The sequence below is a fragment of the Pseudomonas sp. GW822-FHT03F08 genome, from assembly GCF_058801265.1.
In genome coordinates this window covers 426,366-484,036 of record NZ_JBXANC010000006.1, presented here as the reverse complement: position 1 = coordinate 484,036, position 57,671 = coordinate 426,366, and the positions used below count along the sequence as shown (strand labels likewise).

40 protein-coding genes (2 of these 40 cut by a window edge) are annotated in these 57,671 nt (G+C 60.4%); 19 read left to right on the top strand and 21 right to left on the bottom strand.

The genetic code is table 11. The features are described 5' to 3' along the window. Both xseA and AC1RME_RS17985 read right to left on the bottom strand, forming a co-directional pair. Nucleotides 1–1,173, bottom strand: partial view of an exodeoxyribonuclease VII large subunit gene (gene xseA / locus AC1RME_RS17990; RefSeq protein WP_096818581.1) — the 5' portion only. The gene continues 207 nt to the left of window position 1, outside the view; 1,173 of the gene's 1,380 nt are visible here — the first part of the coding sequence; the start codon lies at nucleotides 1,171–1,173; its stop codon lies off the left edge, out of view. 10 nt (nucleotides 1,174–1,183) lie between these two features. After that, nucleotides 1,184–2,071, bottom strand: coding sequence for a LysR family transcriptional regulator (locus tag AC1RME_RS17985; RefSeq protein WP_096818579.1), 888 nt, complete (start codon nucleotides 2,069–2,071; stop codon nucleotides 1,184–1,186). A gap of 100 nt (nucleotides 2,072–2,171) precedes the next feature. On the opposite strand from AC1RME_RS17985, the gene AC1RME_RS17980 reads away from it, so the two are divergent. From AC1RME_RS17980 to guaA, 4 genes are all read left to right on the top strand, one after another. Next, on the top strand, nucleotides 2,172–2,939 hold the full coding sequence (locus AC1RME_RS17980; protein ID WP_096818578.1) for a sulfite exporter TauE/SafE family protein: 768 nt from the start codon (nucleotides 2,172–2,174) through the stop codon (nucleotides 2,937–2,939). A 73-nt stretch (nucleotides 2,940–3,012) separates the two neighbouring features. Then, nucleotides 3,013–3,561: a sugar ABC transporter ATPase gene (locus AC1RME_RS17975; protein ID WP_096818577.1), complete on the top strand. Its 549-nt coding sequence runs from the start codon at nucleotides 3,013–3,015 to the stop codon at nucleotides 3,559–3,561. Between the two features lie 115 nt (nucleotides 3,562–3,676). Beyond that, nucleotides 3,677–5,146, top strand: a complete 1,470-nt coding sequence (gene guaB, locus AC1RME_RS17970; protein ID WP_085709413.1) for an IMP dehydrogenase — start codon at nucleotides 3,677–3,679, stop codon at nucleotides 5,144–5,146. Nucleotides 5,147–5,245: 99 nt separating this feature from the next. Then, the gene (gene guaA, locus AC1RME_RS17965; protein WP_096818575.1) at nucleotides 5,246–6,823 is read left to right on the top strand and encodes a glutamine-hydrolyzing GMP synthase; all 1,578 of its coding nucleotides are present in this window, start codon (nucleotides 5,246–5,248) and stop codon (nucleotides 6,821–6,823) included. A 97-nt stretch (nucleotides 6,824–6,920) separates the two neighbouring features. On the opposite strand, the gene AC1RME_RS17960 is transcribed toward guaA, so the two are convergent. After that, nucleotides 6,921–11,225, bottom strand: a complete 4,305-nt coding sequence (locus AC1RME_RS17960; RefSeq protein ID WP_096818574.1) for a membrane-targeted effector domain-containing toxin — start codon at nucleotides 11,223–11,225, stop codon at nucleotides 6,921–6,923. Between the two features lie 291 nt (nucleotides 11,226–11,516). Between AC1RME_RS17960 and AC1RME_RS17955 the strand changes: the two genes are divergently transcribed. Both AC1RME_RS17955 and tadA read left to right on the top strand, forming a co-directional pair. Beyond that, complete coding sequence (locus AC1RME_RS17955; RefSeq protein WP_493091592.1) at nucleotides 11,517–12,893, top strand: multicopper oxidase family protein; 1,377 nt, start codon at nucleotides 11,517–11,519, stop codon at nucleotides 12,891–12,893. Further along, entirely contained in the window at nucleotides 12,893–13,390 is a 498-nt protein-coding gene (gene tadA, locus AC1RME_RS17950) for a tRNA adenosine(34) deaminase TadA (protein ID WP_096818572.1), read from the top strand. Before AC1RME_RS17955 ends, tadA begins: the two co-directional genes overlap by 1 nt. Before the next feature lie 58 nt (nucleotides 13,391–13,448). On the opposite strand, the gene cmoB is transcribed toward tadA, so the two are convergent. The 8 genes from cmoB to AC1RME_RS17910 all read right to left on the bottom strand — a co-directional run bounded on the left by cmoB (nucleotide 13,449) and on the right by AC1RME_RS17910 (nucleotide 24,114). Then, a complete protein-coding gene (gene cmoB / locus AC1RME_RS17945) occupies nucleotides 13,449–14,405 on the bottom strand; it encodes a tRNA 5-methoxyuridine(34)/uridine 5-oxyacetic acid(34) synthase CmoB (RefSeq protein WP_096818570.1) in 957 nt (318 codons plus the stop codon). Continuing rightward, nucleotides 14,402–15,109 (bottom strand): carboxy-S-adenosyl-L-methionine synthase CmoA, encoded by a 708-nt coding sequence (cmoA, locus tag AC1RME_RS17940; RefSeq protein ID WP_219737186.1) that lies wholly within the window; start codon nucleotides 15,107–15,109, stop codon nucleotides 14,402–14,404. Before cmoA ends, cmoB begins: the two co-directional genes overlap by 4 nt. Before the next feature lie 121 nt (nucleotides 15,110–15,230). Further along, nucleotides 15,231–15,875 carry a lysoplasmalogenase gene (locus tag AC1RME_RS17935; protein WP_493091591.1) on the bottom strand — a complete coding sequence of 215 codons (645 nt, stop codon included), beginning with the start codon at nucleotides 15,873–15,875 and terminating at the stop codon, nucleotides 15,231–15,233. Nucleotides 15,876–15,877: 2 nt separating this feature from the next. Next, nucleotides 15,878–16,270, bottom strand: coding sequence for a protease inhibitor I42 family protein (locus AC1RME_RS17930; RefSeq protein ID WP_493091590.1), 393 nt, complete (start codon nucleotides 16,268–16,270; stop codon nucleotides 15,878–15,880). Nucleotides 16,271–16,399: 129 nt separating this feature from the next. Next, on the bottom strand, nucleotides 16,400–18,823 hold the full coding sequence (gene lon, locus AC1RME_RS17925) for an endopeptidase La (RefSeq protein ID WP_244142412.1): 2,424 nt from the start codon (nucleotides 18,821–18,823) through the stop codon (nucleotides 16,400–16,402). Between the two features lie 619 nt (nucleotides 18,824–19,442). Then, the gene (locus AC1RME_RS17920) at nucleotides 19,443–19,817 is read right to left on the bottom strand and encodes a DUF6124 family protein (RefSeq protein WP_102620808.1); all 375 of its coding nucleotides are present in this window, start codon (nucleotides 19,815–19,817) and stop codon (nucleotides 19,443–19,445) included. 403 nt (nucleotides 19,818–20,220) lie between these two features. Next, entirely contained in the window at nucleotides 20,221–22,632 is a 2,412-nt protein-coding gene (locus tag AC1RME_RS17915; RefSeq protein ID WP_493091589.1) for a glucose/quinate/shikimate family membrane-bound PQQ-dependent dehydrogenase, read from the bottom strand. A 120-nt stretch (nucleotides 22,633–22,752) separates the two neighbouring features. Beyond that, entirely contained in the window at nucleotides 22,753–24,114 is a 1,362-nt protein-coding gene (locus AC1RME_RS17910) for a carbohydrate porin (RefSeq protein ID WP_493091588.1), read from the bottom strand. A 301-nt stretch (nucleotides 24,115–24,415) separates the two neighbouring features. On the opposite strand from AC1RME_RS17910, the gene AC1RME_RS17905 reads away from it, so the two are divergent. After that, on the top strand, nucleotides 24,416–24,646 hold the full coding sequence (locus AC1RME_RS17905; RefSeq protein ID WP_007956650.1) for a VF530 family protein: 231 nt from the start codon (nucleotides 24,416–24,418) through the stop codon (nucleotides 24,644–24,646). 1 nt (nucleotide 24,647) lies between these two features. Next, a complete protein-coding gene (locus AC1RME_RS17900; protein ID WP_493091587.1) occupies nucleotides 24,648–25,286 on the top strand; it encodes a Pr6Pr family membrane protein in 639 nt (212 codons plus the stop codon). 17 nt (nucleotides 25,287–25,303) lie between these two features. Here AC1RME_RS17900 and AC1RME_RS17895 read toward each other — a convergent pair whose 3' ends face one another. Both AC1RME_RS17895 and AC1RME_RS17890 read right to left on the bottom strand, forming a co-directional pair. Beyond that, complete coding sequence (locus AC1RME_RS17895) at nucleotides 25,304–26,089, bottom strand: siderophore-interacting protein (protein WP_493091586.1); 786 nt, start codon at nucleotides 26,087–26,089, stop codon at nucleotides 25,304–25,306. Beyond that, complete coding sequence (locus AC1RME_RS17890) at nucleotides 26,086–26,661, bottom strand: PadR family transcriptional regulator (protein ID WP_011335784.1); 576 nt, start codon at nucleotides 26,659–26,661, stop codon at nucleotides 26,086–26,088. The genes AC1RME_RS17895 and AC1RME_RS17890 overlap by 4 nt, the downstream gene beginning before the upstream one ends. 503 nt (nucleotides 26,662–27,164) lie before the next feature. On the opposite strand from AC1RME_RS17890, the gene AC1RME_RS17885 reads away from it, so the two are divergent. From AC1RME_RS17885 to AC1RME_RS17855, 7 genes are all read left to right on the top strand, one after another. Continuing rightward, nucleotides 27,165–27,656: a CS1 type fimbrial major subunit gene (locus tag AC1RME_RS17885; protein WP_493072493.1), complete on the top strand. Its 492-nt coding sequence runs from the start codon at nucleotides 27,165–27,167 to the stop codon at nucleotides 27,654–27,656. Nucleotides 27,657–27,758: 102 nt separating this feature from the next. After that, nucleotides 27,759–30,281: a TcfC E-set like domain-containing protein gene (locus tag AC1RME_RS17880; protein ID WP_493091585.1), complete on the top strand. Its 2,523-nt coding sequence runs from the start codon at nucleotides 27,759–27,761 to the stop codon at nucleotides 30,279–30,281. A 4-nt stretch (nucleotides 30,282–30,285) separates the two neighbouring features. After that, nucleotides 30,286–31,518 carry a hypothetical protein gene (locus AC1RME_RS17875; protein WP_096818546.1) on the top strand — a complete coding sequence of 411 codons (1,233 nt, stop codon included), beginning with the start codon at nucleotides 30,286–30,288 and terminating at the stop codon, nucleotides 31,516–31,518. A gap of 40 nt (nucleotides 31,519–31,558) precedes the next feature. Continuing rightward, nucleotides 31,559–32,302, top strand: a complete 744-nt coding sequence (locus tag AC1RME_RS17870; protein WP_096818544.1) for a pilus assembly protein — start codon at nucleotides 31,559–31,561, stop codon at nucleotides 32,300–32,302. Between the two features lie 5 nt (nucleotides 32,303–32,307). Continuing rightward, nucleotides 32,308–32,799, top strand: coding sequence for a CS1 type fimbrial major subunit (locus tag AC1RME_RS17865; RefSeq protein WP_493072495.1), 492 nt, complete (start codon nucleotides 32,308–32,310; stop codon nucleotides 32,797–32,799). An 89-nt stretch (nucleotides 32,800–32,888) separates the two neighbouring features. Then, nucleotides 32,889–33,392, top strand: coding sequence for a CS1 type fimbrial major subunit (locus AC1RME_RS17860; protein ID WP_096818541.1), 504 nt, complete (start codon nucleotides 32,889–32,891; stop codon nucleotides 33,390–33,392). Nucleotides 33,393–33,436: 44 nt separating this feature from the next. Beyond that, nucleotides 33,437–34,690: a hypothetical protein gene (locus AC1RME_RS17855; protein WP_096818539.1), complete on the top strand. Its 1,254-nt coding sequence runs from the start codon at nucleotides 33,437–33,439 to the stop codon at nucleotides 34,688–34,690. A 52-nt stretch (nucleotides 34,691–34,742) separates the two neighbouring features. Here the strand turns inward: AC1RME_RS17855 and AC1RME_RS17850 are convergent, their stop codons facing one another. Together AC1RME_RS17850 and AC1RME_RS17845 are read right to left on the bottom strand one after the other, a co-directional pair. After that, entirely contained in the window at nucleotides 34,743–39,764 is a 5,022-nt protein-coding gene (locus tag AC1RME_RS17850; RefSeq protein WP_493091584.1) for an NEL-type E3 ubiquitin ligase domain-containing protein, read from the bottom strand. A 150-nt stretch (nucleotides 39,765–39,914) separates the two neighbouring features. Beyond that, complete coding sequence (locus tag AC1RME_RS17845) at nucleotides 39,915–43,058, bottom strand: transglycosylase domain-containing protein (protein WP_096818536.1); 3,144 nt, start codon at nucleotides 43,056–43,058, stop codon at nucleotides 39,915–39,917. A 497-nt stretch (nucleotides 43,059–43,555) separates the two neighbouring features. On the opposite strand from AC1RME_RS17845, the gene AC1RME_RS17840 reads away from it, so the two are divergent. Further along, nucleotides 43,556–44,977: an amino acid permease gene (locus tag AC1RME_RS17840; protein ID WP_096818534.1), complete on the top strand. Its 1,422-nt coding sequence runs from the start codon at nucleotides 43,556–43,558 to the stop codon at nucleotides 44,975–44,977. 170 nt (nucleotides 44,978–45,147) lie between these two features. Then, entirely contained in the window at nucleotides 45,148–46,653 is a 1,506-nt protein-coding gene (locus AC1RME_RS17835; RefSeq protein ID WP_096818532.1) for a glucosyltransferase domain-containing protein, read from the top strand. A 32-nt stretch (nucleotides 46,654–46,685) separates the two neighbouring features. On the opposite strand, the gene AC1RME_RS17830 is transcribed toward AC1RME_RS17835, so the two are convergent. Continuing rightward, a complete protein-coding gene (locus AC1RME_RS17830) occupies nucleotides 46,686–48,305 on the bottom strand; it encodes an FMN-binding glutamate synthase family protein (protein ID WP_096818530.1) in 1,620 nt (539 codons plus the stop codon). 36 nt (nucleotides 48,306–48,341) lie between these two features. Beyond that, nucleotides 48,342–49,142, bottom strand: a complete 801-nt coding sequence (locus AC1RME_RS17825) for a helix-turn-helix transcriptional regulator (protein ID WP_096818529.1) — start codon at nucleotides 49,140–49,142, stop codon at nucleotides 48,342–48,344. Between the two features lie 125 nt (nucleotides 49,143–49,267). On the opposite strand from AC1RME_RS17825, the gene AC1RME_RS17820 reads away from it, so the two are divergent. Together AC1RME_RS17820 and AC1RME_RS17815 are read left to right on the top strand one after the other, a co-directional pair. After that, nucleotides 49,268–50,089 (top strand): carbon-nitrogen hydrolase family protein, encoded by an 822-nt coding sequence (locus AC1RME_RS17820; protein WP_096818528.1) that lies wholly within the window; start codon nucleotides 49,268–49,270, stop codon nucleotides 50,087–50,089. Nucleotides 50,090–50,310: 221 nt separating this feature from the next. Continuing rightward, entirely contained in the window at nucleotides 50,311–51,636 is a 1,326-nt protein-coding gene (locus tag AC1RME_RS17815; protein ID WP_096818526.1) for an APC family permease, read from the top strand. A 12-nt stretch (nucleotides 51,637–51,648) separates the two neighbouring features. Here AC1RME_RS17815 and AC1RME_RS17810 read toward each other — a convergent pair whose 3' ends face one another. The 4 genes in view from AC1RME_RS17810 to AC1RME_RS17795 are tightly spaced (each overlapping or abutting the next) and all read right to left on the bottom strand, a layout consistent with a single transcriptional unit that may run on beyond the window. After that, the gene (locus tag AC1RME_RS17810) at nucleotides 51,649–53,052 is read right to left on the bottom strand and encodes an ATP-binding protein (protein ID WP_096818524.1); all 1,404 of its coding nucleotides are present in this window, start codon (nucleotides 53,050–53,052) and stop codon (nucleotides 51,649–51,651) included. Beyond that, on the bottom strand, nucleotides 53,049–54,863 hold the full coding sequence (locus AC1RME_RS17805) for a DAHL domain-containing protein (protein WP_096818523.1): 1,815 nt from the start codon (nucleotides 54,861–54,863) through the stop codon (nucleotides 53,049–53,051). Before AC1RME_RS17805 ends, AC1RME_RS17810 begins: the two co-directional genes overlap by 4 nt. Further along, complete coding sequence (locus tag AC1RME_RS17800; protein WP_096818521.1) at nucleotides 54,860–55,828, bottom strand: cytochrome-c peroxidase; 969 nt, start codon at nucleotides 55,826–55,828, stop codon at nucleotides 54,860–54,862. Before AC1RME_RS17800 ends, AC1RME_RS17805 begins: the two co-directional genes overlap by 4 nt. Next, nucleotides 55,825–57,671: the 3' portion of a putative bifunctional diguanylate cyclase/phosphodiesterase gene (locus AC1RME_RS17795; protein WP_096818519.1), read on the bottom strand. 28 nt of this gene lie beyond the right edge of the window; the window shows 1,847 of its 1,875 coding nt (coding positions 29–1,875); its start codon lies beyond the right edge, outside the window — the gene reads right to left on this strand; its stop codon occupies nucleotides 55,825–55,827. Before AC1RME_RS17795 ends, AC1RME_RS17800 begins: the two co-directional genes overlap by 4 nt.

The window sequence follows — 57,671 nt, the reverse complement described above, 5'->3', positions numbered from 1 at the left end:
GCTTTGCAACTGTAAACGGCGCCGTTTCAGGCCTTCGTTCATTGCGCGTGGCAGGCGCTCGGCGAGGCTGTCGAGACGCTGGCGCAACAGGGCCAGTTGCCGTCCCGGGTGTTGCCCGGCGAGGCGGGTTTCCAGGCGGATCAGGCGTTCGCGGCGGGTGTTGAGCTGGCGCTCGAACGCCCGGCGCATACGCATGTCCAGGTCATCCAGGCGTTGTGCCTGCTGGCGCAGTCGCTCGCCGGGATGGCGCAGACGACGAGCCATGCCCTCAAGACGCAGACGATCACGCATCAGGCGGTCACGCATGCGCATCACCAGCCGGCGATGCAGGCTTTCGACCTGACGGATCAGGTGGCTGGAATCCGGGGCGAGCAATTCGGCCGCCGCAGAGGGCGTCGGTGCGCGAACGTCAGCCACAAAGTCGCTGATCGACACATCGGTTTCATGACCGACCGCGCTGACGATCGGTGTCACACAGGCATCCACTGCCCGGGCCACGGCCTCTTCGTTGAAGCACCAGAGATCTTCCAGCGAGCCACCGCCGCGAGCCAGGATCAGCGCATCGAAACCCCGGGCGTCCGCGAGTTTAAGAGCGCGGACGATCTGCGCCGTGGCTTCGCGGCCCTGAACAGCGGTGGGGATCAGCGTCAGTCTGACCTGCGGCGCACGGCGGCGGAACACGCTGATGATGTCGCGGATCACCGCGCCGGTCGGCGAACTGATGATGCCGACGTGTTGCGGATGGGCTGGCAGCGGGACTTTTCGTTCGGCACTGAACAAACCTTCGGCGCTGAGTTTTTCCTTCAAGGCATCGAAGGCCAGACGCAGCGCACCGTCGCCGGCAGGCTCTACCGTGTCGAGGATCAGTTGATAGTCGCCACGTCCTTCGAACAGCGAGACCTTGCCACGCACCTTGACCGCCAGGCCATCCTTCAGCGCCTGACGCACGCGAGCAGCATTCTGGCGGAACAGCGCACAACGCACCTGGGCGCCGCTGTCCTTGAGCGTGAAGTACACGTGGCCGGACGCCGGGCGGGCGAGGTTGGAAATTTCGCCTTCGACCCAGATGTTGCTGAACACGTCTTCGAGCAACACCCGCGCGCGGCCGTTGAGCTGGCTGACGGTCAGGACTTCGCGGTCCAGGCCGAGTCTTGCAAAGGGATCTTTAATCATGGGGCGCAGTTTAAAGGCTTTCGCCGGTGAATGTCTGGAGGAAGTGTTGCACCAACGGTGTGGGATTCTGCCGAAAGGCGAGGGCGACGGTGCTCTGGCAATCGCCGGTCAGTGGCAGAAATCTCACACCGGCGGGCGCGATGTCCTGCATCGATTCCGGCAGCAGAGCAATGCCAAATCCCGCCTGGATCAATTGCAACTGTGTGGTCTTGCGCGACATCACTCGCGCAGCCTGAGGGAAAAAACCGTGACGCATGCACAGGTCCGCGCACAAATAGCTCAGCCCGCCCCGTTGCGGATGGGGGATGGAGATGAACGCTTCGTCCTTCAATTGCGCCAGATCGACTGCCTCCGCCAAAGCCAGTCGATGCTCCGCTGGCACGGCAAGCAGCAAGCGTTCGGTGTAGAGCGGCACAACCTGAACGCCCTCGCGCTGACGCAAAACCGGCAGGCGTAGAAGGCCGATATCGAGCCGGCCCTCGGCCAGTTCTTCAAGCTGTGCCTCCGAAGACAACGTGCCGATGTCCAGCGAAACCCCGGGCTGTTGCTCCAGGTAAGTGCTCATGTCGCGCAACAGTCGGCCGCTGATCGGTACGGTGCTGGAGTGAGACAGGCGCAAGGTGCCGCGCTGGCCCTGGCCGATTTCCGTGGCCAGGGTGCTGGCCTTGTTCAATTCGTTGAGCAGGTTTCTCGCCCGGGGCAAGAACGCTTCGCCGGCGGCGGTGAGCCGGGGCTGGCGCGCCGTGCGTTCGAACAGCGGCGTCTGCAGGCGGGTTTCCATGTCCTTGATCTGCCGGCTCAGTGCCGACTGGGCGATGAACAGGCGTTCGGCCGCAGCGCTGAAGCTGCCGCTCTCGGCGATTTCCACGAAGTAGCGCAATTGACGAGTTGAAAGCACGAGACATGCCTTTTCGAGATGGCTTGGCGGTTTCGATGATATTAGTCGCAACCCTCGGCGCTGGCTAAAGTCATCGCAGGCTTATATAGGAAGCGAGCGAATGAGTGTGGCGGGGTTGTTGAGCGAATGGTCGTGGGGCGTGCAGGGCTGGGTGGTGATCGGACTGGCGATCGCGCTGGCCTACATCGTGTTCGGCATTGCCGGTTTCGGCACGGCGTTGGTGGCGGGGCCGATCCTGATTCTGTTCATGCCGTTGTCGAAGATCGTGCCGTTGCTGGTGCTGCTGGATTTCGTCGCTGCGTTCGGCAATCTGCTGCCGTCGCGGCGTGATGTGGCGAAACCGGAATTGCTGCGGCTGCTGCCGTGCATGGCGGTGGGGTGCACGCTGGGGGTGATTTTCCTGCTTAACCTCAAGTCCGACCTGTTGTTGCTGTTGATGGGGCTGTTCATCAGTGCCTACGCGGTTTACAGCTTGTGGATCAAGGCCCGGCCGGCGCAGTTGTCCGCGATGTGGGCGTTGCCGATGGGCACGGTGGGCGGGCTGTTCGGGGCGTTGTTCGGCAGTGGCGGCTTTCTTTATGCGATCTACCTCAACAGCCGACTGCCCAAGGACGCGGCCCGGGCCACGCAAAGTGCGCTGATCAGTTGCAGCACGGTGGTGCGTTTGAGCCTGTTCGCCATCGCCGGGGTGTATGCCGAGCTACCCTTGTTGATGCTTGCACTGTGCCTGTTGCCGGCCATGGCGCTGGGACTGTGGATTGGACGGCGGCTGACCATGCGTTTGTCCCGCGAGGCCTTCGTGCGGCTGGTGACCTGGCTGGTGCTGGCGAGCGGTCTGGCGCTGATCGGCCGCTATTTAAGCACTTGACCGGATTGTCTCAGGGATTAAGCTGCCGGCCGCGTTCGTCGCAGAACATCCTTTGACGCAGCAGGCTTGCACCATGAATTCCCAAAGCATCATCGTCCCGAAAATCTCCAACCTGCCGGTGCACGAACCCCGGGCCCGGGCGATCCTGCGCTGGCTGGTGCGCAAGAACATCATCAAGGAAGAGCTGAGCACCTGCGGGCGCACCGGCAATCGCATGGCCTACGCCATCGCCGATGGCGCCCGCGCGGTGGTGCTGCACCCCGAGGCGCTGCCGTTCGGTGAGCCGATCAATGGTCTGGAGGTCGTCACCAAGCGCTGCATCTACACCCCGGCCAAGGGCTTTCTCGAAGAAGCCGGTTGTGCCGAGTGTCGCCAGGAAATCGGCGAAGCGCTGTTCGAAAGCCTGGAAGACTGGATGCCGGGCCGTACCGACAATTTCACCTGCCCTGAATGCGGGCATGAAGATGACATCAACGGTTTTCTGTATTTGCAGGAGTGCGGGTTTTCCAACCTCGGTTTCATCTTCAACAACTGGCTGGAGGCGGGGTTCAAGCAGAGTTTCATCGACGAATTCGCCGACTGGCTGGATCAACCGGTGAGCTGGGTCAAGGTCGAGTTGTAGGGTGCGCTTTTCCCGTACATCAGCAACATTGATATAAGACAAGTTTTACATTGAACCCGAAGGGGTGTCTGACTATAATGGCGCGCTTCCATTTTCCCGCTCGGGAGCCCCCGCGATGCTGCGTATCAGCCAAGAAGCTCTGACCTTCGACGACATTCTTTTAGTGCCTGGTTATTCCGAGGTGCTTCCTAACGAAGTCAGTCTCAAGACCCGCCTCACCCGTGGCATCGAACTGAATATTCCTCTGGTTTCTGCCGCCATGGACACCGTTACTGAAGCCCGTCTGGCAATCGCCATGGCTCAGGAAGGTGGCATCGGCATTATCCACAAGAACATGACCATCGAGCAGCAAGCTGCCGAAGTCCGCAAGGTCAAGAAGTTCGAAGCCGGTGTGGTCAAGGACCCAATCACCATCGAGGCTGACGCCACGGTTCGTGATCTGTTCGAACTGACCCGCATGCACAACATTTCCGGCGTTCCGGTGCTGCACGATGGCGACCTGGTCGGCATCGTCACTTCCCGTGACGTGCGTTTCGAAACCCGTCTGGAAGCCACCGTTCGTGAAGTGATGACGCCGAAAGAGCGTCTGGTCACTGTTCGCGAAGGCGCCAACAAGAACGAAGTCCGCGAGTTGCTGCACAAGCACCGCCTGGAAAAAGTCCTGATCGTCGACGACAAGTTTGCCCTCAAAGGCATGATGACCGTCAAAGATATCGAAAAAGCCAAGGCTTACCCGCTGGCAAGCAAGGACGACCAAGGTCGTCTGCGCGTCGGCGCTGCAGTCGGTACCGGTAAAGACACCGGTGACCGCGTTGCCGCGCTGGTCAATGCCGGTGTGGACGTAGTGGTGGTCGACACCGCTCACGGTCACTCCAAAGGCGTGATCGACCGCGTTCGCTGGGTCAAGGAGAATTTCCCTGAAGTGCAGGTGATCGGCGGCAACATCGCCACCGGCGCAGCCGCCAAGGCCCTGGCCGAAGCCGGCGCCGACGCCGTCAAGGTCGGTATTGGCCCTGGCTCGATCTGCACCACCCGTATCGTCGCCGGTGTCGGCGTTCCGCAAATCAGTGCCATCGCCAACGTCGCCGCTGCCCTTGAAGGCACCGGTGTTCCGTTGATCGCCGACGGCGGCATCCGTTTCTCCGGTGACCTGTCCAAGGCCATCGTTGCCGGTGCTTCCTGCGTGATGATGGGCTCGATGTTCGCCGGTACCGAAGAAGCGCCGGGCGAGATCGAACTGTTCCAGGGCCGTTCGTACAAGGCTTATCGCGGCATGGGTTCGCTGGGCGCCATGTCCCAGGCTCAAGGTTCCTCCGACCGTTACTTCCAGGACTCCTCGGCAGGCGCCGAGAAGCTCGTTCCGGAAGGCATCGAAGGCCGTGTTCCTTACAAGGGCACCCTGAGCGCGATCATTCACCAGTTGATGGGCGGTCTGCGTTCCTCGATGGGTTACACCGGCAGCGCCAACATCGAAGAAATGCGCACCAAGCCTGAGTTCGTGCGGATCACCGGTGCCGGCATGGCCGAATCCCATGTTCACGACGTGCAGATCACCAAAGAAGCGCCAAACTACCGCGTAGGTTGAGGCTTCAAGCAAAACGTTAAATGACCGGGGCTGTTTTATTCAGCCCCGAGTCGTTTCTGAATCAAGACTGTTTCTGAATTACTTAGACGAGACTGAATCATGGCCCTCGACATTCACGCTCACCGCATCCTGATCCTCGACTTCGGTTCGCAATACACCCAACTGATCGCCCGCCGCGTGCGCGAGATCGGCGTGTACTGCGAACTGCATCCGTTCGACATGGACGAGGAAGCCATTCGCCAATTCGCGCCAAAAGGCGTGATCCTCGCCGGCGGCCCCGAGTCCGTGCACGAAGCCAACAGCCCACGCTGCCCGCAAGCGGTGTTCGACCTGGGCGTACCGGTCTTCGGTATTTGCTACGGCATGCAGACCATGGCCGAGCAACTGGGTGGCAAGGTTGAAGGTTCAGAGCTGCGTGAGTTCGGTTATGCCCGCGTTGACGTGGTCGGCAAGAGCCGCCTGCTCGACGGCATCGAAGATCACATCGACGCCGACGGCCTGTTCGGCCTCGACGTGTGGATGAGCCACGGTGACAAGGTCACCAAGATGCCGGAAGACTTCCACATCCTGGCCAGCACTCCGAGCTGCCCGATCGCCGGCATGTTCAACGACGAGCGCGCTTACTACGGCGTGCAGTTCCACCCGGAAGTGACCCACACCAAGCAGGGCGGTCGCATCCTGTCGCGCTTCATCCTCGACATCTGCGGTTGCGAAGCGCTGTGGACCCCGTCGAAGATTGCCGAAGACGCCATCGCCAACATCCGCGCACAGGTCGGTACCGACAACGTGCTGCTGGGTCTGTCCGGCGGTGTGGACTCCTCGGTGGTTGCGGCGCTGCTGCACAAGGCCATCGGCGATCAACTGACTTGCGTATTCGTCGACAACGGCCTGCTGCGTCTGCACGAAGGCGAGCAAGTGATGGCCATGTTTGCCGAGAACATGGGCGTCAAGGTGATCCGCGCCAACGCTGAAGACCAGTTCCTGAACAACCTGGCCGGCGAAGCCGATCCGGAGAAGAAGCGCAAGATCATCGGCCGTACCTTCATCGACGTGTTCGATGCCGAATCCTGCAAGCTGGACAACATCAAGTACCTGGCCCAGGGCACCATCTACCCGGACGTGATCGAGTCGGCTGGCGCGAAAAGCGGCAAGGCTCACGTGATCAAGTCGCACCACAACGTGGGCGGCCTGCCGGAAGAGATGAACCTGAAGCTGGTCGAGCCACTGCGCGAACTGTTCAAGGACGAAGTCCGTCGTCTGGGCCTGGAACTGGGCCTGCCGTACGACATGGTCTACCGTCACCCGTTCCCGGGCCCGGGCCTGGGCGTGCGGATCCTCGGTGAAGTGAAGAAGGAATACGCCGACCTGCTGCGTCGCGCCGACCACATCTTCATCGAAGAACTGCGCAAGGCCGACTGGTACCACAAGGTCAGTCAGGCGTTCGTAGTGTTCCAGCCGGTCAAGTCGGTTGGTGTTGTCGGTGACGGCCGTCGTTACGCCTGGGTCGTGGCCCTGCGTGCCGTGGAAACCATCGACTTCATGACCGCGCGTTGGGCACACCTGCCTTACGAACTGCTGGAAACCGTTTCCGGCCGCATCATCAATGAAATCGAAGGCATCTCCCGCGTCACTTACGACGTGTCGAGCAAGCCGCCGGCGACCATTGAGTGGGAGTGATCTCGCGCAAGCCGTGATGGCTTGAAGCCGGATCAACAAAAAGCCGCGTGAAACAATGTTTCACGCGGCTTTTCTGTTTCTGGCGATCAGACGTCGATTACAACGGCTTGGACCAGCCGGCCAGCTTCATGCCTCGTCCATCGAGGGCCTTCAGCAGCGCCTGGAGATTGGCGAAGCGTTTTTCATGCACGGTGGGCCATTCGGGCCGTTCAATGAATACGCGGTCGGATTCGAAGCGAATATCAGTTTCCACGATCAGGTTGGTGCGGCTGCGATGAACCAGGAGTGTGTTGCGCAGTTTCTTGGTCAAGGTATACATGCCAGGTCGGGAAAGTAACTGTTCAATCTCTGAGTTCGTCCGCGCATACCACGGCGTTTCGACTTGCAGGCGCAGGTCGCCTTTGACGAGCGCCTCATTCTTGCCCATTTGATCGCCGAGACTTTTACCGGGATCCGCTTCGATACCACCGGACTGACCTTCAGCGACATCTTCGGCGCGCAGACCGACGGCGCCTTCCAGCTCACTGACACCGGCAACGCCTTCAAAGGTGTTGGAGTGGGAATTTCCCACCAGCGCCACCCAGTTGTGCGGCCCACGAGCGGCCTGGTCGGCCTCGATCACGGTGTGAGCGTAGTAGTTCATCATTCTTTGGCGCGCCGACAGGTCAGCCGTTCTCATTCCTTCAACCCGATAGCTGGCCAGGCAATCGAGGGCCTGAACGCGTATTCCGTTGCGATTGGCTTCCTTGACCAGATTGAGAAAGGTGTAGCGTTGCAGCGGATCGGTCATGTGACCGTTGTCGAGCAGAATCAGGTAGTTCTCCAGATCCCGCGGCATGACCGAAGTCCTGGCGTAATTGTCCAGCGCGGCCTGGTGAAAGTCCGTGAGCAGGTGCTCGGAGTAGAGGGTCTTCACACCTTTGTTGGCCAGGGTTTGCATATTGTCGATCAGCCATTGTTTGCTGCCGACACCGGAATGACTCTCACCTATGACCAGTCCTCGAAACTCCGCGAATACCTGTTCGATGAAGGTTTCTCCCGACAGTCCTGATTTCAATGGTTCCATCGATGGGCGCACCGGCAGGCGCAATTCGGCATAGAAGCGCACCGCCGCCTCGTGCAGTTGCCCTCGCAGCGTCTTGAAAGTGTCGAGAGGCGAGTTGCCGCTCCATGACTTGAAGGCGTCGCCCAGCAGATGGCTGTCGTTGCCCCGGGCAACATTTTTCAGTTCCGCCCGCGCCTGCACCGGAATCTCATACGGCGAGGTAAAGCGAGGTGGATCCTTGACCATCAAGTCGGGGGCGGGCGGCGCTTCTGTCACCGGGATGGACGGTTGAATGTCTGGCAACTGACCGGGCGTGGCGGTTGGGTCAATACGCACGCGTACCTGTGTGAGACCTTCATGTTCAATGGCTTCCAGCAATTCATGCAGGCTGTCGAAGTGACGTCCGCTGACGGCTGACCACTTAGGCCGGAGGATGGAGAAACCGGCGGTGTCCTGCTGGATCGGCGTGCGCACCAGGCTGCCATCGCCGCTTCGGTGAACAAGGGTGGAAGGCTCCTGCACCATGAACATGCCAGGCTTGGGCAACGCCTCCTCCAGTGAGCGAGCGGTTGCCGGCGGTGGCGGGGCGCTCAGTTGCAGGCGCAGGTCACTTTTCAACTCGTCCAAGGGACGTCCCAGGATGTCCTTGATCTTTTTCCCCGGGTCGGTGGTCAGTCCCTGAGTCTGACCGAGCGCGCTTTCCTCGACACGCAGTGCGACCGTTCCTTCCAGCTCACTCAGCCCGGCGACCGTGTCGAAGCTGCTGGCACGAGCCTCATCGACCAGAGCTATCCAGCGATGAGAACCCCGCGCGGCCTGGTCAGCCTGAATCACGGTGTCCGAGTAGTAGTTCATCATTTTCCGGCTGCTGGCCTCGGTTGTGCCCTCCATCCGTGGGAAACGCCCGCTGGCCATGCTGTCGATGGCCTGCACGCGAATGTGGTTTTTCTGCGCGGCTTTTACCAGCTCGGTGTAGGAGTGCGGCCCGGCCGGATCAGTCTTGAACCGGGCGTCCAAAGCCTTCAGATATCGTTCGAGGGCGGGCGGCATCTTGCCGGTCTGATGGAAAACATCCAGATCCGTTTGATGGAAATCCGTGAGCAAGTGATCCAGATAAAGGGTTCTGATCTTTTGCTTGTTCAGCGCTTTGAGGTTGTCGACAAGTAGCCGTCGGGCACCGATTACCGAGCTGTCCTGACCGATCACCAGACCGGTGCCGTCCTTGAACAGGCGCTTGGTCATTTCAGTGAACGGTGTCGTGGGTTTGAAGGCTGGGACCCGCGGTCGAGGCGGGAATTCGGCGGTGGCATAGGCGTCTATGGCATCGTCATACAGGCCGCGACGCAGGGTTTTGAAGTCTTGATAGAAGCGGTCGCTGCTGTCCTGAGGATCCAGGGGGAAATCGTCCACCTGCGCTTCGGCCACAGGTTGCAACGCTGGCCGCGAGGTCTGCGGCACGTCGTACGCCAGCGGCTGCACGACCACTTCGGGCAGTGGATCGGCAGTGTGTCCGAAGGGCCACTTGCCGAAAATCTTCATGCCGCCCTTGAGGCCAGGGCGTGCGATGGGTTCCCACCTGAGCGCTTCGTTCAAACGGACCGGGACATTGCGGTAAAACGAGAAAGGATTGGCGGGATCGATAATCACCCAGCCGCATAGTTGTTCGACATAGCGCACCTGGTAAAAGCCGTCGCTCCCCGCGCGGCGCATGTAAATGTACCGTTTGCCCGACGCGGTCAGGATGATCTCCTGCAATTTGGGATCGCCGGTTTCGGCGCGGGTGCCCTCCGTGATTTCAGTCTTGAATGAGGCGAGAAAATCCTCTGGCTGCGGGGGCAGGATACGTGTCGGGGCGATCTCTTCCAGCGGGGGCAGAGAGGGACGGGCAAGCACCGCTTCGGCGAGTTTTTCTTCCGGTTCGAAGACCGTACTGGCCTCGGCTATTTCCGGCAGACGGCCGCTGCCCTTGAGGAAGGTGGCGTTGAACAGGGTATCGATTGTCGCGAAGATGGCGCCCGTCACGGCAGCCTTGCGCTCGCCGGGTGTCTTGCCATTGACCGCCTGATCAATCTGCAACCCGACGTTGGCAATGCCGGCACCCACGACAGCCAGCGCCACGGGCCAGCCGACAGCGGCCATCGGGCCGAACAGGCGACCGAAAGCATTCAGGTAGCCGATCCACAGCTTTTTCCGCAGATCGCCATTGGTGTGCATCATGAACGTGGCGTCGCTGATCATTCGGGTGTGCGTGGCGCTGGCGAGGAAGGTGAAGGCATCGTTCTTGAGCGTGTCGCTCGTGTGTTCGATCAGAGAGTGATCGGCGCAGTCCCAGGTGCTGACCAATAGATCCAGGACATGATTGAGTCCGACGTTTTCGATATGCGGTGGGCGGAATATCTCAACGAGGAGACTCACCCCGGGATTGAATACCGAAAGCCACTGCGTTTTCGCCGCATCCCGCCACGAGGTGTCCTCCATGATGTCGTGGTCGGCCACCTGAAAGTGCGCGAGGAAGCGTTTGCGGTCTTCTGGTTTACGGGTTTGCGACAGCACCCACCAGTGCAAATCCCTGACGGTATCGAAAGCGTGCAGGCCCCAGACTTCCCCTGGGGTGTAAAGGATCTTGCGGCCGTTGCCGTCGGTGATGCACAGGATATCGGTCGCCACGTAACCGCCGACTTTCAGCAGGCTGAGATTCATTCCCTTGGCGGGCGCCGCATCCTCTTCCAGCATCTGCAGTGTGACGGGCCAGCTCACATTGCCGGCGATAGCCTTGATCACGGTTCGGAAGTTATCGTCCGACAACCGGCCTCCCTCGCGATCCTCCATGGCCTGGGCGAGAAAGGTGCACTTGGCCAGGCTGCGGAATGTGCGGGTGTGCTTTTTCCAGAACGAGGCGACCTTCTGATTGAAAAGATCGGCAAAGTTGATCGCCCAGAAATCCTTCAACACCTCGTTGCCATGCAGCCGCACTTCATTGGTGTCGTTGAAATCCTCAGCGTCCGGACCCGCGGTATAGAAACCGCCATACACGTCCAGCATATCGGCGTTGTCCTGATCCCCGACGCGAAACCGCTGGATCACTAGTTGCGGCAAGGTCATGGACTCGATGGGTCTGTTGCCGTTGTGTTCCCAGCCGGTGAATGCCTTCCAGCTGCTGGCGGAATATTTGAAGCGATGCCAGTAAACCTGTTCTGGGTCCAGATGATTCACGCCATGTTTAAGCAAGATATCTCTGGCGACATCGCAGGCCATTTCGTACATGTCGGGACATGCCTGAACCAGGGCGGGCACGAGGTTCTTGAGTGCCAGTTTGTCGGCAACGTTGGGTAATGCAGTGTTTTCAGATGTGTCCACGGTCTTTCCTTGAGGGTGGTACGGATAGGGACCGGATCATTTCAGGGGACGTAGGACGGGTCTGTCGGCAGTTGGGTGTATCAAGTGTCGGAACAATAGGCATGACGTATGGGAAAACGATCGGGCCAGGGTACGAAAGCTCTGGGGAATGGGCGCTTGAGTCCCGTTTGGCATCTTGAGGAACTGCGGCCAGTCGCCGCGCTGCCCTTACTGTTTCGCAATTGCAGGTGTATCGTATTCGCCCTTTACGGGCCTGCGGGCCCGCCGCAGATACGTGAGGTAGTTGAGTTCATGTCCTTTACCCGTCGCCAAATCCTCGGTGGCCTGGCCGGTCTTGTTGTCGTTGGTGTGGGCGCGGGGGGCGCGTCGCGTTACTGGCTGGGCAAAATGGCCGATGCCGACGCGGGGCATGACTATGAATTGATCGCCGCGCCACTGGACGTCGAGCTGGTGCCAGGGCACAAGACCGAAGCCTGGGCGTTCGGCCCGTCGGCGCCGGGCACCGAGTTGCGTGTGCGTCAGGGTGAGTGGCTGCGTGTGCGTTTCATCAACCATCTGCCGGTCGCGACGACCATTCACTGGCACGGCATTCGCCTGCCGCTGGAAATGGACGGTGTGCCATACGTCTCGCAATTGCCGGTACTGCCGGGCGAATACTTCGATTACAAATTCCGCGTGCCGGATGCCGGCAGCTATTGGTATCACCCGCACGTCAGCAGCAGCGAGGAACTCGGTCGCGGGCTGGTCGGGCCGTTGATTGTCGAAGAGCGCGAACCGACCGGATTCAAATACGAAAAAACCCTGAGCCTGAAAAACTGGCACATCGACGACGAGGGCAACTTCGTCGAGTTCAGCATTCCGCGCGAAGCGGCCCGTGGCGGTACGGCGGGGCGGCTGTCGACCATCAACGGTGTGCCTGCGCCGGTCATCGAGCTGCCGGCCGGGCAGATCACCCGTGTGCGCCTGCTCAACCTCGACAACACCCTGACCTATCGCATCAATATTCCCGGTGTCGAAGCGCAGATCTATGCGCTGGACGGCAACCCGGTCGAGCCGCGGCCGTTGGGCAAGGAATACTGGCTCGGCCCGGGCATGCGCATCTGCCTGGCGATCAAGGCACCGCCGGCCGGTGAGGAACTGTCGCTGCGCAACGGCCCGGTGCGTCTGGGTACTCTGCGTTCGGTGGCCAACAATGACGCGCCGACCGAATGGCCGAAGGCATTGCCCGCCAACCCGGTGGCCGAGCCGGACCTGGCCAATGCCGAGAAACTCAACTTCAATTTCGAATGGGTCGGTTCGGTGTCGGTGAATGTCGACAACGGCAAGCCGCCGAGCCTGTGGCAGATCAACGGCAAGGCCTGGGACATCACCGACAAGACCTGCGCCGACCGGCCGATTGCCAGCCTGAAACTGGGCCAGAGCTATATTTTCGAATTGAAGAACATGACCCAGTACCAGCACCCGATTCACCTGCACGGCATGAGCTTCAAGGTGATTGCGTCGAACCGGCACAAGATCGTGCCGTATTTCACCGACACTTATCTGCTGGGCAAGAACGAGCGCGCACAAGTGGCGCTGGTGGCGGATAACCCGGGTGTGTGGATGTTCCACTGCCACGTGATCGACCACATGGAAACCGGCCTGATGGCCGCCATCGAGGTGAAGTGATGCGCCAGATTCGCCCCGCGGCGATCATCGACCGCAGCCGTGACCGCGATTTCATGCGTGAAGCATTGGCGTTGGCCGCCCAAGGCGCGGCCCTCGGCGAAGTGCCGGTGGGCGCGGTGCTGGTGCAGGATGGCGAGATCATCGGTCGTGGCTTCAACTGCCCGATCACGGGGAGCGATCCGAGCGCGCATGCGGAGATGGTTGCTATCCGTGCTGCCGCTCAGGCAGTCAGCAATTATCGCCTGCCGGGCAGCACGCTCTACGTGACGCTGGAACCGTGCAGCATGTGCGCCGGGCTGATCGTGCATTCACGGATTGCGCGGGTGGTGTACGGCGCGCTGGAGCCCAAGGCCGGGATTGTGCAGAGCCAGGGGCAGTTCTTCACTCAGGGCTTTCTCAACCATCGAGTGCTGTATGAAGGCGGGGTGTTGGCGGAAGAGTGCGGGGCGGTGCTGACTGAGTTCTTCAGGGCGCGACGCGCGAAACCGGCAGACTGAAAAAACACCTGTGGGAGCGAGCATGCCCACTCCCACAGTTTTTTAGTGTTCGGAAGATTTACTTCTTCGCGACAATCACCGCCCGCATCGGCGCCGGCAACCCTTCGATCGTCTTGCTGTGATCTTCCGGATCAAGGAAATCGCTCAGCGACTGATACTTCATCCATTCGGTCCCGCGCTGCTCTTCAACAGTGGTGGTGCTCACGTCCACGCATTTCACATCCGTGAAACCGGCACGACGCAACCACAGTTCCAGCGCTGGCACGGACGGCAGGAACCACACGTTGCGCATCTGCGCATAACGGTCTTCCGGCACCAGCACCTGATGCTTGTCACCTTCGACCACCAGCGTTTCCAGCACCAGCTCGCCACCCTTGACCAGGCAATCCTTCAGCGCCAGCAAATGCTCGATCGGCGAACGGCGGTGATAAAACACACCCATGGAAAACACCGTGTCGAAGCCTTCCAGATTCGGCGGCAGGTCTTCAAACGGGAACGGCAAGTGCCAGGCATTCGGCTCTGACAGATAACGCTGCACCGCCTGGAACTGGCAGAAGAACAGCCAATTCGGATCGACGCCGATCACGCTGTCGGCGCCGGCACCGAGCATGCGCCACATGTAATAGCCGTTACCGCAACCGACATCGAGGATGCGTTTGCCCTTCAGGTCCAGATGCGGAGCGACTCGCGACCACTTCCAGTCCGAGCGCCATTCGGTGTCGACGTGTACGCCGAACAAATCGAACGGCCCCTTGCGCCACGGCGACAGGCCCATCAGCGCGGTGCGCATCTGCGCGCGGGTTTCGTCGTCGCAATCGGTGTCCAGCTTCAGGCCATCGAGCAGGTCGACTTCGGTCGGCTGGATCTTCGGCAAGGCGTCCAGCGCACTTTGCCAGCGCTCCAGATCACCGTGACCTTTCTCCATTTTCTTGTCGAGCTGCGCTTGCAGGGTGTTGGCCCATTCGGCCAGCGGCGTGCCGGCCAGACGGCGGGCGAGGGGGGACAGATCAATCATGGCAAGGCAATCAACGAGGCAAAGTTAAGACACTGGAACCACGGCACGACTTTCGAGAACCCGGCGGCCAGCAGGCGTTCGCGGTGTTCTTCGAGGCTGTCGGGCTTCATGACGTTTTCGATGGCGCTGCGCTTCTGGGCGATTTCCAGTTCGCTGTAGCCGTTGGCGCGTTTGAACGCGACGTGCAGATCGGTCAGCAGCGCGTGTTCTTCGGCATCGTTGAAGCGCAGCTTCTCCGACAGAATCAACGCGCCGCCCGGCAGCAACGATTGGCGAATGCGCGACAGCAACGCCGTACGCTGCTCCGGGGCGATGAATTGCAGGGTGAAGTTCAGCGCCACCACCGAAGCCGGTTTGAAATCGAGGGCGAGGATGTCGCCTTCGATCACCTCGACCGGCAGCAACTCCTGGAACATCGAATCCTGACCATTGAGGTACTCGCGGCAGCGCTCGACCATCGCCGCCGAGTTATCCACCGCGATCACCCGGCAACCGTCGGTGCGCACATGTCGGCGCAGGGCCTGAGTCACGGCACCCAGCGAAGCGCCGAGGTCGTAGAGCACGCTGTTTGGCTGAGCGAACTGCGCCGCAAGCACGCCGAGGTTCTCGACGATGGTCGGGTAGCCCGGCACCGAACGCTTGATCATGTCCGGGAACACCCGCACCACGTCTTCGTTGAAGGCGAAGTCAGGCACCTGGGCCATCGGCTGGGCGAAAATGCGATCGGGTTCTTTGCTCACGGCGGTTCCGGCGGTGTCGATGAAAAGGCCGGCATTTTAGCCAAACTGGCGCGCAGATGCGCGGGTTGTCTGATAAACCGCCGTCTCACAGCTCCGGACGTTTGCTTTGGGAAAACGCTGATGCCGCAATCCCCCACTGCCCTAGCCAATAGCTGAGGATGATGATGTAGGGCGCTGCGTTGAACGGTGAGACAAACCGGTTGATGCCGATCACGCTGTCGGAGAACACGAACGCCACTGCGCCGCCCGCCGCCAGCAGTGCCGAACGTTGTGGTACGCCGCTGCCGAGTCGGGCCAGTGCGCGCCAGAGCATGGCGCTGATGGCTGTTCCGTAAACGATCACCGGTACGGTCAACGGCCCGAGTCCGCTGCCGATCAATATGCCCAACAGCACGGCGCCGACGCTGAGCGCCAGGATCAGCGGCAGCAGGGCCAGGCGCCGGCAATCGCTGAGGTAAGCCTTGAGATACGCCAGATGTGCGACCAGAAACGCACCCAGGCCAAATACGAACAAATCCTCCGGCCACGCCAGCAGCACATCGCCGATCAACGAGAAAATCAGACCGAGGCTGATCCAGCGGCGATAGTCGCTGGGCGGTGCATCATGCAGCCAGCCCAGCAACGCCAGTACCGGCAACGGTTTGACCAGCAGGCAAAGCAACGCCGCATGAGTGCTGACGCCATAGAGAAAGGTCACTGCGCCCATCAGCGCGAGGATCAGCCAGCCCACGGTCAGTTCACCGAGATCGCGCAGTCGAAGGTTTCCACCGGCTCGACTTCTGGCTCCCAGGGTTGCTGCGACGTCAGGCGCAGACGGCCGGTGCCCGTGGCGAAGGCCTGGAAGCGCCAGGTGGAGAAACCGCCCGCGCCGACCATGCCGGAATCTTTTGGACTGCTGTAAACCTCGGGGCTCAGCGCATGCAACACGCCGCCGGCCGAGTCTTGAATGGCCCAGCGGTAGCCGGTAGTGGGGTTGCTCGGGAGCATGACGATCAGGTTTTGCCCGTTGGTCAGCCGTACCGGGCATTCGCTCTGTTTTTCCACGGTCACGTTGGTTTTCGGTTGCGTGGCGCAGGCGGCCAGCAGGGCGAGGGACAGGGGGACAAACAGGCGAGTGGGGGACATAGGCTCAGCGGCTCCGGCGTTGGCGACGAACGGCGAGCATAACTGAAGATGAGACAAAGTGTGACAGTCGGGGGAGGGTGTGATCGTTCCCACGCTCTGCGTGGGAACGATCTTTAACTCAAGTCGTAATCAGAAAAGCACCTTCGCCACATCCGCAAACTTCTTGGCGAAATGCACGGTGATCCCTTCCTTCAGGTAATCCGGCAGTTCCTCGAAGTTACCCCGATTCGGCTCCGGCAGAATCAACTCGAAAATCTTCTGCCGCCGCGCCGCGATCACCTTCTCACGTACCCCGCCAATCGGCAGTACATGCCCGGTCAGTGTCAGTTCGCCGGTCATCGCCACGCCTTTTTTCGGCGGCTGATTGCGTGCGAGGGAGAGCAGGGCACTGGCCATGGTCACGCCGGCGCTCGGGCCATCTTTCGGTGTTGCGCCTTCCGGCACATGCAGGTGGACGAAAGCCTCGTCGAAGAATTTCGGATCGCCACCGAACGACTTCAGGTGCGAACTGACGTAGCTGTAGGCGATCTCCGCCGACTCCTTCATTACATCGCCCAATTGCCCGGTAAGTTTGAAACCTCGGTTCAGGGTATGAATCCGCGTGGCCTCGATCGGCAAGGTCGCGCCGCCCATGCTCGTCCAGGCGAGACCGGTAATCACGCCGGTGCCGGACAACACTTGCTCGTTGCGGAACACCGGATGGCCGAGGGACGCTTCGAGGTCTTTCGGCCCGATCTTGATCACCGCTTTCGGGTCATCAATCAGCTTCATCACCGCTTTGCGCACCAGTTTGCCCATCTGCTTTTCCAGCTGGCGCACGCCGGCTTCACGGGCGTAGCCGTCGATCAAGGCTTTGAGCGCCGTGTCGCTGATGCTCAGGCTGCCCTTGGACACGCCGGCCTTTTCCAGCAGTTTCGGCCACAGGTGGCGCTTGGCGATGGCGACTTTTTCTTCGGTGATGTAGCCCGACAGGCGAATCACTTCCATCCGGTCCAGCAACGGGCCGGGAATCGAATCCAGGGTGTTGGCGGTGCAGACGAACAGGACTTTCGACAGGTCCATCCGCAGATCGAGGTAGTGGTCGAGGAATTCGACGTTCTGTTCCGGGTCGAGGGTTTCCAGCAGCGCCGAGGCCGGGTCGCCCTGGTAGCTCTGGCCCATCTTGTCGATCTCGTCGAGCATGATCACCGGGTTCATCACTTCGACGTCTTTCAACGCCTGCACGAGTTTGCCCGGCTGCGCGCCGATGTAGGTGCGGCGATGGCCCTTGATCTCGGCTTCGTCGCGCATGCCGCCGAGGCTGAAGCGGTAGAACGGCCGGCCAAGGGATTCGGCAATGGACTTGCCGACGCTGGTTTTACCCACGCCGGGCGGGCCGACCAGCAGCACGATGGAACCGCTGATCTCGCCTTTATAGGCTCCGACCGCGAGGAATTCGAGGATGCGGTCCTTGATGTCGTCGAGGCCGGCGTGGTGTTTGTCGAGCACCTTGCGCGCGTGCTTGAGGTCGAGTTTGTCCTCGCCGTACACGCCCCACGGCACGGAAGTCGCCCAGTCGAGGTAGTTGCGGGTGACCGCGTACTCCGGCGATCCGGTTTCGAGGATCGACAGCTTGTTCATCTCTTCTTCGAGGCGCTTTTGCACCTGCGTCGGCAGGACCTTGCCCTCCAGGCGCTGTTCGAACTGTTCGAGGTCGGCGCTGCGGTCGTCTTTGGTCAGGCCGAGTTCCTGCTGGATGACCTTGAGCTGTTCTTTAAGGAAGAACTCGCGCTGATGCTCGCCGATCTTGCGGTTCACCTCGGCGGAGATTTCTTTTTGCAGGCGCGCGACTTCGACTTCCTTGCGCAGCATCGGCAGGACTTTTTCCATGCGCTTGAGCATCGGCACACAGTCGAGCACTTCCTGCAGCTCGGGGCCGGTGGCGGAGGTCAGGGCGGCGGCGAAGTCGGTCAGCGGCGACGGGTCGTTGGGGCTGAAGCGGTTGAGGTAGTTCTTCAGCTCTTCGCTGTACAGCGGGTTGAGCGGCAGCAGTTCCTTGATCGCGTTGATCAGCGCCATGCCGTAGGCCTTGACCTCGTCGGTCGGCTCGGTGGGCTGGTGCGGGTATTCGACTTCCACCAGATACGGCGGGCGATGGTGCTTGAGCCAGGTCTTGATGCGCACACGGCTCAGGCCCTGGGCGACGAATTGCAGTTTGCCGTTTTCGCGGCTGGCGTGGTGCACCTTGACCAGGGTGCCGTATTGCGGCAATGCCTTGGTGTCGAAATGGCGCGGGTCTTCCTGGGGCGTGTCCATGAAGAACAGGGCCAGGGAGTGGTGGTCGGATTTGCTGACCAGTTCGAGGGTTTCGGCCCAGGGTTCTTCGTTGACGATGACCGGCAGGACCTGGGCCGGGAAGAACGGGCGGTTGTGGATCGGGATGATGTAGACCTTGTCCGGCAGGTTCTGGCCGGGCAGGGCGAGGCCTTTGCCGGGGACGTGGTGTTCGATGTGTTCGGCGTCGGTTTCGGTGATGTCGTCGGGGTTCTCGGGGAATTCTTGCTGGTCGCTCATGGGGCACCTGCGCAATGGGGTATGGGTGTTAGATGGGGCAGGGTTTTGGTGGTTTCAATGGGGGTGGGTGTTTCTGGTTGTGTGTTCAGGGTTTTGACAGGGTTTGGGCTTTGGGCTTGGCGGCCTTTGGGCCGACCATGCTGGGGGGTATCGGGTACATATCCGTTTCTTCGGGTGCGCCCGCTGGCGGTTTCGCCCTTACGGCGAGTCCCTTTGGCAAACGCCCCAAAGGAACCAAAGGTCTGGGCCCCGGCGTTCGGCCCCTCGCTGAGGCTCGGGGTTCCTTCGTTCCGGCATTCATCCGGGGGCATCGCCTCCGGTTTGCTTCGCTGCACCTCCTCTCGATGTGTTCGACTTCGTCGAACGGTCGCTGCGCTCCCCCCCGGATAAATCCCTCCTCTCAGCCTGCCGAAGGGGCCGGCACGTCAAAAGCGGTACTTGAGCTAACGCTCATCGTGGTGAGTGGCGAAAAGCGAAAAGCGAAAAGCGAAAAGCGGATTGCTTTTGCTTTGATCGTTCCCACGCTCTGCGTGGGAATGCAGCCCGGGACGCTCCGCGTCCCAATCGATCTGCCAGCGAATGTGGTCTGTGGCTGGCAGGTCGATTTCGTCAGGGCGATTCAGCTGTGTGTTGGGTAGCGCTGTACTTCGACGTTATCCAGCACCCGATTCACCGCCAGTTCAGCCAGCATGATGATTTGCTGAATGGCCAGAATTGTCCGCCGCTGCGGGAGGTCGATGTGTGAGGCGATGTCACTGGTCATGAGGCTGGCCTGTGCCAGTGATTCGCAGGCGTGGACCAGCAGGCTTTCACTGTCCTGATCGGGTGCGACCTGGAACATGGTGCTGGGTTTATGGAAGCGCAGGGTGGTGGTGTTGGGTTTCAGGTAGTGGTCGAGCGCGCGCTCGGCAGCGTCGTGGAGTTTTTTGGAGTCTGGCGATTCGTAGGGCGATGCGTCGTTTGATTCGGGGGGATTGGGTGTTGGTTTTTTCATGGTGAATACTCAGTTGGTGAAATTGGAGCTGCCTTCGATTGCCGCGACGCAATCTGAGGTGGCAGCTGTACGCGGGTTCGCGGACCGATAACTGAGGAATCGGCATACCTCCAGAGAAGGCATCCCGCGCACAGCCGCCATGACACACACAACAGGCACCGGGGTGCCGTGAGGTTGGCGATTATGCATCAGTTATCGGACCGCGACGCCCCATCGCTGAATTTGCAGCGACCCCCAAAGCCTATCCACCCCGTTTCCGAGCCACAACCGACGCGACATGTCAGAAACATCCCCTCCAAACACCCTGTCTGTAGGACATACACACCCCGTGTAAAAACGCAGTCCACAAAAAAAGGCGACACCCCTCACAGGGCATCGCCTTTTTCCTTACTGCCGTTACAACTTATTCCGGCAGTTTGTACGCAATCACATAGTCACCCATCTTGGTGCCCAGCGAGCCGTGACCACCCACCACGAGCAGGACGTATTGCTTGCCGTCCTTGCCGGTGTAGGTCATCGGGGTCGCTTGGCCGCCCGCAGGCAGGCGCGATTTCCACAGTTCTTTACCAGAGTTCACGTCGTAGGCGCGCAGGTACTGGTCCAGCGTGCCGCTGAGGAAGCCGACGCCGCCTGCGGTGACGATCGAGCCGCCCATGCTAGGCACACCCAGGGTGAAGCCGATCGGGATTGGCGAGCTGTCGCGGCTGGTGCCGTTCTTGCGTTTCCAGACGACTTTGCCGGTGGTCAGGTCGATACCGGCGACGTAGCCCCAGGCCGGGGCCTGGCACGGTACGCCGAGTGGCGACATGAACGGGTGCATGATCACCGCATAAGGCGCGCCGGTGTTCGGTTGCACGCCAGCGGTTTCGCTCTCGCGCTTGCTGCCGGCCGCGACTTTTTCGCGTGGCACCATTTTCGAGACGAAGGCCATGTAGTTCGGGCTGGTGAACAGCATCTGGCGAACCGGGTCGACAGAAACACCGCCCCAGTTGAACACTCCGACGTTACCCGGATAGATCAGGCTGCCCTGTTCCGACGGAGGCGTGTATTGGCCTTCGTAGCGCAGTTCCTTGAACTGGATGCGGCACAGCATCTGGTCGAACGGGCTGGCGCCCCACATGGCTTTTTCGGTCAGTTCCGGGGCCAGCAGGTTCAGGTCCGAACGGGCCTGGGTCGGTGCGGTGTGGTCGCCTTTCACGGCGCCTTGCGGAACCGGGATTTCCTTGATCGGGATGATCGGCGTGCCGTCACGACGGTCGAGGACGTACAGGCTGCCCTGTTTGGTCGGAGCGATCAGCGCAGGCTTGATGCCGTCGGCGGTTTTCATGTCCAGCAGGGTTGGCTGGCTGCCAACGTCCATGTCCCACAGGTCGTGGTGGGTGAACTGGTAGTTCCAGCGCACTTTACCGGTGCTCAGGTCCAGGGCTACTACGCCGGCGCTGAATTTCTCGGCGCCCGGGGTGCGGTCAGCGCCCCACTGGTCTGGGGTCTGGTTGCCCAGTGGCAGGTAAACCATGTTGAGTTTTTCATCAACGCTGGCCAGCGACCACATGTTCGCCGAGTTGCGGCTGTAGATCTGGCCCGGGGCCAACGGTTCGGTGGCGTCCGGGTTGTTGCTGTCCCAGTTCCATACCAGATGACCGTCGCGCACGTCGTAGGCGCGGATCACGCCGGACGGCTCGTTGGTCGATTCGTTGTCGGTCACGTGGCCACCCATGATCACCAGATCACGAGTGATCGCGGCTGGCGAGGTGGAGTAGTAGCCACCCGGGGTGAACGGGCCGATGCCCTGTGTCAGGTCAACCACGCCTTTGTTGCCGAAGCCTTCGCAGATCTTGCCGGTGTCGGCGTTCAGTGCAATCAGGCGTGCATCGGCGGTCGGCAGGTACAGGCGACGCGGGCACGCCTGGGCGACGGCTTTGCCGGCCTCGGAGATGACGGCGGAGGCGGCGGTTGCAGACTTGGCGTACGCGGCTTCGTCGTAGTACGACACGCCACGGCAGGTCATGTGGGCGAAGCCCTTGAAGCCGACCGGGCTCTTGATCTGCGGGTCGAAGCGCCACAATTCCTTGCCGGTGTCCGGGTCCAGCGCCAGCACCTTGCTGTGAGCGGTGCAGGCATAGAGCATGCCGTTGGCTTTCAGCGGAGTGTTTTCGTTGGTGAGCTCGACCGGGTCATCAGCAGTCGGCAGGTCGCCGGTCTGGATGCGCCAGGCTTCTTGCAGCTTGCCGACGTTGGCCGGGGTGATCTGCTTCAGTGGCGAGTAGCGGTCACCGAATTCGCTGCGGCCATAGGCCTGCCAGTCGCCATCGGGCATGGCTGGCGCGGTGCTGGTGGTGTCGGCGGTGTCGCGACCCAGTTCGCCGAAGGTTTCGCCCGGGTGGGTGAACAGGCTGGCCAGGGCGGTGACGCCGGCCAGGATCACGGCCACGGTCAGGCCGCCGGTGCCCATCGGTGCAGGACCGTTGAGCAGCAGCGGACGACGGAACCACGGCAGCAGCATCACGAAGCCGAGGACGAACCACAGCGCCAGACGCGGCACCAGTTGCCACCAGTCCAGACCGACTTCCCACAGCGCCCAGACGGTGCTGGCAAACAGCACAATGGCGTACAGGCCCAGTGCTGCGCGGCGACGAATCAGCATCAGAATGCCGGTCAGCGTGATGCCGATACCGGCCAGCAGGTAGTACAGCGAGCCGCCGAGCGTGCTCAGCTTGATTCCCCCGGCCAGCATGGCCAGGCCCATCAGTAGAAGCAGAATGCCGAGCAGGCTCGGTAGCAGACGGCCTCGACTCGAAGCACTTTCGGTGCTCATAGTGTGGTTCTCCGTGACGTTTCAAGTAGTCCCGCGCTGTAGTCACTGTAGATGACGATTGGGCGCGGGCATGGTTCATATAAAACTTGTTCAGCTAAGTGAATCTTCTGCGGGTACCGGTCAGAACGACGACTGGATCTTGATCCCGCCGATCAGCGCGTCATCGACCTTGTCCACACCACCCGGATGGCGGATGTATTGCAGGTTCGGGCGCACGGTCAGCCAATTGGTGACGTGCACGCCGTAATAGAGTTCGGCGCTGTATTCGGTGTCCTGCGGCGGCAGGTAGGACGGATCGTCGTAGTCGTAGACGGCGCGGGCCTGGTTGGTCGCCTCGGCGTTCTTGCGGTAGGCCGGGTTGACGTGGACGCGAGCCAGGGCAAAGCCGATGTCGTCCTTGGCGCGAGCGTCGAACAGGCCTTTGTAGACCACGCCGGCCTGAACGTAGTTGTCGACGGCGTTGGTCTTCTTGTCGTGCATCGTGCCGTTGGCAAACACGCTCAGGCCACGAGAGTTGTCGCTGGCGACGCTGGTGATCTGCTGCTGCACGCCGAGCCACACGCCGTGTTTGCTCGAGGCGCTGCGATAGGCCTCGCCGCTCAGGGCCGCCGGCTGGCCGTTGCTGTCTTTATAGGCGTCAGTGGCCTTGGCGTTGCTGTAGTAGTAACCGGCGCGGTATTCGCCCGGCAGGCCGTTCAGTTTCGGCGTCCACACCAGTTCGATCGGCAGGATCGCGCCCTGGGTGCCGCTGCCGCTGAGTTTGAAGCCGTTGCCGCGATCGAGGTTAGACGGGTTCTGCTCATAGGCGCCGACCTGCGCGTACAACTCTGGTGTCAGGTGATATTTGACGCGCAGCGCCCATTGGCTGACCGGCCAGTTGTACCAGATGCCACCCACCCAGTTGCCGACCTGCGAGCCGCAGAACGCCAGGTTCTGGAAGTCGCACGGGAAGCTGTTGAAGTCTTCGCCTTCGCCGAAGCGGCCGACCTTGATGTCGAGCTTCTGGTCGAAGAATTTCTGCTGGTACCACATCTGCGTCAGGCGGGTGGTCTGGCCACGGCCCCAGACTTCCTGGGCCGAGGTGAAGCCGCCGACGCGCGGGTCGTTGATGCGGTCATTGCTGATGTTGTTGCCGCTGCGCTTGGTCACGGTCAACTGGAATTCGGCGTCGTTCCAGCCCAGCAGCTTTTGCAGGTCCAGATGCGTACCGAGGCCCCATTGATCGCTGTAGCGTGCGGTGCGGTCGTGGTCGTAGCCGCCGTGCAGGTTGCTGCCCATTTCGCCGGTGTAGTCGAGCTTGAAGTCGATGCCTTTGGCCGAGAGTTCGCTGCGGGTGCCGTTCCAGTCACCGAGCATATACGGTGATTCACTGTCGAAGGCCGGAGCGGCCTGGGTGCAGGTGACGAGGCCAAGGGCGGTGCAGCCGCCGATCAGGCGCAGGGTTGAGATAGCGCTGTCTCGGGAGAACGGAAAATCAGGCATGAAATGGGTCTTTCTTGATCTTTTTGGGGGGATGGGCTGACCGCTACGATTTGACGCAGGCAGTGAAGCGATTCAGCAGAAGGGCGGCAGGATAATGTCCCGTTACAAAAACACAAAGTGCTTTTGCAGACATGAACCCTTTCGGATTCGGTAACAGTGCGGCAATCGATCACATTGCCGGGGTTGATCGAGCCTGCGATCTTGCACGGTTCACCTACATTTGAAGGAAGGCCTTCCACCGGCACAGCCCCTCGGCTAAGGTGCGCGGCTTCTGCATTTTCACTTCGCCCAAAGGCCCGGCATGAACGACCACAACCCCGATCCGCTGCACGGCGTAACCCTCGAACAGATCCTCAATGCACTGGTGACCCACTACGAATGGTCGGGCCTGGCCGAACGCATCGACATCCGTTGCTTCAAGAGCGATCCGACCATCAAGTCGAGCCTGACCTTTTTGCGCAAGACGCCATGGGCGCGGGAGAAAGTCGAACGTCTGTACGTTAAGTTGATGCGCACCAAGCGCCCGCTCTGAGATGAACGCCGTGCGGCGGCGACGCCTGATCACTTCGGCCGCGGTGCTGGGTTGGGCCGGGCTGGGGATTCAGCTGTACCTGATTTTCTTCGCTCGCCTGAGCGTTGGCGCCAGTCTGCTGGGCGGGCTGGTGAGTTTCTTCAGTTACTTCACCGTGATCACCAACACCCTGGTGGCGGTGGTGCTGACCTGCGCGGTAACGAATCGCGAATCCGCTGCGCGCCGCTGGTTTCTGCAACCCTGGGTCAGCAGCGGGATTGCCGTGAGCATTGCCGTGGTGGGCCTGGCCTACAGCCTTTTGCTGCGGCATCTGTGGCATCCGCAGGGCTGGCAGTTTATCGCCGATGAATTGCTCCACGACGTGATGCCGCTGCTGTTCCTGGCTTATTGGTGGTTTTGCGTGCCGAAGGGCAGCTTGCGTCTGAAGCACCTGCCGCTGTGGCTGATCTATCCGCTGGTGTACTTCGCCTATGCGCTGTTGCGCGGGCATCTGCTGGGGGCTTACGCCTATCCGTTCATTGACGTGGCGCTGCTGGGTTATCCACAGGTGTTCGTCAATGCAGGAGGGATTCTGTTGGGGTTTGTGCTGATGGCGTTGTTGGTGATCGGCATTGATCGCTGGAAGGGGCGGCGCCTTTAACAGCGCCGCCGCTCGTTTCACTCTTCTTCGGAGCCTTCGGCGCGCCAGTAACCGACGGCTTTGACGAACTGCTCGTCCAGCCCATGCTCATCGAGCAATACCCGGCGAATCTGCCGCGAAACCTTCGTCTCGGTCGCCACCCACGCATACAGATTGCCTTTGGGCACCTGCAACTGTTTCACGGTGGTCAGCAGGCTGTCCTTGTTGTCTCCGCGCAACACCCAGATCACGTTGACCTGCGCCGCGCTTTCCAGCGTTTGCTGCTCCTTGCCGTTTTCCACTTCGATCACCACCAGCGCCTTGCGATTGGCCGCCAAGCCTTCGAGGCGGCGGGCGATGGCGGGCAGGGCGGTTTCGTCGCCGATCAGCAGATAGCTGTCGAAGATGTCCGGCACGATCATCGAACCGCGCGGGCCGCCGATGTGCAGGAATTGCCCAGGCTTGGCCTGTTCCGCCCAGGTCGAGGCAGGGCCGTCTCCGTGGAGGACGAAGTCGATGTCCAGCTCAAGCTTGTCGAGGTCATAGCGACGCGGGGTGTAGTCGCGCATTTCCGGCATCGGTGCGTCGCTCTTGCCGGCGCCGAGCACCAGGGTTTCCAGCGCGGCGGCCTGTTCGGCGTTCTGCGGGAACAGCAGTTTGACGTGGTCGTCGGTGCCCAGGCTGATGAACCCGGCCAGTTCCGGCCCGCCGAGGGTGATGCGGCGCATGCGCGGGGTCAGGTCGACCACACGCAGCACTTCCAGGCGGCGGCGTTTGATTTCATGCATCACACGGTGGATGCCTTGGGTCTGTACTTCAGTCATTCGGCTTTCTCCGGAGCAGATTGAACGGCGGGGCCGTCGACGATGGCTTTGGCGGTGTCGTTGAGCAGGTCGCGCACCCGCAGGATTTCTTCCGGGCTCCAGCGCCCGTGGTGCATTTGCAGGGCGTGGCGCAGGTTATGCACCGCTTCATGGATTTCCGGCGGCCGGTCGTGGCCGCGCAACGAGCGCTTGCTGACATCGATGCGCATGCGCACGCCGTCCAGTGCCACTGCTTGTTCGCTGAGGGATTGGCGACCGGCATCGGTGACCGCGTAACGCTTTTTGCCGCCCTCGGCATCGCCGGTGATCATTTCGCTTTCTTCGAGAAACGTCAGGGTCGGGTAGATCACGCCGGGGCTGGGGCTGTAGGCGCCGTCGAACATGGTTTCGATCTGGCGGATCAGGTCGTAGCCGTGGCAGGGCTGTTCGGCGATCAATGCCAGCAACAGCAATTTCAGGTCACCCGGTGCGAATACCCGGGGGCCGCGACCGCCGCGTTCGCGTCCGTGGCGTTTTTCGAAGCCGTCACGGCTGTCGCCGTGGTCGCGGTGGGGGGAATGATGGTCTCTCATTTCAGTCTTCTCTCGTCGTGTTTAGATACAACTTAAGATATATCTTTACGGCTGGGCAAGGTCTTTTTGCCTGAGAGGAAATGGCAGCTGACGAGTGGTCAGCAGGTGCAAAAGGAGCGCAGCCGGACAAATATGGGTTACTTGTTCATCCAGACAAGAATAACCAGAAGGTTAAAGTTCGCACTCTATTAATGCTTGAGCTTATATTCTAAAAACAAAAGAAAGTGCCGTCTCGTCGGACTTTAAGTGTTGTAACGTTTTTTCTTTTTAACTGTGGGTAGGGTATTGCTTACAGTCGCTTTTATATATTTTGATATTTTGATGTTTTTTCTTGCGTGTCACGAGGTTGTTGAACTACGAGCTCGTGGGAAGTTGCCTGCTTACATTCTTGAGTCAAGAGTCGATCATGCCCCGGCGTTGAACTTTCATGTTTCGGTTCATATCGGCCGGTATGACATGAACTTCAATGTTTCGATTCCTTAAAAGAAAACAGGTACTGACCGATGTTCAAGAAAATCGCAATCACCGCTTCTCTCGCCGCCCTGGCCCTGAGCTCGTCCGTGACCTTCGCCGCCGGTGAAGCGCGTCACTCCATCAGCCTCATTGCCCACGTGCCGACCAACGGTTTCTACGTGGTACCGACCGATGCGGACCTGGTCAACAAGGACCAGGACATGAGCTATCAGCCAAGTACCGGCAAGATGCGCGAAATCAATGGTTTCTTCGATGTGCGCAACAATAACGGTTCGGTTCATGCCAGCCTGGAAAGTGTTCCGCAGTTGATCTACGGAAATGAAGTCATTCCTCTGGAAGTGGCATTCAACAACAAGGTACTGACCCAGACTCCGCAAATGGTCGTGGGCGAATCCGAGTCCGATGTGAACTATCGTGCTCCGCTGAAAATCAGCGCCAAGGGCACCACGTTCAATCCGGGTGATTACACCGGTACTGTCGCGATGACCTTCGACGCCGTGCCGCCGGTTGCTGCACGTTGATCAAGTCTCTGCGCTGACTGCCCGGTAGCGTTTCCCGGCGGGACAACCACTCCCCGATTGTCCCGCCGGACTTCAACTTGTTCGATATCAGAGTAAGAGTTCATGTTCCCGATGACACCCATCGCGGTTGCGCTTGCACTGCTGTTTTGTGCCGGTGCGATGGCGGCCCCTGCTCCTGCGGGTACGACACCTCGCAGTCTGCTGGCGCAAGCCAAAGGTTTGCCGGCGGATTTCGAGGAGCATTTCTTCGACGTACCCCTGGCGGTGCGGGTCGAGCTTGACCAGCAACCTCTGGGCGAGGCCCTGGTGGTGCTGTCGCGCGATGATCGCATCACCCTGCTTGAATTCACCGATACCAGCGAGAACCGCTACGGCCCCGCCGAGCGGGAAAAATGGGCTGCTTTCCTCAAGCCAGGTGTGCCGCTGGGCGATTGCTCCGGATCTTGTCCGGATGATGTGCTGGCGGTGCACTACAACCTGGAAAACTCCCTGGTCTCGATCCTCACCCGCAATGCCGAGCGCGATCTCGAGGCCAAGCGTTATCACGACCAGCCTGTGGAAGGCAGCAGCGGCCTGATGGTGCGCAACCAGCTCAACCTGAATGGCGGCCAGGATCAGGATCTGGGCGGGCGCTATGGCCTGGAGGCCAGTGGCAGCCTGGGCAACTGGAGCCAGACGTTCAACATGCAACTGGCACGCATGGGCGGCCCGGACGACAAGCTTTACCACGCCGTGCACGAGCTTTACACCCAGCGCGAGCTGCAAGGCAGCTTCTTTCGCCTGGGCTATTTCACCCCCAATTCCGAAGGTCTGACCCGTCAGCCGCGTACATTCGGCACCAGCCCTGACACGGCTGTCGGTGTGATGTACGGCAGTTCCGACAGTCTGGCCATCAACAATGCAATGCCCAGCGTTTACCCGATTTATGTCACGGCCAACCGCCAGGGTTCGGTGGAGATTTACCGTGACGGCCTGCTGATCAACACCCAGTCGGTTCCCGCCGGGTTGCAGACCCTGGATACCCGGCCACTGCCCGGCGGCATCTATGAAGTGGAAGTGCGGCTGATCGAAGACGGCCAGATCACCTCCACTACCCAGGAGCTGGTCTACAAACCGAACAACTGGCGCAACCTCGACGAGCGCTGGCGCTACAACCTGTTCGCCGGCGAAGAAAGCAAACTGCTCAGCAACTGGGACCAACAGGCCAGCGGCAGTCCTACGGCCGGAGCGTCGATCAACTATCTGGCGCATCCGCGGGTGATTCTCGGATTGTCGGCAAGACAGATCCGGGAAAAACTGCAATACGGCACGTCCATCGACTGGACCCTGGCCAACCACCTCAGCCTGTACGCCAACGTCTACCAGACTCGGGATTACGGCACAGGGCTGGATCTGCAAAGTCTTTACAACTATGGCGCCGGCAGCCTGATCCTCAGCCACAACCGAAGCTGGCTGGACACTACCAACCTCTACGACACCCTGCCTGACGGCACCCGTGTGCGACAACGCAACGTATTCGTCGGCCAGACCAGCAACTCGTCACTGGCGATCAACCATCGGCTCGATCAGCGCAACTCCCTCAACGCCCGGGTTTCTCACAGTGAAGGTAACGTCGAAGGCATCGGCGTGGATCTGGGCTGGAACCGGCGTGCGGTGCTGTTCGGCAACGACGCCAACTGGCGTCTGTCGCTGTTCGACCGGCCAGGCAGTTTCAGCAGCGGCAATGATCGCAACCGTGGTGTCGATCTGAGCCTGAACCTGGCCATCGGCGCACCAGGCCAGCAGTTGACCGGCAGCATCGGCTCCCGTACCGACCGTGACGGCGGACGCGACAACAATGCCTCGATCGGCTGGCGCAAGGACTTCAAGGATCACGTGCTGCAAAACGTCTCGGTCACCGCGTTGAGCGACACCTACGGCATGGGCCTGTCGAGCCAGGCCAATTTCCGCACCGACACGGTCAATGGCGACGGTTTCGTTCAGCGTTCGTCCTACAACAACAATTTTACCGGTGGCCTCAACCTCGACAGCACCCTGGTGGTGGGCGGACAGAAAATGCTGATGACCAGCGAATACGAGATGCGCGGCGCCGGCATGATCGTCGACGTGGAGTCGGACATCGACGGGATCGTCCTACGGGCCGATGACCTCAGTGGTGGCGGTGCGGCCTTGAAGCCGGGGCGCAACTTCATCCCGTTGACCGCGTACCAGAACAGCTCCGTGAGTTTCGACTTCGAGGGCAACCATGTGCCCGCCGCGACCATCGACCCGCCGCGCACCCGTTATCACCTGAACAAGGGCGGCGTGGATTACCGGCAGATTCGGGTGATGAAAACCCTGACCGTGCTCGGCCGCCTGATCGATGAACAGGGCCGGCCGCTCAAGGGCCATCACGTGATCAATCACGCCAGTCGCGGGGTCACGGAAGTCGACGGGTTCTTCTCGATGGAAATGAACGCCGGCTCCCCGACCCTCGAAGTGCGCCGCGATAACAACCTGCTGTGCCAGTTCCGCCTCAATGAAAAAGACCACCGAAGTGAAAACAGCGTGCTGATGATCGGCGACCTGCGTTGCACGCCGGACACCCTGGCCGATCTCACGTCCACCGAACAGAAGGCGGGTTGAGACCATGAAAAGATCTCCGTACTGGCTGGGGCTGCTGGCAGCGCTGAGCCTGCCATCGGCCGAGGCGGTCAATCAGGAAATCCGGGCGCTGTTCCAGCCCGATTCTTCTCAGCCGAGCAAGAACGTCTTCGTCAACAAGACGCCGAACAGTGGCTATTGCACCCTCGATCCGGCCCAGTGCACGGACAACAATATGTTCAGCATTCAGTTACCGGTCCGGTTCGAATCCACTCGCGCGATCACCCCAGGTGCGCCCGGCGATGCATTGTCATTAAAGGTGCCGGCCAATTGGCGACAACTGACGGTCAGTCATCGTGAAACCGGCGAGTCTGAAACCGTCGAGGTTCGGATCATCGGTATCGGGTCGAAGTTTCTCCTGAGCGATTCTGCCGCCAATCTGGTGGGAGTGACGGACATCCTCGAAGGTCACCAGAAACTCTGGACCAACAACAGTTGGGTCTATGCGCCGTCCCCCTGTGTATACAGCGGTGTGGGATGGTATTCCCCCGATACCTATCGGTTCTTCTGGAAAGCTCCCGTCGAAGCATCGTGCACCAAAGTCGCTGCGTACCGGATACCGGCGATGTCGTTCGACACCCTTGATTTCGCTTACGAATTGCGCACTCCCAATCCGCTGGGCATGTCATCCGGACTGTACACAGGGTCGCTGTCCTACACCCTTGGCCCCAACGGTGATTTCCAGATGGGACCGATGATGGTGCCGGACGACGGCAATCTGACCCTGGACTTCGTACTGGACGTGCAACACACGCTGAAGGTCGACCTGCCGCCGCACGGCGACAAAGTCACTCTGGAGCCCGAGGGCGGGTGGCAGCGCTGGATCGATGGAGGTCACAAGCCGTCGCGGATCTATCGCGACCAGACATTCTTCATCTCGGCCTCATCGCGCTTCAAGGTGATGCTCGAGTGCGCCGAGTCGTTTGCTCCCGACCAGTGCAATTTGCGTAGCCCCACCTCGGGAGACCGTACTTATGTCGAGGTGAAGTTGAGTTTGCCCCCAGGCATCGGGGGGCCAAATGGCGGCGGGACTGTCACTCATCTCGGCTTGCGGCATAAGGAATGGGCAGGCCCGTTCCAGCCAGGACATTACGTTGACCGAAAACAGGGTTCACTGCGGTTCGAGATGCCCAAAGGCTCCATCGAGAGTTTGCTCAAGCCAGGGATGAACGACACGTTCCTCGGTTACATCACCGTCGTCTGGGACTCGGAGGCTTGAGCACCTGAGCCGGCCGTTATTTTTTATGGAGTGGAAAACGATGAAACGTCTGTTTTTGTCGAGTGTGCTGGGACTGCTCTGTGGAGCCGCGAATGCCGGGCCGCAGATCAATGTTGGCACCGTATACGACTATCTGGATGGCAGTAAAAGTACCTATCTGAAACGCGTGTTCAACAGCGGTGACAGCACGGCCTTCGTCAAGGTCAACGTACTGGAAATTGTCTACGACCCTGATGGCAAGCCCCGGGAAATTCCGGTTGAGGCCTCCGCCGACGGCGCCTCCCGCAATGGTCTGATGGCCAGCCCGGCGCGGTTGATCATTCCGGCGAAGGGGATGCAGGGCACGCGCCTGCTGTATATGGGCGAACGTGAGCGCGAACGTTACTTTCGGGTGCGCTTCGTGCCGGTGGTACCGGAGAAGGAGGACAACTTCGTGGTGTCCAGCGAGGAGCGCGAGGACTACAAGAAAGCCTTGTCGGCGGGTGTCAATGTGATGACCGGTTTTGGCATTGTGTTTTTTGTGCGCCCCAAGGACAGCCGTTATGACACGGTGGTCAATGAAACCCCGAAACGTTATGAGTTGCGAAACAACGGCAATACGGTTTTGGTCGTCGATGAGTTCAAGAACTGCTCGCAAGCACGGGAAAGCGAATGTGGCGCGACCACCAAGCACCATGTCCTGGCCGGCAGAACGTTTGCTTTCGACAAAGAGGCGGGTCGTGAGTACCGCTTCAAATTGATCGAGGGTGAACACCGCAAGGACCTGAAAGTGGCGGGCGGGTAATGGCCATGAACAAGCTGTGGATGGGGATTGCATTGATGGCGCTCTGGGGCAGCGAGGAGAGCCGGGCTGCCCGTGAAGAGCATACTTTCCGGGTGGCATTGTCGGTCCCAAGCCGACCTTTTTACGTTATTCCGTCGGAGTCGGACTGGATTCACCGTCCTCAGAGGCTTGACTGGGATCCTGTGAACTCGACGCTGGGCAGTTTGCGCAAGCATTTCGATGTACGTAACGACACCAGTGCCATCGAGGCTCGCCTTGAGGGGGCGCCTTACCTGTCAACCGGCAAGGAGGATGAACTGATTCAGTTGCATGTCTTTTTCAACGGTGTGCAAGTGCCCGCGAGTATTCCTTCCCGTGAAGTGGTATCCCGGGAAATGGCCGCCGGGGGGGCCCGGGTGTTGCTGGAAATCAAACCCGTCAAGATAGGGGTTTACAAACCCGGCGACTACTCTGGCACGGTCAATCTGGTGTTCAACGCCAAATCTCCAGGGGAATGAAAGGTATCGGCGACTCTGCTTGACAGGGTCACCGTCCGGAAACGAAGCCGCCAGGGAGGCGGTTTTTTATCCACGCAAAAGGAAGTGACATGATCAAGCAAGCGGTCATTGCCGTGACCATCGGCGTCTCGACACCAATGGTGGGAGGCGTATTTGCGGCGCAGGAGAAACACATCTTTGAAGTCTCGGTGGATATTCCGACCCTGGAATTTTATGTGATACCCAGCGAATCGGACTGGATCCACCATCAGCAGACGCTGCCCTGGGACCTGAGGACGTCCACCCTCGGTGGTTTGCGCAAGAACTTCGATGTGCGCACCGACAGCAACGCCATCGAAGCCCGTCTCGACAGTTTCGCCATTCTCTCCAGCGGCCAGGACTCGCGGGATGACATCAGCCTGCGCGTCACCTTCAACGGCGTCGAACTGAACCACAATCCGGTACCGCGCCAGGTCGTGTCCCGTGAGGAGGCGGTGGCGGGAAAACGGGTGCAACTGGAAATCGAACCACGGGTCCACCCGGACGGGTACAAACCGGGCGATTACTACGGCAGCGTCAACATCATTTTCAACGTGGCGGCCCCGGCGGGCTGATCGCTTGAAGTACAACAGACCGATTGCTGAGCAAGGAGCTGGTAATGGTTTCAGGGTTGCGCAAGATCAACAGGTTCAATCAGGCCAAAGGGTGGTGCGGTGTGTGCGCAGGGCTATTGTCGTCAGCGGCATTGGCGGTGACGCAGGAAATCCGTGCGGTCTACATTCCCGATCCGGCCAATCCACAGACCAACACCTTCATCAACCAGACACCCCAGAGCGGCTACTGCGGCACTTATCCAAACGATTGCAAACCCCTGTCGGGTGTTCGCCTGCCACTGCGTTTCGCTTCAATACGAGCGATCGAACCGGGGGCGTCCGAGCGTAACGGCGCGATGTTCAAGATGCCGGCGCAATGGCGCAGCCTGGTGGTCACCAATGTGTTTACCGGTGAATCGGCAACGGTGGAAATGCGCATCGGCGGATTTGGTTCCCAGTATGTCTTGAGCGACACGGCGGCCAGCCTGACGGGTGAAACCGATGATCAGCAGGCGCATTTCAAACTCTGGGGAACCAGTTGGGTAATTGCGCCGTTACCTTGCCGCGCCGGAGCGATGTCATCCTACGGGCCGGATTTCTATCGCTTCTTCTGGAAAACACCTGCCGAAGGGACGTGCGCCAAACAGACGGCATTCATGATTCCGTGGATGTCGTACGGTTATCTGGACGTGGCCTATGAACTGCGTACGCCGAATCCGCTGCAGATGTCGGCCGGCCTGTACACCGGCGCACTGACTTACGGCGTCGGCCCTGGCATGGACATCGACACCGGCGACAATCTGTTGCCGGACAATTCGGCCGTGACCTTCAGGTTCGTGCTGGATGTGCAGCATGTGCTCAAGGTCGACATTCCCCCCGGCGGCAACAAGGTCGTACTGGTGCCGCAAGGCGGCTGGCAGGCCTGGCTGCAACAGGGGCGCAAACCGGTGCGATTGTTCCGCGATCAGACCTTCAACATTTCGTCGTCGTCGCGGTTCAAGATGTTTGTCGAATGCAAGCACGGCGGTGCGCAGTCCTGCGGGTTACGGGATACGGAGGGTGGCGGAGCCGATGCACAGGTTTTCGTGAGCGTCAGCCTACCCGACAGTATCACCGACGATGCCGGTCAGCCGGTGCGCCGTCGGCCGCTGACCTCCAGCCCGAATGCTCCGGGCTTTCAACCGGACCGCTTTCTGGAGCGGACCGCGGGCACGTTGCATTTCGAAATACCCAGGGACTACGTCGAACAGATGCTGCAGCCCGGCCAGGCCAGACGATACGCCGGCAATGTCACGGTGATCTGGGATTCGGAAGTCTGACGCCCGCCTTGAAGGCAACCGGGCCGGTTGCCTTCAGGTGACTCCGGTCGGGTCAGATCCTTGCGCGGGCCATGGCCTCGCGAGTCAGTCTTCGTTTCAGCGTTTTCTCCTGCCGGCCAATGCCTTCAAGCAACTCGTCGTAAGTCTTCTGGCTCATTTTTTCCGGTGTGAAGACCGCTGCGTCCGGTATGAAGAGTTTGCGCGCCAGTTCGGCGAGTGTCCGCCTGAGTGGCGGTGAACGATCAGCGGATTCGACCCAACTCGCCTGGGCTGCCCGCAAATCGATCAGCCGATCGGCTTTTTCCTGATGCGCACGGGTGTTGGCTTCGATTTCTCCCGGCCAGGTCTCACGCAGATACTGATCCCAGAAGGATTGGTCGAGCATCTGGTCGATCAGACCGTCACCGGCTTCATCATCGACAATGCTGTCGTAGGCGTCATCAATGGTTGTATCGCTGACCCCGGCAACCTGACGGAATTTCATGGCCTCGGACTGCCAGGGCAGTTCAAGGCGTCTGGCCAGGCCTGTTTCATAGGCCAGATGGACTTCAACCTCGTCCGGTTCGCCTTCTCGGGCCGCGATATCGGCTCGGGCGATCTCGTTCACTTGCTTGAGTCGTGCAGCGCCTTTGGCCAGTGTCGCCAATCGGCGTTCAAGCTCCTCGGGAGAGCTGGAAAAGGTGCGTGCCTCCGACGCCAGTACGCGTATTCCCATGCTGTTGAACAACTGGGCCCCGGCATCTTCGCAACCTTCGGGATCGGTGGACATCAGGAACAGCTCTTCGCGCAGTCGGGTGTCGATGTCCATGGCGTCGACCATTCGCCAGACACGGTCGGTCAACTGATCCAGCGCTTCGCCACCCTGTTCGTAATCGGCAGAACGGGTCAGATCCTGCAGCACCTGGAAGAATCCGTCGGAGCCGGGTTCGCTAGCCAGTTCGTGCCACGCCTCGGGGCGAAGAGCCCCGATGCCGGGCGTTTCATCAGCCAGTTCGGTGTCCACGGAAACCGGCCATTGCTCCAGCAAATCTTCAGCAATGGTCGCGTAGCTTTGCGAAGGGCGCATACCCACTGACCTTCGATATTGCTCGTAGGTGGAGCGGGCTCGTCTGGTGAGTTGATCCAGATGGACGCGAGTGCGGGCGATCAGTCGTGCTTCATTGGAACCGGGCGCGACTTCGGGGATGTACCTGAGCGGATTGTTGCCCAGATCGAGAAAGAATCCTCGGGGGCGGGAAACATCGAACAGACCCAGCGGCCAGGCGTCGATCTGCGTATTGATCAGGCTCAGGATTCGCAACCTCGGCATGCGCCCGACCGACAGGGGCATGCTGACGGGATTGTTGTCCAGCCTCAGGATTTCCAGGCGTGTCAGCGTGTTCAATTGCTGCGCATTGGTGGGTGTCAGTTGCAGCTGGTTGTCGTTCAGACGCAGGGTTTCCAGACGCCGCATCTGACCGATACTGGCCGGCAGGGTCTTGAGACCGCAGTGTCTGGCGCTCAGTTGACGCAGCTGAGGGAAATCCTTCAACAACCCGTTCGAGGCCGAAGAGAACCCCTGACCGTCCAGGTTCAGTGTCGTGACCTGATCGAGCCAGGGTTTGAGGCCTTCGGGCAACTGCCTCCACCAATGCTGAAGGTCATGGGGCAGCATCTCTTTCGACAAGTCCAGCGCGTACCCGCTCTCAAGGCTGGTGCTGCGCTCCTGGAACACCTCGGATCTGCGTTCGAAACACTCCAGCAGGCGATCGGCGATGTATCGCCCGCCTTTGTGCTGATAGTCATGATAGGCACGAGGCTGGTTGGCATCAGGGGTGTCGGCGTCCCAACTGCTCAGGTAGCTCTGTCTCCAGGCTTCCAGTTTTTCCTTCAACGTCTTGAGTTCACTTTCAAGCCGCGCGATTTTCCAGTGTGCATCTCCCGTGGAGTGCAATGACCGGGTGAACGCCGTCACTTCTGTTTCGCTGAAATGCGGGTAGAGATTTCTGACTTTCTCTTCCACGGTCAGCGGTGCCTTGGAGAGCCTCGGGCCGCGCAACAGCAGTTCCGTTTCCAGCGGGACGAATGGGTGGACGGAGGGGCGGGCCAGCAACGTCCTGCGTTCGGCCGGCGTCTCGCTCATGAGCATCACCCATTGCCTGAACATTCGCCCTTCACCGATGCGATAGCCAAGGGCCGTGCGCTTGGCTGAGGGCAAGGCTGACAGTACGGCGTCGTAGAAACCGGCAGCCTCGTGCAGTCCGTTGTGAGCTGCGTCATGCACCTCATAGCGGCCGTGTTCGTCCCTGATCAGCCTGCGCACCGTGGTGGCAGCATCGGGGCCCGCGCTGCAGCGCAGCTGGCCGTCGTCCGTGCCTTCGCGCACCTCGATGCGCCAGTCCTGGTAAGTGTCGGTGTGGACCTTCAAGGCATTCAGGGCGAGGCGTTCGGTGTCGGGTATCAGCAGTGCCGGATCATGCACGCCCTCAGTGGCCCGGGTCGCCAGAACCTCGAATTCGATTTCGCGAGCCTGACTCTTCAGGCGCAGCGGGAGGCGTTGCTGGTCGGTCATGATGCTGTGTTCGGCAGCTGTCGCCTCGCCTGCCACCGATTCGGCGAGCCGTGCAGGCAACCGCGGAAAGAGGCGCTGGATCAACTGGGCCCCGGTATCGGGCGTGCGATTCTTGAAGTTGTACTGATAGTCGAAAATCTCCATTCGCCGGGTAACCGCGAGCTCGGCCAACTGGTTGCGCAAGATTTGCGCTCGTTGGGCTTTCGGGTAGTTCCCGCCGAGCAGGGATTGCATGTCGACGTCGTCGAGAAAGTCCACCAGCCGCTCAGGGAGTTTGTTGTCCATTACATCGGCAATGCCGATGGACAATGTCTGACGGGAAGATGCCCGAGGGTTGCCGTATTGTCTGTAAGCACCGGTCAGATCGTTGTTTTGCCAGACCCTCAGGGCCTTGTCGGCAGGCCAGCCCGGCATGTCAGGGACTATCCGGTCGAACCAGTGCGATTCTGGATAGAGCGGCTGTCCGGTGCGAATGAGTTCGCCGACGTTTTTGGCTTCCTGCCAGGTCCTGAAGCGGGTGAGCGTATCGTCCAGCAACGGCGGTGGCGGGCTGTTTTCCACATGCATCCGGCGCAGAGAGTCGACCGGCGTGCCACTGATGCGGCGCATTCTCTCCAGCTCGGCATCACTGAAACCGTCGACCGAGTGACCCATTCGGCGCATCAGGCGCGCGCCTTCCCACTCATGGGGGGACTCGGCCTCGTGAGTCCAGGCCCCCCGGCCGTTGTGCTGCAGTCGTGGTGAATAAGCCTGCGGTCGGGAAGGGTGCTCGACACGATAGTGGCCGCTGTTGCGATCGAGCCTGACCGTATAGTGCCTGCCCTCCAGCGGCAGTACAGACTTGCCGGCGTGTTGATGCAGACCCAGGTCATTCGGCCTTGAGCCACCCGGCAGCGTCAGTTGCGACTGCTCGTACGGTTTGATATCCGGGTGCCACAAGCGCGTGCGGCCATCGAACGAACGCACCGCTTTCATGTTTTCAATCAACGGAGACAGCTTCAGCAGCAACGGCTTGGCGATCAGGGCGCCACTGGCGAAAGCCGCCAGTTGAAGAACATCGTTGACCACCCCCACCACATGCTCCGCGGCTTCTTCCCAATGGGCCAGCGTCAGATCCACCACACCTTCGATGACTTCATTGGTCAATTGCCAGGCGGTGTAGCCAAGCATTGCAAGGCCGACGACAGGCACAAAGGGCGCAGCCACCATCACCGCCACGTTCAGGATGTCCTGGACAATCTTGAAGACGTTCGCCCACCAGTCTGCGCGCGCGCTCTTGTCCGCATCGGCGGTAGGCACGGCAATGTTGCGTGCATCGTTGAGGATCTTGTCGAGCTGCCGCTGATAGAGAGATTCCCACAATGGCCCGGTGATGGCTGTCGCGCCGTATTGCAGGTTCAGGTTGCTGATCGGTGTTTCGCGCCAGGACGGACGCGAGTCTCCACGTTCGTGTGGATACCAATTCACATGCGTCAGACGCTGTTTGAGATCGGCGAAGAAGTGCCCGCGTTCATGGTGATCGACGAACTGGCTGAAGAACTGCCAGTAATTGCCACCGGTGGAGGCCAGGGTTTCGTTCCTCTGCAACTGACCGGTCAGTTCCTTGAGAAAGGCGAGGTGGGAGTCGTATTCCTTCAACGGATGTTCGGGGTCGTGCGGGACGTAGACGATGACTCGCGAGGAGTGCAGCGGCTGAGCGGGATCGGGACGCAGGATCAGGATGCCGGTCATCTTCAGATCCATGATGTTCAGTTCGCACGCCTGCATCGGCTGCTGGCCAAACTTGAGTGCCACGCGACCATCGAGCAGGGCGCGAATCAGTTGAAAACCTTCGCGGCTGATCTCTTTTTTCGCCAACGCCATGTGCGCGGCTGCCTGCAGCGTGGCCTTGTGACTCTGTACAACCCGTGACTGCACATAACTGCGCGCCACCGGCTCGTCGTTCAACAGCATTTCCTGCAGGTGCGCTTGATAGAGCCTGCCGATATCCAGTTCCCGACACAGCGTCTGGAACTGGGCAACGGTCATCAGTCGATCAAGTGGCGAAATATCGTACTGATCATCCACATGTTCTCTTTTGACGAGAAACGCGGAATTCGATGCGTAAGTTTCGTTATAGGAAAAGTTGTTCAACGCGGCTTCGAGTAATGAAACTTTTCTTGTAGTTGAACCCCCTAATGTCCCTATCACGTACCAAGGCGATGTGGCTTCGCGATACAGCATCAGAAACGTATTTCCGGTGTCGACATCAATGCCGGTTTTTTCCCGTAAACGGGCCTTGAGCAGCGGTTCGGCAAACGAGTGAACGTCTTTCAGTCGGGTCAGTGCCTTGTCGGCGCTGTTACGGGCTGCCCAGGCGTTTTTATTGACCCTGGCCAGTTGCGGCGTCATCCACGGCTCATGGCGAGGTTTGATCTTTCTCAACGCTTCGCCGTGTTGCGGCTTCATATCGATAAATACCGGATCGATCCGCGATTTGATTAATTCGTAATGTTGCCCTTTGTATTCAGTTGTTGCGGTCATGGGTACAGCCTTGAATAAGTCAGGAAGGTTCAGCCTAACGTTCAAGAGTGCAGAGAATTAGTTCAAAAGCCTGCTGTTCGAGTGCGAGCCTGGCAGGCAAATCATTGAATATTGGAATGCATAAAATAATTAATTATTGCCTCCACAACTTCAATCGGGGTTAAGCGATGGCAGGTTCATCAGGGCCACCTGGGGAACCTGCGGTGGCCGACATTGCGAATCACTGCCCGGTTGCAGATAGGGCATCAAAATCGGCGCCATGCCCTTGAGCACCTGCACCGGCAACGCGGAAGTGAACTTGAAGTTCTCCGCCGAGCGTCCCGGCACGAACGCGGTGAGCGTGCCGAAATGGTGGTCACCGATGTAGAACACGAAGGTGGCCGTGCGGTTGATCGATTTCGAGCTGAGAATCCGTCCGCCGGAGCCGATCGCCTCGATCCGGTTGTCGCCGGTACCGGTCTTGCCGCCCATGGTCAGCGGTGTTCCATCGCTCAGTTTGAAACTGCCGGAAACACGTTTGGCCGTCCCCGAGTCCACTACTTGCGACAACGCTTCACGCATCGCCGTGGCCACTTCCGACGGCATCACACGTTTACCTACGTGAGGGTCGTTGACCAGTTTGGTTTCGTAAGGCGTGCCGGCAGCAAAATGCAGGCTGTCGATGCGCAGGGTCGGCATGCGCACACCGTCGTTGAGGATGGTGCCGATCAACTCGGCCAGCGCGGCGGGGCGGTCGCCGGAGCTGCCAATGGCCGTGGCCAGCGACGGCACCAGGTGATCGAACGGATAGCCGACTTTCTGCCAGCGCTGATGGATATCGAGGAACGCCTCGATCTCCAGCATGGTGCGGATGCGGCTGTCACGGGCGCCCTTGTGCTTGCTCTTGAACAGCCAGCTGTAGACTTCCTGACGCTCGAACTGGCTGGCCTTGACGATCTGGCCCCAGGTCGCGTCCGGGTGATTGAGCAGGTAGCCGATCAGCCACAGGTCCAGCGGGTGGACCTTGGCGATGAAGCCTTGATCCGGCAAATCATAGGTGCCGGGACCGTAGGCGAGGTAGAGGCGTTCCAGGCGCTCGTCGGTGAGCTTTTCGGTGATTTTGACGCCCTTGAGGTGCGAGCGTACGAAGGTGTTGAAGTCTTCCTGACTGGCGTTGGGCAGCAGATAGCGGTGCACGGCGGCCATGCGGATCGGCGTCGGGCGCATGCTGTCGAGGAACGTATCGAGCCGGGCCTGGGTGTCCTTGTTCTTGTACTTCTTCCAGAACTTGAGCAGGAACGAGGTGCCTTCGCGGTCGGCGAACGAAGCGAGGTATTCCTGACGACGCGGGTCGCGGTCGTCCTTGAGCAATTCGGCGCTGTTGTTGGGGCCGGAATAGGTGGTGTAACGCACCAGATCGCGCATCAGGCGAATGAACGGCAGGTTGATCGACTCGCGCAGGGCATCGCGCAAGGTCGGCATGCGGCCGTTATCTTCCTTGCGGAAGTTGTGGAACACGTGCAGGCCGCCACCGGTGAAAAACGCTTCGCCGGGGCTGGCGGAATATTTGCGGTCGAGGGCGGCGCCGAGCATTTTCGACAGATCGTGATCCTTGTTCTGGATCAGGTAATCGATCACCCACTGGGTCAGGCGATCCTGATCCGGCACGTCGACTTTCTTCAGTTCCGGCACGGTCATGGCGCCGTACTTGTCATGCAGTTCCGAGATGATTTGCAGGTAGGTGGTCAGCACCCGCATCTTCGCCGTGGAGCCCAGTTCCAGTTTGCTGCCCTCGTTGATGTCGAACGGCTGGTCGGTGCTGTCGGTCTGCACCCGCACTCGCGAACCGTCCGGAGTGAGCTCGAACAGGGTGAAGCTGTAGCGCACCTGAGTGGTGCTGGTGGGCGTCAGCAGGCGCTCGCCCATCAGCCCGACTTCGGTTGCATAGGCCGGGTCGGCGAGTTTTTTCAGGTAGGCGGTGGCCTGGGTTTGCAGCTCGCCTTGCAGGGTGCTGGTGGCCGAGAGGTCGAGGCGGTCGAGGTCGTACAGCGGACGATTGAGCATCGAGGCCAGACGGCTGCGCGCGACGCTGATGCCTTTGTTGGTCTCGATCGGCTGGATGGTCGGCTGGGTCTGCCAGTCGCGGTAGGTGACCTTGCTGGCCAGGGACGCATCGGCCAGCGCCGCGTCGATCACACCGTTCTGCTTGAGCAGGCGCAAGTGGCTGTCGGTGAGGTCGGCCAGTTCTTCGCGGCCCTTGGTCAGGTAATGGGAAGGGCGGCGTTGGGCGATCATCAGCGAGAGCATTTCGCGCAGGGCCAGGCCTTTGTCCGCCAGGGTCTTCGGATCAGTCGCAGTGCTTGCCAGTTTTGCGTTGGCTTCATTGAAGTCGGCGCCGTACCAGACCCGCAAACCCTCGGCCATGCCGTGGACTTCGCCATGCCCCGGCACCGCCGACAATGGCACGCTGTTGAGGTAGTCACGAATGATGTTGCGCCGGGCCGGCAAGGTATCCGGGCCGGCCTGGTAGGCGCGCACGCTGGCGGAAATCATCTGGCGGATTTTCTCGGCACCGTTCACCGTCAGTCCGTCAGGCGAGTGGCGATATTTTTCCAGTTGGGTGGCCAGGGTGCTGCCGCCCGCCGACTGCCCTGGCAAGTGCAAGAGTTTGGCGACTTGCGACCACGCGGCCATGCCGAAGCGCGGCCAGTCCACCGCCGGGTTGGCCATCGGCTGTTTGGGATCGAGCAGGAAGCGGTTTTCGATGAACAGCAGGCTGTTGACCACCACCGGCGGAATCGACTCGAAACTCGAATACAGCTGTTGCGGATAGTTGTACTGATACAGCGGCGCGGCCCGGCAATCGGTGATCGACAGCCCGGCCTGGATTTTCTCGGAGTAGGGCACGAACAGGCCCTTGTCGGTATAGCCGAGCAGCGCTGGCGAGAAGCGCGTCTGTTCGGTGATCACATAATTGCGCTTGAGCAACCGAGGCAGAAATTCGTCCAGCGAGCTGTAGCCCAGACGCAGATCGAACGGCCCGTTGCCCGGATAACGAATGGCTTCGCTGGGGCCCGGTTGCAGTTCATAGGTCAGTCTGGCGGCGTACTGGCTGACCTCGCGGGACTGAAAACGCGAGGTGCGCATTTCCTTGGTCGCGGCCAGGCCCACCACAATTGCAATGATCAATAGCAATAGCCAGAAAGCCTTCCACCCATGCCGATTACGACGGGGTTTCTCAGGTGCAGGCGCTTCATCCACACGTTCAGTCGGAACCACTTTTTCACTCGAATCGGTTTGCCACAAAGCGCCCATAGTCGATTGATCCATTCACGCAGATTGATCGGACTTGTCTGAAGCTTAGTCGGTGGTTGGCGCGGGTGAAAAAATTGTGAAGGGGCGAGCCTGAACAAATCTGCAAACCGGGCAGTCGCTTCGCAATGCTGGACTGCAAGCCTGACAGGGCCGGATTAGAGCAGTGCGCGGGTAAATACGACTTGGGTAGGGGCATGACGCTGCACCATTGCTGTGCAATACTCGGCGCCCATTTCGGCAGTGAATAATCCGGTTTTTTCAGGAGTGTTTGTCTCGAAAGTCCGATGATTGGCGAATTATGTCGCTGAATATTGCGACTTTTAGAGTGAAATTTCCTGCTGGAAGCTTTTTATACTGCCAGCCCGCTGATCCTCCAGGTCTGGCCCTGCAGGACGCATCTGCCCACGAGGCAGGCGCGGTGTCGGGAAGCCAAGGCCTATCGGCCGACGCTTCGACACACGGTGGTCTATCCAATAACAAGACGAGGATGTCCCCAAATGCCAACAGGCAATCACCTGCCTCATGGCGAGACCGCTCAAGGCGGCCCGCTCAAACGCGAACTCGGCGAACGGCACATTCGCCTGATGGCGCTCGGCGCCTGTATCGGTGTCGGTCTGTTTCTCGGTTCGGCCAAGGCCATCGAAATGGCCGGCCCGGCGATCATGCTGTCTTACATCATCGGTGGTCTGGCGATCCTGGTGATCATGCGCGCCCTCGGCGAGATGGCCGTGCACAACCCGGTCGCCGGCTCCTTCAGCCGTTACGCACAGGATTATCTCGGCCCGCTGGCGGGCTTTCTGACCGGCTGGAACTACTGGTTCCTGTGGCTGGTGACCTGCGTCGCGGAAATCACCGCGGTGGCGGTGTACATGGGCATCTGGTTTCCCGATGTCCCGCGCTGGATCTGGGCGCTGGCGGCGCTGATCAGCATGGGCTCGATCAACTTGATCGCGGTGAAGGCCTTCGGTGAGTTCGAGTTCTGGTTCGCCCTGATCAAGATCGTCACCATCATCGCCATGGTGCTCGGCGGCATCGGCATCATTGCCTTCGGTTTCGGCAACGACGGTGTGGCGCTGGGGATTTCCAACCTGTGGGCCCACGGCGGCTTCATGCCCAACGGCGTGACGGGCGTGTTGATGTCCCTGCAGATGGTGATGTTCGCCTATCTGGGTGTGGAAATGATCGGCCTGACCGCCGGTGAAGCGAAGAACCCGCAGAAGACCATTCCCAATGCGATCGGCTCGGTGTTCTGGCGGATCCTGTTGTTCTACGTCGGCGCGCTGTTCGTGATCCTGTCGATCTACCCGTGGAATGAAATCGGCACTCAGGGCAGTCCGTTCGTGATGACCTTCGAGCGTCTGGGCATCAAGACCGCCGCCGGCATCATCAACTTCGTGGTGATCACCGCCGCACTGTCGTCGTGCAACGGCGGCATCTTCAGCACCGGGCGCATGCTCTACAGCCTGGCGCAGAACGGTCAGGCGCCGGCCGGTTTCGCCCGCACGTCGAGCAACGGCGTGCCGCGTCGGGCATTGCTGCTGTCGATTTTCGCCCTGCTGCTGGGTGTGCTGCTGAATTATCTGGTGCCGGAAAAAGTCTTCGTCTGGGTCACCTCGATCGCCACCTTCGGTGCGATCTGGACCTGGGTGATGATCCTGCTGGCTCAGCTGAAATTCCGCAAAGGCCTGAGCGCCAGCGAACGTGCGGGCCTGAAGTACAAGATGTGGCTGTTCCCGGTCAGTTCCTATCTGGCGCTGGCGTTCCTGGTGCTGGTGGTAGGCCTGATGGCGTACTTCCCGGACACTCGCGTGGCGCTGTATGTCGGCCCGGCGTTCCTGGTGCTGCTGACCGTGTTGTTCTACGTGTTCAAGCTGCAACCGAGCGATGCGTCTCAGGGCGCGGTGCGTTCGGCGTCGTAAAACGCCAGCGCTGAAACTTGAAAGCCCCGGTCGATTGGCCGGGGCTTTTTCGTTGGTGCAGGTTTAAAGCCGCTGGTCTGAAAGACCGGTGAAAACGACTTCTGATCCCTTGTCATGTTCCAAGCTTTATCACTGTCGAAATCAGCACAGCGGTGAACAGAGGCACTGAAATGAGGATGAGCGATTTTCTCGTACGAGAACTCGGCCGCCGTCAGGTCGTGCTGTTTTTCCTGCTCGCCACGACGCTGTACATCCTGCCGCTGATCCTCGCCGACTTCCCCTACATCGACGACAACTGGCGCACCCTGGCTGCCGGCAATGTCTGGGCCGGGCAGGGGCGCTTGTTCATGGACTGGCTGTATCAGGCGCTGACGTTCACCGGCGCTGCGCCGAACATCTTTCCTTTGCCGTTGTTGCTCGCCACGCTGGCCATGTCATTGGCCCTGACCCGACTGACCTTTCACTATTTCCCCGAACCGACCCTGGCCTGTTGTCTGGTGCCGTTGCCGCTCTGGTACAACCCGTTCCTGTTGCAGAACCTGTCCTATCAATACGACGGGGCCGGCATGGCCCTGAGTCTGGTCGCGGTGATTTATGCGATCACTTTTTGTGGTAATTCCAAAATACAGCGATGGCTGGTGCCGTCGGTGTTACTGGCGCTGGCGATCGGGTTGTATCAGGTCAGTCTCAATGTGTTTCTCGGGCTGTGTTGTGTGGAGTTGCTGAGGAATGTTCATCGGCGAGTGCCGTGGGCGGAGTTCTGGCACCTGTCGGGATGGAGGCTGGCGCAACTGGTGCTGGCGGTGCTGATCTATGCGGTCACGGCCTATCCGTTCACGGAATCCGGGCGCACGGAGTTGCTCAACGGTAGCGCTGATCCGCTGTTGCAGATCGGCATCAATATCGGTCGGGTGATGGAGAAAGTTGCGCTGCTGTTTCACGGCGGCTACACAACGGTGTTTATTGTGTTGGTGCTGTGTGCACTGTTCGGTGGTGTGCGGTTGGGACGGCAGATTCGCCTGCGCAATGAGCCCACCGCACAAGGTTTGCTCCTGGGATTTATCTGCCTGCTGACGCTGCCGTTGATTGTGCTGCTGGTGCCGGGCATGACGCTGCTGTTTCGCGACTTCAACGAAGGCGCACGCACCCTGATGGGGTTCGGCGTGCTGCTGATCTTGCTGTTCTATCTGGCCTATGTCGGGTTGACGTCGCTGCACTCGCGGCTGCCCCTGTTGTTGGCAATTCCGCTTCTGGCAACGTTGTCGCTGTCCTTCGCTTACGGGCGGGTGCTGATGATGGAAAAAACCTTCGCCAATAGCGCCCTGTACAGCCTCAGCCAGGACATTTCCTCCCATCGCGAACTGCGCGAAGCCAAACGGATTTATCTGTCAGTGACTTACTCCGACCGCTGGCTGGCGGGTGCGGAGGGTACGTTCAAACAACTGCCGGTGCTGCGCTACTTGCTGAACATCGACTACTTCATGCTCGCGGAAAACCTGCCGTCGGCCGGTATCACCAACATGGTCGCGGAACGCGAACGGCGGAACGCCACCCGCGTCGGCTATCAGGGGTTTCCAGCCCTGGTGGATCGCCTCTATTACCGCATCTATCTGATCGGCGATTACGGTTTCATCGTCATGAAAGAGCCGCCCCATGGTCGGCTCTTGAGTTGGTGAGTATCCGAAGTGCTATGCCCTGAGCGTTACCGCTAGGCGGCCGCGATCTCCTGCGGCTCAAAACTGTCCGCCCGCGCCATCTGCCACATCCGCGAATAGAACTCGCCGTTCACTTCCCCGGTGAGCAACTCCCCCGGTTTCAGGAACACATGCAGCTGCGAGAACAGTTTGATCTCGGTCGCCGACATGCGCCGAACCAGATGCTTGGCCGACAGTTGCGATGGATGTTCGAGGCCGGCGGCGGCGAGCATTTCTGCCAGCGCCTTCAACGTATTGCGGTGGAAGTTGTAGACCCGCTGAGCCTTGTCCGGCACCACCAGCGCGCGCTGGCGCAGATTGTCCTGGGTGGCGACGCCGGTCGGGCATTTGTTGGTGTGGCAGCTTTGCGACTGGATGCAGCCGATGGCGAACATGAAGCCGCGCGCCGAGTTGGCCCAGTCGGCGCCGATGGCCAGCACGCTGGCGATGTCGAACGCACTGACGATCTTGCCGCTGGCACCGAGTTTGATCTTGTCCCGCAGATTCAGGCCGACCAGTGTGTTGTGCACGAACAGCAGACCTTCGCGCATCGGCACGCCAATGTGGTCGGTGAACTCCACCGGCGCGGCGCCAGTGCCGCCTTCCTTGCCGTCGACCACGATGAAGTCCGGCAGGATGCCGGTTTCCAGCATGGCCTTGGCGATGCCCATGAACTCCCACGGATGGCCGAGGCAGAACTTGAAGCCCACCGGTTTACCGCCGGACAGTTCACGCAATTGCTGGATGAAATGCATCATCTCGATCGGCGTGGAGAACGCGCTGTGGCGGGACGGTGAGATGCAGTCTTCGCCCATGGAAATGCCGCGGGTGTCGGCGATTTCCTGGGTCACCTTGTGCTTGGGCAGAATCCCGCCGTGGCCGGGTTTGGCGCCCTGGCTCATCTTGATTTCGATCATCCGCACTTGCGGGGTCTGCGCCTGGGCGGCGAAACGTTCCGGGTCGAAACGGCCGTCGCTGGTGCGGCAGCCGAAGTAGCCGCTGCCCAGTTCCCAGGTCAGGTCGCCGCCGTTTTCGCGGTGATACGGGCTGATGCTGCCTTCACCGGTGTCGTGGGCGAAGTTGCCGAGTTTCGCACCCTGGTTCAGCGCGCGGATCGCGTTGGCGCTGAGGGAGCCAAAACTCATGGCCGAAATGTTGAACACCGACGCCGAGTACGGCTGGGTGCATTGCGGGCCGCCAACGGTCACGCGAAAGCTGTTCGGGTCGCTCAACGGCGCCGGGCGCATCGAGTGACCGATGAACTCGAAACCGGACTGATACACATCGATCAGGGTGCCGAACGGTTTGTCGGCGCTTTCGTTCTTGGCCCGCGAGTACACCAGCGAACGCTGGGCGCGGGAAAAGGGCAGGGCGTCGCTGTCGGATTCCAGCAGGTACTGGCGGATTTCCGGGCGAATACCCTCGACCAGATAACGGATGTTGCCCAGGATCGGGTAGTTGCGGCGTACCGCGTGCGGGCTCTGCATCAGGTCGAACAGACCGATCAGGCTCAGCACCCCGGTGACGGCGGTGATCGGCCACAACCAGTCATGGTCGAGAAAGGGCAGGCTGGCGAGGGTGAAAATCACGCAGACGGCAAAGAAGGCGTAGCGGCTCAGGAGTGACAGGCTCATACGGTTTCCTTGGTTCGGACGGTTTTTTTGCGGCAGTCAGGCGTTCTGCGCCTGCAGAAAGATCGAAAACAGCTCCGACTGGGACTTGATCCCCAGCTTGCTGTACATGTGTTTCTTATGGACTTTCACGGTTTCAACAGAGATTTCCAGCTTACGGGCGATTTCTTTACTGGAGCAACCGCTGAGCATCAAACGCCCGACATCCAGTTCCCGGGCGGTCAGTTGTGCGCCCTTGAGTTGCTGCACCGACGCTTCGAGTTGCACCCGCCAGTCCGGTTGCGCCGGCGACGGGGCGAGGGCGACGATTTCATTGATTTCGTAGGGCAGGCGCTGGCGCAACAGGCCAAGCACCCACGGCTGGATCAGCGACAGCAGGGCGATCTGCTCGCCGCTGAAGCGCTGCTTGCTGCCCAGTGACAGGCACAGCGTGCGGTCGCCTTCGAGCTGGCAATTGAACTGGATTTCGTCGGCCACCACATTCAGACGAAAGTATCGCTGGTAATACTCGGTCAGCTCGAAATGCTCCGGCGCGACCTCCGACAGGCGATACAACCCGGTGCGCGATTGCTCGCGACAGGCGATGTAGAACGGGTCGAGCAGATACAACCCGCGCAGATAATCCTGGAACAACTGGTCGGGACTGCCGTCTTCGCCCGGGCATTCGGCGAACACCTGAGGGTGACGGTCGGCGCTGAACAGCAGCGCCACCCAGCTATCGAACGGGACGTACTGGTCGAGCAGGCGCACCAGTTGCGCCCAGAAATTCGGCTTGTCGAGGGCGTCGATCAACTGCCCGACGGCGCGGTGCCAGGTGATGTCGTCAAACGAAAGAATCATGCCTCTACCCCTATCGGGTTACCCCGGCCGCGTAATTCCCTGGCCAGTCGAATGCGAAGCATACTGGCCCACAGACAGCCGCCGGGCAATCTTTCGGCGCCCGGCGCTCATAACAAGGACTCCCCATGAAAGTCGAACTCGCCCAACTGGCGGGCCGTGACAAAGACACGGCGTACAACCTCGAACGCGCCCTGGCGGCGATTGCCGCGTGCCCGGCCGACACGCAACTGATCGTGTTCCCCGAGACCCACCTGATGGGCTTTCCGACCGCTGACACCGTGGCGCAGATCGCCGAAGCGGTAGACGGTCCGACTGTCAGCGCCGTGCAGGCCGCCGCCCGCGAAAGCAACATCGCCGTGGTGATCGGCATGGCCGAAAACGACAACGGCCGTTTCTACAACACCACGCTGCTGATCACCCCCGAAGGCATCGCCCTGAAATACCGCAAGACCCACCTCTGGGCGTCGGATCGCGGTGTATTCGAGGCCGGCGACCGTTACGCCACGTGCCTGTGGAACGGCGTGCGGGTCGGCCTGTTGATCTGCTACGACATCGAGTTCCCGGAATCGGCCCGCGCCCTGGCGCAACTGGGCGCTGAATTGCTGATCGTCACCAACGGCAACATGGATCCGTACGGGCCGACTCACCGCACCGCGATCATGGCCCGGGCCCAGGAAAACCAGGCGTTTGCGCTGATGGTCAACCGTGTGGAAGCCGGGGATGACGGGTTGATGTTTGCCGGCGGCAGTGCGCTGGTGGATCCGCTGGGTACGGTGCTGTTCGAGGCCGGGCGTGAGGAAGGGCGGTTCAACGTTGAACTGGATTTCGGCCAGTTGGAACTGGCGCGCAAGGATTACCGCTATCTGGATGATCAGCGGTTGAGGTTGCCGGGGGAGGTGGTTGAACACGCCTCGGGAGTACGAGAGCTGCTGATCCCTTCGCGCTAAAGAACAGAAGATATCCGATCGTGCCCACGCTCTGCGTGGGCATGCAGCCGGGACGCTCTGCGTCCAAAGAGCGGACGCGGAGCGTCCATGGAGGCATTCCCACGCGGAGCGTGGGAACGATCAAACCTTTGAGTTGTACCCAAAACAACAAAGCAACACCCGAAACATTCGCCGAACTCGGCCTCTGCCATAAATCCAATAAAATCCGGAGTAAGTCGCCCATGGCTCGTTTGCAACGCACCCTTTCGCTGGGGTCGGTGGTGCTGTTCGGCATCGCCTACATGACGCCGATCATTGTCCTCGGCACGTTCGGCATCCTCGCCCAATCCACCGCCGGCATGGTGCCGGCCGCGTATCTGGCGGCACTGGTGGCGATGTTCTTCACCGCCATGAGTTACGGCCACATGGCCGCCGCGTTTCCGGTGGCCGGTTCGGCCTACAGCTATGTGCGCAAGGCCATCAGCCCGAAACTCGGTTTCATCGCCGGTTGGGCGGTGCTGCTCGATTACCTGTTTTTGCCGATGGCGATCTGGCTGATCGGCGCCGCGTACCTCGCTTCGGCCTTCCCGTCGATCCCGCAGTGGATCTGGGTGCTGGCGTTCATCGGTATCACCAGCGCGATCAACATCATCGGCCTGAAGCTGGCCAACGGCATCAACGCCTTGCTGATGCTGGTGCAGTTTCTGGTGCTGGTCGCTTTCGTCGCCCTGTGCGTGCATTACATCGGCGGTGATGCCAGCACACCGCTGTGGTCGATCAAACCGTTCTTCAACGGCGACATGCAGATGCCGCTGATCATGAGTGGCGCGGCTATCGCCTGCTACTCGTTCCTCGGTTTCGATGCGGTCAGCACCCTCACTGAAGAAACCCGCGACCCGCGCCGCACCATCCCTCGGGCAATCATGCTGATCACCCTGATCGGCGGGCTGATCTTCGTCGGTGTGTCGTACTTCGTGCAGATCGCGCATCCGTCGTTCCAGTTCGACAACGTCGACTCGGCGGCCTACGAAATTGCACGCAACATTGGTGGTGACCTGTTCGTCTCGATCTTCCTGATCGGCCTGATTGTCGGTCAGTTCGCCTCGGGTCTGTCCGCCCAGGCCAGTGGTTCGCGGCTGCTGTTCGCGATGGGCCGTGACGGTGTGTTGCCCAAGTCGTTCTTCGGCACCTTGCACGAGCGCTTCGGCACGCCGGTCAACAGCATCCTGCTCTGCGCGGTGGTGGCCTTGCTGGCGCTGAAACTCGATGTGACCACGTCGACCTCGTTCATCAACTTCGGCGCGTTCCTGGCCTTCAGTCTGGTCAACCTGTCGGTGATTTTTCACTACTGGATCGGTGGCGAGAAAAAAGGCCTGCGCGAGCTGGTGCTGTTTCTGGTCTTCCCGTTCATCGGCCTGGTCGCGGACTTGTGGCTGATGGTCAGCCTCGATCACCTGGCGGTGTACCTGGGCCTGAGCTGGCTGGCGATTGGCGTGGTGTATCTGGCGGTGCTGACCGGCGGATTCCGTCGCCAGCCACCGGAAATGGATTTCCAGGAAGCGACCTGAACTGACCTGACCTCAGGCTGCAGGCCGGGTCTGGCGCAATGGCAGTTGCACGCGAAAGGTTGTGCCGGTCCCCGGCGTGCTGCTGACGGAAATGTCCCCGCCGTGTTTCTTCACGATGCCATAGGACAGGGACAACCCCAGCCCTGTCCCCTGGCCTACGGGTTTGGTCGTGAAAAACGGGTCGAAGATTTTCTGCAGGGTCTCGGGCGCAATGCCCGAGCCGTTGTCGGCCACTTCGATGATCGCCGACTCCCCCTGCACAGCGGTGCGCAGGGTAATGGTGCCGCGTTCGGCGCCCATGGCCTGCGCCGCGTTGACCACCAGGTTCATGATCACCTGATTGATCTGCGAGGGCAGGCATTCGATGTCCGGAAGGTCTTGATACTCCTTGACCACATCGGCCTTGTACTTGAGTTCGCTGGCGACGATGTTCAGGGTCGAATCGATGCCCTGTTGCAGGTTCGCCCACTGCCATTGCTGCTGGGTATCGACCCGGGAGAAGTCCTTGAGGTCCTTGACGATCTGCCCGACCCGGCCGATGCCCTCCTTGGATTCGCGGATCAGCACCGGAATGTCTTCGAGCAGAAAATCCACTTCGAGGTGTTCGCGCAGTTGCTGCAACTGCGCAGCGGGCTCGGCGGCCAGGGTCTGCCCGGCGGCGTGATAGGCGCCGAGCATGGCCAGCAACTGCTGGAAGTAACCGTCGAGCGTGCCGAGGTTGGAGGAAATGAACCCGATCGGGTTGTTGATTTCATGGGCAACCCCGGCCGCCAGTTGCCCCAGCGACGCGAGTTTTTCCGACTGCACCAACTGGCCTTCCAGTTGCTTGCGTTCGTCGATCTCTCGCTGCAAGGCTTCGCTGGCCTGCTTGAACTGGGCGGTGCGCTGGTCAACCAAATGTTCCAGGTGATGCATTTGCAGCGACGCGCGTTCGGTCATCTGCCATTTGGTCAGCAGGGTGTTGGCCATCTGCTGGACTTCGATGTTGTCGAACGGCTTTTTCAGGATCAGCAACCGGTCATGGGCGTGCAGGCGATCCAGCAGTTCGTCCCAGGAATAGTCGGAATATGCGGTGCAAACCACCACCTGCAATTGCGGATCCTGTTGCCAGAGATGCTCGATGGTTTTCGCCCCGTCCCAACCGTCGGGCATGCGCATGTCGACAAAGGCCAGGGCGTACGGGCACTGCTCCTGCAACGCCAGGTTGAGTTTGGCCAGGCCTTCTTCACCGCCATAGGCCGAGTCCAGTTCGAACGTTGCTCGCCGGGGCTTGGCAGGTGCGCCGAACAGGGCCGCTTCCATCTCGTCCAGTTCCGCTGACTGCGCCTGGGTCGGGGCGAGGATCTTGCGAAAGTCTTCGTGGATCGACGGCATGTCATCGATCAGCAGAATGCGGCGGTTCGACAGTTCGCTCATGCGTTCTCCGTTACGGTGATCAGCGGAATCTGCAGGGTGAACATGGCGCCCAGCCCCGGCCCGTCACTGTGGGCGGTGAGATGGCCGTTCATCTCGATGGCCGCCAGGGCGCAGCTGTGCAGGCCGAAGCCATGACCCTCCTTGCGGGTCGTGAAGCCGTGGGCAAAGATCCGTGTCATGTTTTCCGGGGCGATGCCTTCGCCATCGTCCCTGACGCTGATTTCCAGAAAACTCTCGTCGACGATCTTCACGCCCAGGGTCATGGTCCGTGGGCGGTTGCTGAGGTCGGACATCGCGTACTTGGCGTTGCTGATGAGGTTGATCAGGATCAGCAGCAAACGGTGTTTGTCGCCCATCACCTGAGGCACGTCGCCGTATTCCTTGACCACCGTGACATGGTGCCGGGTGAGTGCGCCGGCATTCATGCGCAGGGCGTCTTCGAGCAGTTCGTTGATGTACAGCGGCTCGGTCATGCTGTTGGCCCCGGCATAGGATTGCTGGGTGGCGACGATGTCCTTGATGTGATCGACGCTCTTGTTCATCTGGGCCAGTTCGTCGGCCATTTCCTGCTGTTCCTGGGCGATGGCGCCTACCAGTTGGTTGAGGTAGCCGGGCAGCAGCTTGCCCTTGGCGTCCTCGGTCAGGAACGTTCCGAGGTCGTCGGGGTGTTCGTTGATCAGCTGCATGGCCTTGCCCAATCCCAGGGCCTTGCTGCTGCGCAGTTTTCGCGAGATCAGGTCGGAGGAAATGTTCACGCTGTTGAGCACGTTGCCGACGTTGTGCAACACGTTGGTCGCGATCTCGGCCATGCCGGCCTGGCGCGCGGCGTCGAGCAATTCGCTCTGGACGTTCTTGAGCTCGCGGGTCCGTTCATCGACCCTTTGTTCCAGCACATCGTTGGCGGTCTGCAGGGCCGCGTTGACCCGGTTGATCTCGGCGAAGCTGCGGATCAGCCGGATGGCCAGCCACAGCAGTGACAACATCAGCAGGACGGAAAACAGCAGCAGGTAGAAATGGTATTTCTGGTCGATCTTTTCGACCCGCTGCTGATCCTGATCGAGCATGTTGGTGATGGTATCCAAGCGCTCGGCCACGGGAATGGCTTCGATCTGGTCGAGCAGGCGGTTGACGATCGGCTGCTCGCGCAGGATCAGGGTGATGTGATTGCTCAGGATCCTGATCGGCGTCTGGAAGTCCCGGGGCAAGCGTTGCGCGTTCACCGTGAGTTTGTTCAAACCCAGCTCGATATCGGCCGCCTTGTCGTCGGAGGCGACCTGGGCGAATTCCAGTGCGCTGAGCAGCAGGTCATAGGTGTCGGTGACGATGTTCTGCAATTGAATCTTGTCGAGGTCGGACAGATTGGTCAGTTGCGCCTGAATGTCATCCTCGGCGGTCGGCAGAAACGCCAGGGAGTTGCGCAACAACGCGTTGTGCGACTTGAACTGTTCGACCAGGCGGGTCTTTTCCTGCATGGCTTTCAGGAACCCTTCGTGGGCCTCATCCCATTGCGTGGAGTCGTTGCGCCCGTGCCCGGACTCCATGGTGTCGAAGCGTGCCCACAGGCGGTTCATCTCGTTCATCGGTGAAACCAGCGGGTCGTAATTGTGCGAGATCGCCACCCGGGCCTTGAGGATTTCGCTTTCCCACAGGGCGTCCTGTTGCTTGATCTGGCGGATCAGGTCCCGGGATTCGGTGTAGGTCGTGGTCTGCTCGGAGCTGGACTTGAGGTACAGAAAAACCAGGGTCGAGGCCAGCAGCACGGCGACGAGCCCGAGCAATATCAGGCTGACCCGGCGTGACATCTTCATCATGGTTTGCCCTCCCAGTGCCCGGTCAGGGTCTTGAGAAACTCGATGATCAGCGCCTTGTCTTCCTCGCTCGGCATGCGGCCCAACTGATACTGGAACATCACGTCCACGGCCCGTTCGAGGGTGGGCGCCGAGCCGTCGTGAAAGTACGGCGCGGTCAGCGCGACGTTGCGCAGGCTCGGCACCTTGAACACGGCGCGATCGTCTTCGTCGCCGGTCACGTTGAACCGCCCCTGGTCGGCCAGTGTCGGGTTGCCGCGATCGGCGATGTAGTCGCCGAACACCCCGAACTTCTGGAACATGTTGCCGCCGATGTTCACCCCCTGATGGCAGGCGATGCAGCCGTAGTCCTTGAAGCGCTGATAGCCGTATTTTTCATCCAGGGTCAGGATGTCCGTGTTGCCCAAAAGGTACTGATCGAAGCGTGAGTCGGGTGTCAGCAGCGTGCGTTCGTAGGCCGCCAGGGCGTTCTGGATATTGGCTTTCGTCACGGCATCCGGGTAGGCGGCGCTGAAAGACTGGCGATAGTCGGGTTCGTCGGCGATCCGTTGCACAACAGTGTTCCAGTCGCTGCCCATTTCGTGGGGGCTGGTGATGACGACATTGGTCTGCTCTTCCAGCGTTTCGACGCGACCGTCCCAGAACTGGCGGAAATTGAGGCTGGCGTTGAGCACGGTCGGCGTGTTGACCGCCACCGGTTGTCCATCGAAGCCCGGGGAAAAGGCGCGGCTGTCGGCCCCGTTTTTGTCCAGTTGATGGCAACTGGCGCAGGACAGGGTGTTGTTGACCGATAGCCGTGGATCGTGGAAAAGCTGGCGACCCAGTTCGACGCGTTTCGGGTCCTGTTTCGGAATCTCGGGCAAGGGTTTCAGCGGCTCGTCCAGCGGCGCGGCAACGGTATTGGCGCAGGGAACGAACAGCAGCAGGAACAGAACGCTGCGGGACGGGCACCTCGGCGGCGTGTTCATGATGCGCTCCATGGCCCCGGCAACCCGGTCATCAGCAGGCGGGCGAAGGCGTCCGCCGGCAGGGCCTTGCTGAAGTAGTAGCCCTGGCCTTCCTCGCAGTGGTGGGACCTGAGAAAAGCCAACTGTTGCGCGGTCTCCACCCCTTCGGCGATGACGTTCAGGTTCAGGCTCTTGCCCAGGCTGATGATCGCGCCGACCAGCGCGGCATCGCTGCTGTCATGGCTCAGGCCGCGAATGAACGACTGATCGATTTTCAGCACATCGATGGGGAACCGCCGCAGGTAACTCAGGCTGGAATACCCAGTCCCGAAATCATCGATGGCCAGCTTGACCCCCAGCGCTTTCAACCGGTTCAACGCGCTCATGGTCGCGTCGACGTTCTGCATCAGCACGCCCTCGGTGATCTCCAGTTCCAGCAGCACGGGATCCAGCCCGGTCTCTTCCAGCACCTGTTCGATGCCCTCGACAAAGAGGCGCTGGCGAAAGTCGATGGCCGAGGTGTTGACCGACATGCGGATCGGCGGCAGCCCGGCTTTTTGCCAGTCCCGCGTCTGACGACAAGCTTCGCCCAGCACCCATTTGCTCAGAGGCACGATCAGGCCGCTGTCTTCGGCCACCGGGATGAACTCCGATGGATACACCCAGCCATGTCCCGGTTTTTGCCAGCGCACCAGCGCTTCGGCGCCCACCACCCGGCCGCTGCCCAGATCGATTTTCGGCTGGTAGTGCAGGACGAATTCGTGCCGTTGCAGGGCCTGGCGAATGCCCGATTCGATGCCTTGCTGTTCCCGGGCGCGCTGGTTCATGGCCTCGATGAAGAAACCGATCTCGTTCGGGCCGCTTTCCTTGGCATTGCGCATGGCCGTTTCGGCTTTTTTGATCAGGTCGATGGCTTCCAGTCCGTCGTCCGGATAAATACTGATGCCCACGCTGGCGGTGACACTGACGTCGTGACCGACAATCGTCTGTGGCTCACGGATGGCCGCCAGCAGTTTTTCGGCGATGCTGCGCGTCTGCTGCGGGTGGATGATGTCGCTGAGCATCACCACGAACTCGTCGGAGCCATAGCGAAAGACCGAGTCCGATTCGCGCACGCAGGCCAGCAGTTGCTGGCCGACCCGTTTGAGCATCTCGTCGCCCGCCGGATGGCCCAGGGCATTGTTGATGCGCTTGAAGCGATCCAGGCCGAGAAACATCACCACCAGTTGTTTGTCATGGCGCCGGCAAGCGGCCAGTGACTGAGTCAGACGGTCACCGAGCAAGGTGCTGTTGGGCAGGCCCGTGAGGCTGTCGTACTGCAACAGGTGCGAGACCTTGAGCAACTCGTGCACGCGCGCCTCGATGGTTTGTTCGAGGCTGAGCATCTTCAGCGCCGCGTCCTGGGCCAGTTGCCATTTCCAGGTCAGGGCATTGGCCATCTGCCGGATTTCCAGGGTGTCGAACGGTTTTTTCAGGATCAGTAACTGATCGCCGAACTCCAGGCGCTCGGCCATGGCTTCCCAGCTGTAGTCGGAGTAGGCGGTGCACAGCGCGATTTGCAGGTTGGGATCGACCTCCCACAGTTTTTCAATGGTTTCCAGACCATCCCAGCCGGGCGGCATCCGCATGTCGGTGAAGGCGAGGGCATAGGGACGGCCTTCGTCCAGCGCGTGTTGCACCAGTTTCAAGGCTTCCTGGCCCTGGTAGGCAGAGTCGAGCTGGAAGGTCAGGTGCGGCGACTGGCGGGTACCGAACAGCGTTTGTTCAAGACCACTCAGATCCGCTTCGCCACCGCTTTCGGGGGCGAGGATCTTGCGGAAATCGGCATGGATCGCCGGCGTATCGTCGACGATCAGAATCCGCC

What these genes read in the sequence shown, in the direction of transcription:
- AC1RME_RS17980 (WP_096818578.1), top strand. Translation starts at nt 2,172, where the DNA reads ATGAGTGTGGCGGGGTTGTTGAGCGAATGGTCGTGGGGCGTGCAGGGC.
- AC1RME_RS17975 (WP_096818577.1), top strand. Translation starts at nt 3,013, where the DNA reads ATGAATTCCCAAAGCATCATCGTCCCGAAAATCTCCAACCTGCCGGTG.
- guaB (WP_085709413.1), top strand. Translation starts at nt 3,677, where the DNA reads ATGCTGCGTATCAGCCAAGAAGCTCTGACCTTCGACGACATTCTTTTA.
- guaA (WP_096818575.1), top strand. Translation starts at nt 5,246, where the DNA reads ATGGCCCTCGACATTCACGCTCACCGCATCCTGATCCTCGACTTCGGT.
- AC1RME_RS17955 (WP_493091592.1), top strand. Translation starts at nt 11,517, where the DNA reads ATGTCCTTTACCCGTCGCCAAATCCTCGGTGGCCTGGCCGGTCTTGTT.
- tadA (WP_096818572.1), top strand. Translation starts at nt 12,893, where the DNA reads ATGCGCCAGATTCGCCCCGCGGCGATCATCGACCGCAGCCGTGACCGC.
- cmoB (WP_096818570.1), bottom strand. Translation starts at nt 14,405, where the DNA reads ATGATTGATCTGTCCCCCCTCGCCCGCCGTCTGGCCGGCACGCCGCTG.
- cmoA (WP_219737186.1), bottom strand. Translation starts at nt 15,109, where the DNA reads ATGGCCCAGGTGCCTGACTTCGCCTTCAACGAAGACGTGGTGCGGGTG.
- AC1RME_RS17930 (WP_493091590.1), bottom strand. Translation starts at nt 16,270, where the DNA reads ATGTCCCCCACTCGCCTGTTTGTCCCCCTGTCCCTCGCCCTGCTGGCC.
- lon (WP_244142412.1), bottom strand. Translation starts at nt 18,823, where the DNA reads ATGAGCGACCAGCAAGAATTCCCCGAGAACCCCGACGACATCACCGAA.
- AC1RME_RS17920 (WP_102620808.1), bottom strand. Translation starts at nt 19,817, where the DNA reads ATGAAAAAACCAACACCCAATCCCCCCGAATCAAACGACGCATCGCCC.
- AC1RME_RS17915 (WP_493091589.1), bottom strand. Translation starts at nt 22,632, where the DNA reads ATGAGCACCGAAAGTGCTTCGAGTCGAGGCCGTCTGCTACCGAGCCTG.
- AC1RME_RS17910 (WP_493091588.1), bottom strand. Translation starts at nt 24,114, where the DNA reads ATGCCTGATTTTCCGTTCTCCCGAGACAGCGCTATCTCAACCCTGCGC.
- AC1RME_RS17905 (WP_007956650.1), top strand. Translation starts at nt 24,416, where the DNA reads ATGAACGACCACAACCCCGATCCGCTGCACGGCGTAACCCTCGAACAG.
- AC1RME_RS17900 (WP_493091587.1), top strand. Translation starts at nt 24,648, where the DNA reads ATGAACGCCGTGCGGCGGCGACGCCTGATCACTTCGGCCGCGGTGCTG.
- AC1RME_RS17895 (WP_493091586.1), bottom strand. Translation starts at nt 26,089, where the DNA reads ATGACTGAAGTACAGACCCAAGGCATCCACCGTGTGATGCATGAAATC.
- AC1RME_RS17890 (WP_011335784.1), bottom strand. Translation starts at nt 26,661, where the DNA reads ATGAGAGACCATCATTCCCCCCACCGCGACCACGGCGACAGCCGTGAC.
- AC1RME_RS17885 (WP_493072493.1), top strand. Translation starts at nt 27,165, where the DNA reads ATGTTCAAGAAAATCGCAATCACCGCTTCTCTCGCCGCCCTGGCCCTG.
- AC1RME_RS17880 (WP_493091585.1), top strand. Translation starts at nt 27,759, where the DNA reads ATGTTCCCGATGACACCCATCGCGGTTGCGCTTGCACTGCTGTTTTGT.
- AC1RME_RS17875 (WP_096818546.1), top strand. Translation starts at nt 30,286, where the DNA reads ATGAAAAGATCTCCGTACTGGCTGGGGCTGCTGGCAGCGCTGAGCCTG.
- AC1RME_RS17870 (WP_096818544.1), top strand. Translation starts at nt 31,559, where the DNA reads ATGAAACGTCTGTTTTTGTCGAGTGTGCTGGGACTGCTCTGTGGAGCC.
- AC1RME_RS17865 (WP_493072495.1), top strand. Translation starts at nt 32,308, where the DNA reads ATGAACAAGCTGTGGATGGGGATTGCATTGATGGCGCTCTGGGGCAGC.
- AC1RME_RS17860 (WP_096818541.1), top strand. Translation starts at nt 32,889, where the DNA reads ATGATCAAGCAAGCGGTCATTGCCGTGACCATCGGCGTCTCGACACCA.
- AC1RME_RS17855 (WP_096818539.1), top strand. Translation starts at nt 33,437, where the DNA reads ATGGTTTCAGGGTTGCGCAAGATCAACAGGTTCAATCAGGCCAAAGGG.
- AC1RME_RS17850 (WP_493091584.1), bottom strand. Translation starts at nt 39,764, where the DNA reads ATGACCGCAACAACTGAATACAAAGGGCAACATTACGAATTAATCAAA.
- AC1RME_RS17845 (WP_096818536.1), bottom strand. Translation starts at nt 43,058, where the DNA reads ATGGGCGCTTTGTGGCAAACCGATTCGAGTGAAAAAGTGGTTCCGACT.
- AC1RME_RS17840 (WP_096818534.1), top strand. Translation starts at nt 43,556, where the DNA reads ATGCCAACAGGCAATCACCTGCCTCATGGCGAGACCGCTCAAGGCGGC.
- AC1RME_RS17835 (WP_096818532.1), top strand. Translation starts at nt 45,148, where the DNA reads ATGAGGATGAGCGATTTTCTCGTACGAGAACTCGGCCGCCGTCAGGTC.
- AC1RME_RS17830 (WP_096818530.1), bottom strand. Translation starts at nt 48,305, where the DNA reads ATGAGCCTGTCACTCCTGAGCCGCTACGCCTTCTTTGCCGTCTGCGTG.
- AC1RME_RS17825 (WP_096818529.1), bottom strand. Translation starts at nt 49,142, where the DNA reads ATGATTCTTTCGTTTGACGACATCACCTGGCACCGCGCCGTCGGGCAG.
- AC1RME_RS17820 (WP_096818528.1), top strand. Translation starts at nt 49,268, where the DNA reads ATGAAAGTCGAACTCGCCCAACTGGCGGGCCGTGACAAAGACACGGCG.
- AC1RME_RS17815 (WP_096818526.1), top strand. Translation starts at nt 50,311, where the DNA reads ATGGCTCGTTTGCAACGCACCCTTTCGCTGGGGTCGGTGGTGCTGTTC.
- AC1RME_RS17810 (WP_096818524.1), bottom strand. Translation starts at nt 53,052, where the DNA reads ATGAGCGAACTGTCGAACCGCCGCATTCTGCTGATCGATGACATGCCG.
- AC1RME_RS17805 (WP_096818523.1), bottom strand. Translation starts at nt 54,863, where the DNA reads ATGATGAAGATGTCACGCCGGGTCAGCCTGATATTGCTCGGGCTCGTC.
- AC1RME_RS17800 (WP_096818521.1), bottom strand. Translation starts at nt 55,828, where the DNA reads ATGAACACGCCGCCGAGGTGCCCGTCCCGCAGCGTTCTGTTCCTGCTG.